Source organism: Marinobacter alkalisoli, from assembly GCF_045449855.1.
Lineage (GTDB): Bacteria > Pseudomonadota > Gammaproteobacteria > Pseudomonadales > Oleiphilaceae > Marinobacter.
The window spans coordinates 56,248-113,918 of the sequence record NZ_JBJJLC010000006.1; the positions used below are offsets into that span (position 1 = coordinate 56,248).

A 57,671-nucleotide genomic window follows, 5' to 3' on the forward strand; every position below is an offset into this window, starting at 1 on the left:
CGCACGGATGATCCCGAACGGTTTGTCCTGGTATTCCGTGATGACACCTCGGCGTTCGATGGCGAGAAGAAAGAGCAACTGAATCGCAAGGGTATGGTCAATAATCGCTTCAATGCCTTCGTCATGGAAAAGCTGGAAGCGGCGGGTGTGCCGACCCATTTTGAGGGTTTGCTTTCACCCACGGAATCCCTGGTCAAGAAGCTGGATATGATTCCGGTGGAGTGCGTGGTGCGTAATGTCTCCGCCGGCAGCCTGTGCCGTCGTCTGGGCGTGGAAGAGGGGCAGAACCTGAATCCGCCCACCTTCGAATTGTTCCTCAAGGACGACGAATTGCACGATCCGATGGTGAACGAGTCCCTGGCGGTCAGCTTCGGCTGGGCAACCGCGGACGAACTCGCCAAAATGAAAGAACTTACCTATAAAGTGAACGACGTACTCAAGAGCCTGTTTGATGATGCCGGCATGCTGCTGGTGGATTACAAGCTGGAGTTCGGTCGTTCTGGCGGGCAGATCGTGTTGGGTGATGAATTCAGCCCGGACGGCTGCCGCATCTGGGACAAGGAAACCCGCAAGAAGATGGACAAGGACCGTTTCCGCCAGGGATTGGGTGATGTGATTGAAACCTATGAAGAGGTGGGTCGTCGGCTGGGTATCCAGTTCGATTGATCGAAAAGAACCAAACAACAAGCAACGGGTGTTTTATGCGTAAACTGATTCTGGCCATGGGCGGCGCGGCGGTCCTGGCAGCTCCGCTGGCTCATTCAGACATAGTAGGCTTGGGTGCGAACGTAAGCTACTGGGACTCTGATCTGTCCGGGAAAGCGGCCTCCAACGGCGATGTGGTCGACGTGGAAAACGATCTGGACCTGAGCAGTGATTCCAACGTCAATCTGACCGCTTACGTTGAACACCCGGTGCCGTTGCTGCCAAACGTTCGCCTGAACTACACCTCGATTGAGCAGAGCGGTCGTGGCGAGCTGGGGACTGACTTTGACAATATTGTCGTCAACCTGGGCGGTGCCACCGAAGTAGATTCCGACCTCGACCTGGACCAACTGGACCTGACGCTCTACTACGAAGTTCTGGATAACTGGGTCAACCTGGACCTGGGCCTGACCGTTCGTAATCTGGACGGAGAGCTGAGGGTTCAGGAAGTGGGTGGCAATCAAGCGGTCAGCGAGTCTGAAATTGATGCGGTTGTGCCCATGGGTTACCTGGCGGCCCGGTTCGATCTGCCGTTTACCGGTGTGTCTGTCGGCGGTGAAGCCAACCTGATCAGCTTTGATGGCGATTCAGTTTACGATTACAACGCCTATGGCCAGTATGAGATTTCTATGCTGCAGCTGCGCGCCGGCTATCGCGAAATCTCCATCGACTACGAAGATGGTGACGACGAGCTGGACGTCGATCTGGGCGGTCCCTTCGTGAGTGCCGGTCTCCGGTTCTGATCGAACAAGGTGTTTATCGCTGTAAAAAAAGAGCGCCCACTGCGGCGCTCTTTTTTATGCCGCTTCTGTTCGCGTCGGTGTCCGCTTGCGATCGTATTCGGTAAACTGTGGGTTATCGGCCTCAAATGGACTATGGAGAAGCAACCTTGAAAATCCTTGTTACGGGAACCGCCGGTTTCATCGGCTCGCACCTGGCTCACCGCCTGCTTGATCGCGGTGACGAGGTGATCGGAGTGGATAACGTCAATGACTATTATGACGTTAACCTGAAAGAAGCCCGCCTGGCGAGGCTGACCGATAAGCAGGGCTTTACCGAGGTGCGTAAGGATATTGCCGACCGGGAGGCCATGGAAGCGCTGTTCCGCGAGCATAAACCGGAGCGGGTAGTGCATCTGGCGGCCCAGGCCGGTGTTCGCTACTCCCTGGAAAACCCGCACGCCTATGTGGACGCCAACCTGGTTGGCTTCATGAATATCCTGGAAGGCTGCCGGCACAACAACGTGAAGCACCTTGTATACGCCTCCAGCAGCTCTGTATACGGCGCCAACGAAGCCATGCCATTCTCCGTGCATGACAACGTGGACCACCCCCTGAGCCTCTATGCGGCTTCCAAGAAGGCCAATGAGCTGATGGCCCACACTTACAGCCATCTGTACAACATGCCGACCACGGGGCTTCGCTTCTTCACGGTGTACGGCCCGTGGGGCCGGCCGGACATGGCGTTGTTTATTTTTACCAAAAAAATACTGGCCGGCGAACCGATCGACGTGTTCAACCATGGCCATCACAAGCGGGACTTCACCTACATTGATGACATCGTGGAAGGCGTGATCCGCGCCCTGGATCACGTGGCCGAACCCAACGACGACTGGAGAGGCGAGAAGCCGGATCCGGGCACCAGCAAGGGGCCGTACCGCCTCTACAACATCGGCAGCAATAATCCGGTGGAGTTGTCCCGCTTTATTGAGATCATCGAGGAGCGGGTGGGCAAAAAGGCAGAAAAGAATCTGCTGCCGCTGCAGCCGGGGGATGTGCCGGCCACCTACGCCAATGTCGACGACCTGATTGATGATGTGGGGTACAAGCCATCCACCACGGTGGAAGAGGGCATTGCCAACTTCGTGGACTGGTATCGGGATTTCTACAAGGTGTAACGGTAAGCGTCGCTATAAAGGGCCAGCTTATGCTGGCCCTTTTCGTTAAGCCGCAGACACTACATCGTTCAGTTCAGGAGGTAAGCGCAGCAGGCGCTTCTTGCCGGCCAGCGGACAACTGAACTCGAGCTCCGCCGCCACCAGCTGAAGCGGCAGCGTGTCCGCCGTGCCATACAACCGGTCACCAACAATCGGGTGGCCCAACCCGGCGAGGTGTTGCCGGATCTGGTGTTTTCGTCCGGTTTCAATAATCACTTCGACAACGGTACTGGCTTCGGACGTCTCACCTGCCAGGGTGCTGACGTGGCTGATGGCTTCCTTGTCGTCCACCGGTGTGTCGATGGTCAGCGCCTGTGCTTCCAGATGCCCGCACACCCGGGCGTGATACACCTTTCGCAGGGCGCGTCCGGCAAAACATTCCGACAGGGCTGCCGCAGCTTTGCCGTCGTGGGCGATGAGCATCAGTCCTGCCGCATCCGCATCCAGCCGGTGCACCAGAAAACAGGGTTTGCCCAGCTGCACCTCCGCAACCCGCATCAGGCTGCAGTGATCCCCCCACTGGGAACCCTGGGCCAGCAGCCCGTGGGGCTTGAACCACACGCTGTAGTGGCCAAAGTCGGTCAGCAGTTCCGCCGGCGGCGGTTTGCGGGCCAGTACGATGTCATCGTAGAACAGTTGCAGCCGTGTTCCGGCTTTCACCTCCCGCTTCGCCTTGCGCAACCGCACTTGCTTCCCCTTGTGGGTCCAGCGACAGGCGCCTTTGGCCATGGCGTCCTTGATGCGCTGCTTGGACAGCCCGGTCGCTTCGCTGAGGGCATCGACAGCGATCTGGGGCTTTTTCAGGGTAAGGTCTACGATGGTGCGCATAAGGCTATGGGTTCCGGGTGAAGCGGAAGCCGGGATCGGCTGGGTAGGATTATATCACTCAGCGGCGGGGCAGGGGCCGAGGATCGGGCACAAAAAAAGCCAGTTCTCACGAAGCACGCAAGTAACTGACTTTCTTCACAGAGTTGGTAGGACCACCCAGATTCGAACTGGGGACCTCTACCATGTCAAAATTGCGCTTTTATTTGCTTAACCTGATGAAGTTGAAGGACTTAACGGGAAATTTGTCCGTCTTAGACGCACACTTTGCACCCTTTGTAAATCAATGCATTACGTACTGTATATCTAGAATGTTGAGTCGACTCAATGGAGGTGATTCCAAGTGTACTCAATGGAAGGGGGCTGATAAGAAAAATTTGGATTTTTGGGCACCAAGAGGGGCGTTGGCACCAGCGTTAGGTACCAACTTGAGGCTGGGTTTTTTCGTTACATCTTTCCAAGATGTTCTCTGCTTTCCTGATAGCGAGCCAGTGGTTTTGACTTGGCAGCGGAAAGTTTATTTGGTAATCAGCTGATTCCCGCATCACTTTGAGGTCTTTGAGCTTGTGGCTCAATGCGGCTAACTCTTTATCTCCGCTTTCTTTTAGCGCATCGATAATTTTCTGATGAGCACCGCCAATACCATCGGCAGGAATGCCGAGCTCTTGCAGGGTGGTTACACAATGGTGGAAGGCCGCATAGTAGGCTCGACTTATTGCGCTTCTGGTGTGAGCCTCGCAATCACTCTTGTTTTCCGACCATTCCTTCGAAATTTCCAGGAAATACTCAGGAAGCATATTTCATTCGTTCCTCGCTATACGCCCAAACAGAGTATGCGAGGTGCCGTTCAACTCCCTCACTAAATTCATTTTCCGCTAGCAAGTCGGCGATCGATTCTGATAGATCGACCAGATTTTCGATACCTTCGTCTAAGTGGAACACGAAGGCGAAAGTCTGAGGATATGATGCGGAAAAAAACTCGACGGTTACGTCATAAACTAGGTTTTGCTTGTCCGTTAAATGCTCTTTCACTGGAAGTGAAGTTTTTGTCACATACTCAGCTACTTCCTTATCGGAGATGCCGAATTCAGCATACTTCTCTGAGAAAAAATGAGCGGCAGAGTCAAAGTCTGAAGGTTCTGCGTTGAGCTTGTTGAGTTGATCGCAGATTTCGGCCGCAGTCTGGTACAGGCCAACTGAGCACATCATATGACATGCATCATATAAGAACTGCGTATCATCCAGATGATGGACCAACAGAGATTTTATGTACGCAAAGCAATCGCTGATCCGAAACGATTCAAGCATGCAAGTTGCGATATTGAGCTCATAACTCACATCTGGCCAACTGCGAGCAACAGCCTCGTCCAGGTGTTTATCGCAACTTTCGAAATTGCGTAAAAATCCGTCTCGCATACATTCGCCGACGATCCTAAATTCTGAAGGCATGCTATCAACGAGACCTTGGATTCTGCGCTGGTGGAGAGGACCTATATGGGGCCTGTTGCCTTGAAAACTTTTGATCACATCCACTAACGAATTCATTGATTCGGCAGCTTTTGATGCTGGGATCATTCCTTGTCACCCTTTAAAGACGCAAAAAGCCCGCCTGATTGTAGGCGGACTGTTGCGAATGTATTCGTATATGAGTCGTAGGATACACACACGTGCACTATTTCGCCAATTTTGCACGCTCAGTATTTGTATACATTCGTGGCATTTCTCACTTGGACTGAGCGAGATCCAGCCTAGCGTCGACCATCACCCACTGTTTCTCATGCCCTTGGCTGGTATTGCTCAGTCATTTTCTGATCAGCGTGCGCCATGAGCGGCTGAATGTAAGTCTCGTTGTCGAATTCCTGCTTATTGGTGCCCATGGAGTGGTAGTGGCCGGTGATAGGATGCTTGTACTGGTAGTAGGTAACACTGTTCTTCACGCTGCCGTACAGATTTGTAACCAGATCCTTGTTCTTCCTGAGTCGCTTTCTGGGTGCCATCAGTTCGCCTGTAGTACCTTTTATCAACCAGTGGGTTCCCGGTGTTGATTTTGATTTTGTCTGGATCGACAAACCAGAGGCCGCCGATTTTACGTGCTCTTGGAATGTGCCCCTCGTTGGCTCACTAGTAAACCACTCGCATGGAAGGGCCGGGCTCCTCGAAGGTTTCTTCTCTCCATTTTTCCAGTGATTTGAGTTTGGCCATAGTGGTTGTCTCACTACCTTGATCTTTCGCTGGTTTTGTTCATTACGCTCTCCTCTGGCAGCTATACTGTGGATCCGGGTTGCAGGAGGATTGCTGATGTGTGGCCATTTCAACGTGGGTGATGACCCCTCGGTGCAGGGGCTGATGAGGAATCTGAGGACTTTTTTCGGCGGTGTGACGCTGCGTGGGTGAGGATCCCTGCCATTAGATACGAACACCACACTATGTATGGAGAGCGAGTAATCGTGGATCTGGATGAGCCACTGGCTGGTGGCATGGTGCGGGTGTAGGGAGCCGGGGTTCGAGTGTACTTGGTGACTGCACCATACGCCGGCAGACATTCGGTGGTTCCGATGCGGTTTACAGAGTTAGGTAAAGGTACTGTATAAGGAAGGTGTTTCGGGAAAATATCGGGAATCAAAAAAAGCCAGTTCTCACGAAGCACGCAAGTAACTGACTTTCTTCACAGAGTTGGTAGGACCACCCAGATTCGAACTGGGGACCTCTACCATGTCAAGGTAGCGCTCTAACCAACTGAGCTATGGTCCTGTCTCTGCAACGGGGAGGAAATATACTGATTCCGGCGGTGCGGGTCAACCACTTTTATGCGGTCTTTCGGCTTCGCAGCCAACCTTTCAGTGCCTTGCTGATAACGCCCCAGCGATTGACCAACAAAGCAGCAAAAATAAGCCCGCAACCGGCCAGTTGGGACGGGCTCATGGTTTCGGAGAACCAGCCGGCAGCGAACAGCGCGACCCACACCGGTTCCAGTACCAGGATCACCACGCCGTGGCTGTTTGCTGACAGGCTCTGGGCGTAGGTTTGCAGCAGGAAGCGTCCGGCGGTGCCGATCACCGCACTGGCAAACACCCACCAGACAAGGATGGGCGGGAAATCGTTGAGCAACGGCTGCCAGGTCTCGAGCACCAGGGATTCGATCAGTGTCAGCATGCCGACGGTGAGCAGGGCGATGGAGGTCAAAGGGAGCGCCGGTACCCGGTGTTTTTCGATGGATTCGCCACGGCGGTTGATCACCGTTCGCTGATTGGCGGCGCGGGTATTGAGAGTAAAATACAGAGCAAAGATACAGGCCGCCAACACAAAGAACAGCTGCCCGATTTCTGGCCGGAATCCATTCTTCAGGGACAGCAGGGCCAGGCCAGCCACCGAGATCGGGATGGCAATCCAGGTGCTGGTGGGCTGGTCTTCCTTGAAAACGATGCGGGCAATAACCGGGACTATTACAACCCCAAGGCTGGTCAGGAAGGCGCCTTCACCCACATGGGTGCCGTGGAACAGGCCCATGATCCAGCAACTCATTGCGATACCGAAAACCAGCCCCACACCGACACTGCGGCGTATCTGGTCCGCGCTGAGCCGTCGCAGGGAACGACTGGCCAGGATGGCCAACAGCCCGCCCGCCATCAGAAACCGCACCGCCATAAAAAGCAGTGGCGGCATCAACAGTACGGCTTCTTTGGAGAATATCCAGCTGATGGCTGCCAACAGGGTGACAATAACCAGGAACAGATCGGACTTGTGGGCGTCAGACATCGGGGTACCGCTTCACCAGTGATTCATAAAATTGGAGAGCGGAACAATGTATAGTTTGCGAACTAAAAAATAAAGTAGGGGTTTTACTGAGCGAAAGACAGGCTCATCCATGAGTCCATCTCAGGTTCAAAAACTCAGATCAGAAAAACCCGGATTTTTTGTTTGCCTCGAAACCAAAGCGCATTTTCACCTCATCACCGACCAGCGCGGGATCCAGGCCGTAGGTCATGCCCCAGTCGCTGCGGTTAATGGTGGTCTGGGCGCTGATGCCGAGGGTATAGTCCTCATGGCCAATGGGGTATTCATCGGATTTGTTGAGGGTGACGTCCACTTCCACCGGTCGGGTGTTGCCCAGCATGGTAAGGTCGCCGGTGACGGTACCTGTGTTCTCGCCGGTCTTCTCGAAGTCTGTTAACTCGAAAACCACGTCCGGGTATTGGTCGCTGTCCAGGAAATCCGGTTTTCTCAGGTGCTCGTCGCGCTTTTTGTGGTTGGTGAACACACTCTCGCTTTTGAACACCAGCTTGCCGGAACTCAGTTCATTGTTTTCCTCATCGAACTCAAACTCTCCCTCAATGTCACGAAACATGCCGATGACAGGGGCGTAGCCTATGTGCATGACTTCAAAGGACATGGAGAAATGCTCACCGTCCACGACGAAGGTTTCCGGCTCTGCCAGAGCCGGGCTGGCTGCCAGGGTCAAAGCAGCGGCCAACAGGACAGGGTGCAGGACGTTGGTTTTCATGTTCAGTTTCTCCTTTGATAAAGCCAGTACAGATCCGCCAGGAAAGAGTAGCTGAGGAGGATCAGGGCGGTTGCCAGGGTCCAGCTGGCAAATGAGGTGGAGGCAACCGGCAGTACTGCAATCATCAGTGTGACAACCTGCCAGACACAAACGGTTTTACGGCGTAAGCTTTCCGGTAATGGGCGGTTCATAAAAGGCAGGGCAAGGCTTGCCAATACGAATCCATAGCGCATCAGTCCCAGGGCCAGCACCCATACGCCAGCTTTACCCAGCGCCAGCACAGCCACGCACAGCCCGAGGATGAAGACAGCATCCAGCTCCATGTCAAAACGGGCGCCAAAGGCCGTTTGTGAGTCGGTTCGGCGGGCAATAGCACCGTCGACGCCGTCCAGTATCAGCGCCACGAGGCACGCAATGCCATAGAGCCACAGCCCGTTGCCCAGGTGCGCGGCAAATGGCGCGAGGCTGATCAGAACCACCACCAGGCAACCCCGCAGTAGCGTTGCCCGGTTGGCCCAGCCGAAGTCAGTTCTGGCGGGCCAGTAGCCCAATACCAGGCCGGCCATTACGCTGAACAGCAGGATACTGGCGGTGTAGAATACGGGCCCCAGGCCAAGTTTGGCACCGGTGATCAACACGAGTACGGCCGTGATCGCGGCGGCCCACAGAATGTCGGCAACGGGACCCGGGCCGGTGCTTTCTGATGGCAGGGGGGAATCCATGCCGTAACCTCATCGTATTGATTAATGGCTGTCGATGGCAGACTGCCAGCGCGACTCTCTCTAAACTATAGTTGCGGTGAGTGTATTTGGTTCACTATGGAGGCACCATGCCCGATCAGGCTACCGAGGCCTTCTGGATAACTGCGGAAGGCAAAGGCGAAATCCTGGCAAGTAACCTGGGCCAGGCAGGCCAGCCGGGCGCTTTGGAAGGTTCAGAGCCGATACTGGAAATTCAGTCCCTCTACTCCGGCATCAGCCGGGGCACCGAATCCCTTATTTTTTCCGGCCAGGTGCCTGCCGAAGAGTACCAGCGGATGCGCGCCCCGTTTCAGGAGGGCGAATTTCCGTTTCCGGTCAAATACGGCTACTGCAATGTTGGCCGGGTGGTAGCGGGGGATGGCAAAATGATTGGTCAGACCGTGTTCTCACTGTTTCCCCATCAACGTCGGTTTCGTTTGCCTGCCAGTGCCGTGGTGCCGTTACCCGACGGCGTGCCACCGGCCCGGGCGGTGTTGGCGGCCAATATGGAAACCGCTGTTAATGGCCTGTGGGATGCGGCGCCCAGGGTGGGGGATCGGATTGCGGTGGTTGGCCTGGGCGTGGTTGGCATGCTGATCGCCTGGCTGGCGAGCCGCATACCCGGCACACGGGTAACCGCGATTGACATCAATCCCGACCGGGAGCCAGTGGCACGTGCCCTGGGCATACCGTTTGCGATCACTGACGACCGCGATGACCATGACCTCGTCTTCCACACCAGCGGTCATCCGGATGGATTGAACCGGGCGTTGTCACTGGCCGGCATGGAGGCGCGCGTTGTGGAGATGAGCTGGTACGGACGCCGTCAGGCTGCTGTCTCCCTCGGTGGCGCCTTCCATTCGAAACGGCTCACCCTGGTTTCAAGCCAGGTTGGCCAGGTCAGCCCGGGACAGCGTCCCCGCTGGTCTCATCGGGAGCGGCTCTTGCTGGCGTTATCGTTGCTTGATCAGGACGCGCTTGATGTCCTGATCAGCGGGGAAAGCCGCTTTGAGGATCTCCCGATCACCATGTCACGCCTGGCGCAGTCAACCGGCGAGTTGTGCCATCGAATTCGTTATTCCACAGAGGTTTAGTCCGATATGTATAGCCTGACCGTCAGAGATCACATGATGATCGCCCACAGTTTCCGGGGAGAAATCTTCGGGCCAGCACAGAAACTTCACGGCGCGACCTATGTGGTGGATGTGACCTTCGAGCGCCCGGAGCTGGACAGCGATGACCTGATCGTGGACATCGGCCTTGCGTCGGCGACGCTCAAACAGGTAATCGAGGCGTTCAACATGCAAAACCTGGACGATATTGAAGCCTTCCGCGGGCGTAACACCACCACCGAATTCATGGCCCGGCAGGTGTTCGACGCAATGGCAGAGGCCATCAGGAAAGGGCGGCTGGGCAAAACCGGAAATGGTCTGACAGCGATGAAAGTCACTCTCGGTGAGTCCCATATCGCCTGGGCCAGTTACCATGGCGCTCTCCACCATGGCACTCGCTGAGAACGATGAGCCGGTCACCTTCGTAGTCCCGGGGGATCCCGATCAGAATACCGGTGGCTACCGCTATGTCGGGCGACTGGTCGATGCACTGAACCGGTCCGGCCAGCGGGCTAGTGTGTTGGGTGTTGCCGGGCAGTTTCCGCTGCCGGATGACGTCGCACTGGAGGCAATGGACCGTCTGTTGGCGCAACTGCCGGAGCACTCGCTGGTGGTGCTGGATGGGCTGGCCATGGGCGGCATGCCCGAGGTGATTGCACGACACCGGAAGAGACTGGCGCTGATCGCCCTTGTTCACCACCCGCTGGCGGATGAAACCGGACTGGCAGAGCCGCAGCGCGCAGCTTTTCTGAGAAGCGAGACCAAGGCCCTGAGCCATGTCCGGGGCGTGGTGGCGACCAGTGACTACACCGCCAGGCGACTGGCAGACTTTAACGTTGCCGCTGCCCGAATCCGGGTGGCAACGCCGGGTGTGGATGTACCGCCCGATCCGACTCCCAAAGCAAACCCGCAGGACGGCGTAACCCCGGAGGAAGGCATAACTGAGCTACTGTGCGTTGCCCACCTTTCCCCCAGAAAGGCCCAGCTGCATTTGGTGGAAGCGCTGGGGGCGCTTGCCCACTTGCCCTGGCATTGCACGCTGGTCGGTCCCGTGGACCGGGATTCCGACTATGGCCGGAAGGTTGTGGAGTGCATCCGGGAACTGGGGCTCGGCGACAGGATATCCGTTGCCGGTGAGCTTGACGCGGAGGCTGTGGCCCGGGCCTATCAACAGGCGGATTTGTTTGTGTTTCCCTCGCTTTACGAGGGATACGGCATGGCCATTGACGAGGCCCTGGCCGCAGGTGTCCCGGTAGTGACAACCGATGGCGGTGCTCTGAACCGGTTATCCGGGTGTCCGGGCGTTCGCATTTACCCGGCGGGAGACACCCGGGCGCTGGAAGATACCCTGGCAACACTGCTGACCCGACCGGATCGTTTGGCCAAGTTACAACATGAGGCATTAGCCGGGCGGACCCGGTTAAGAACCTGGAGCACCACAGCCACCGATTTCCTTGAGGGGGTTCAGGCTTTGGTGGCGGAAACCCGGGGCCCGACCATGTTTGAGGCAGGCTGGCTCGCGCTCAGGGAGCCGGCGGACCATCAGGCACGGGACCGGAGCCTGACCCGGCAGGCCATCGCGTGGCTTGAGCGTCGTTATCAGGAGTCAGTCAGCAGCCGCGGCGAACACCGCCCGGTGGCCATTGCCGACCTCGGCAGTGGCGCCGGATCGAACGCCTGCTACCTGGTGCCCGCCTTAGGTGTCCCCCAGCACTGGACCCTGCTGGACCAGGATGCGGAATTGATGGCGACCGCCTCGACCCGGATACAGCAGCTGGATATCCCCTTCGCCACGGTCGTTGACCGCCTGACACCTCAAAGTCTGGAATTCCGTATCCCCGCCGATGTTCAGCTGCTCACCGCCTCCGCCCTGATCGATCTGGTGTCTGGCGAATGGCTGGAGACTCTGGCGGATTGCGCCCTGAGTCGGCGTGCGGCGGTTTTCATTGTGCTCAGTTATGCCGGTCACTTTGACCTTGATCCGGGCCATGAGGATGACAACCGGATTCTCACGCTCGTCAATGACCACCAGCACGGTGACAAGGGCGATGGTGCCGCGCTGGGGCCTGATGCCTGCAGAGTGCTGAGCCGCTTGCTGGATGCCCGGGGCTATTCCGTCTCCACCGGAGCCAGTCCCTGGGTTCTGGCGGCCGATCAGGCCGATCTCCAGGACGCCCTGCTGAGGGGCTGGGCGGCTGCCGCGATTGAACAGTCACCCGCAGATGAGCCGGCGATTACCCGCTGGCTGCAGGCCCGTTCAGGGCAAAGCAGCCGGGGCGAACTGGTCATCCGGGTAGACCATCTGGATTTACTGGCGCTGCCGCCTGTGGAGCGCCATGGCTGAACAGAAAAACCTGGTGAGACCTGTTCGGAGATGGATAGCGACCCTGTTGCTGTTGCTCATCCTGGTGACATGGCTGGATGTACCAGACCTGATGGCGGAACTGGGACGCTTGCCGGCGTGGATTCTACTCCCCGCACTGGTACTGACGGTGATGCAGGTGTGTATGTCTGCCTGGCGCTGGGTGTTCACCGCACGCTGTTTACGGTTGGCGTTGCCCTACGGGGTGGCGGTAAAGGAGTACTACCTGGCGACGTTTCTCAACCAGGTCCTGCCGGGCGGTGTGGTGGGCGATGTGAACCGGGCGTGGCGTCACTCACAGGATGCCCACTCCCGGCTGTCATCCATTCACGCGGTGGTTATCGAACGGTTGTCCGGTCAGCTGGTGCTGTTCCTTCTGGCCGGAATGTTTCTCTCGAGGCAATGGGCGGCAGGGGCGCTGACACACGCATCCGTACAACCGCCAGAAGGCTCCGGCTTGCTCGATTTCGGGATTGCAGCCGGACTGATGGCGATCACTACCGCTATTGTCGTTGGGTTGTTCCGGGCGAGGCTGGCTCATTACGGACATCACCTCATGAGGGACTTGCGGTCAGGGCTACTGGGTTGGCCAGCCCTCCCGGTTCAGGTGTTGTCATCGCTTGTTGTGGTGGGAAGTTACCTGGCGGTGTTCCTGGTGCTGGCCTTTGGCGCCGGATATCTGCAGGAGGGCGTATCGGTATGCCTGTTGCTCGCTCTGTGTAGCGGCCTGCTGGTGAGCATGGTGATACCGGTGACCGTGGCCGGCTGGGGTGTCCGGGAGGGCGCAGCTGCTGTGTTGTGGCCCCTGGCCGGGTTGCCGGCGGAGCAGGGGGTTGCCCTGAGCATCGGGTATGGGATTATCGTGTTGCTCTCCAGTCTGCCGGGAGCCTTGTTCATGCTCAGTTCGGCGGCAACTGCTCGCTGAAGTCCAGGTCGAACAGCATATCCGTGCCCAGGTTGATCAACTGCGCCCGCGGCCGCAGGGCGTCATCCAGCAGGTCAATCTCCGGCAGTGAAAACGCCGGCCGGCCGCTGCCAATGATCATCGGGGCGACCATGACGTGGAGGCGGTCCAGTACGCCGGCGTTCAGAAAGGTGGAAACCGTCAGCCCGCCCCCTTCCACAAATACCTTGCGTAACCCGAAATCTGCCAGCACTGCCAGAATATCGTGCGGACTGACCATGACCTTGCTATCGGGATCCCCCAGGCAGGGAACCTCCAGAACACCCTGGCGGGGCGCCAGCCGTTTGCCCGGTTGATAGTGCCCGGCAATCAGCCTCAGGGTCGGGGCGGCCTCATCGGTGAACAGGTGGTGGCTGTCCGGAACGCGGCGATGGCGGTCAATAACGACTCTTACCGGGTTGGCGCCGCTGGCTTTGCGTACAGTCAACCGGGGGTTGTCCGTGCTTGCGGTACCAGCGCCGACAATCACGGCATCGGATACGGCGCGGATGCGGTGAAGGTGGGTAATGCCATCCTCTCCGTTAATAAAACGGGAGGCGCCGGTCACCGTCGCTATCCGCCCATCAAGGCTCTGGCCAAGCTGCCCGACCACCCTGGACGAAGTTATGCCCGTCAACGGTCGGCACAGGGGTAAAAAGGCGATCAGCAGGTTCCTGGCGGCGTCGGTGGCCGGTTGCAGCAGACGCCAGCTGCTGCCGTTCAACTCCAGGGCGGGCTTGCTGTCATCCGGCGACGAAAGCGTCACATTGGTGCGATTCACTGCTTCAAGCACCAGATGCCAGGCGGATTGTGTGTCCAGGGGTTGGGCAGCCATATCGTTTTTATCCGTTGCCGATGAATTCAGTATAGGCAGATTGTGTGTAAAGCTATATGTACGTTACATTTCCAGATTGATTCACTGTTTGGGATTTTTCTTCAGGACTGGAGTTCCGGAAGATCCGGGGCGAATGTGGCCTATAGGGCAGAGGCATTGAGCTATGCGGTACCTGCAAACCTTTAATCGTCGCCTGCGGCAAATCCGTGAAGCCGGGCATTTATCCCGTGAGGATGTGGCGCGGATGTGCGGAGTGGACGAGGCCCGGATCTCCAGTTGGGAAGCGTCGGACGCCAAACAGCGCAGCTACCCCGGGGTCGCGGAACTGTTGGACGTATGCATTCATACGGAAACCCCGCTGGAAAGCCTGGTGGATCTCGACGCCGGTGCCGATAACGGGCAGCTGGAACTGCCTGGCCTGGCGTTCAGCAATAGCGACGATCTGGGGGTGGCGCTGGCCGAGCTCGAAAAGGAACTGAGCCGCGTGCAGCTCTCGGAGGAGGAGCTGGAACTGTTGCGCCGGTTCCGCAAAGCTTCCGGAGAAAACCGGCGCATGATTCTTCAGATCCTGGGCCGGTAGTCCGGCCCCGATACCTTACCCTTACTTGCCGTTCTTGTAGATGTTCTCGTAGACGTAATTGGTGGCGTCCACGAAACCGTCGATGCTGCCGCAGTCGAACCGCCTGCCCTTGAACTTGTACGCCAGAACACAGCCATTTTTTGCCTGCTCAAGCAGTGCGTCGGTAATCTGAACTTCGCCATTCTTGCCCGGGGGCGTGCGCTCGATGATATCGAAAATATCCGGCGTCAGGATGTAGCGACCAATAATCGCCAGGTTGCTGGGAGCATCTTCCGGAGCGGGCTTTTCTACCATGTCGGTGATGCGGTACAGGCCGTCTTTCATGGACTCGCCGGCAATCACGCCGTACTTGTGGGTCTCGTCAGCAGGCACTTCCTCAATAGCGACAATGGAGCAGCGGAACTGGTTGTACAGCTTCACCATCTGGGTCAGCACACCCTCGCCAGCGCCGTCTTCCACGCAGAAATCGTCCGCAAGAACCACCGCAAAGGGGTTGTCACCCACCAGGTTACGACCCGTCAAAATGGCGTGGCCCAGACCTTTCATCTCGTTCTGACGGGTAAACGCAAACGTGTTGTTATCAATCAGATCACGGATGGAGGTCAGCAGGCCTTCCTTGCCCGAGCCGGCTATCTGGTGTTCCAGCTCGTAACTGATATCGAAGTGATCTTCGATGGCACGCTTGCCCCGGCCTGTGACAAAGCCGAATTCATGGATACCGGCCTCGGCGGCTTCTTCCACGCCGTACTGGACCAGGGGCTTGTTAACAATCGGCAGAATCTCCTTGGGCATGGCCTTGGTCGCCGGGAGAAAGCGGGTGCCGTACCCGGCAACGGGGAAGAGGCACTTTCTGATCATAACGTTCGTCCTTATATCGCTTGGGGTCACTGCCTGTCATAAAGGCTGAGTCACGAAGTGTGCCAAGTGTAACCAAGTTATCGGTTTAAATGGAGGTTGCGGTTGCGAAATGTATATTTTGGTAATAGCCGGAACTTGTTCACCCTTGGTGTGGCTTGTTGATTCCTATAGAAAAAACTTTCAATTGACTCTATAACATGCTGTTTTGTTTAAATATTAACTTTGTAAATTTTGGCAACGGCGAATGGATTTGTGGGTTCTGATGCAATACAGTCTGCGGTGACAAATTTTTAAGAATAGCCGGCTCTCCCTTTCACCCGGGGCCAGGCAACCCAGCAGGATCAGAAACCTTGAAATATCCTCTGTTGATCGCACTGATCTGGTGCGTTTTCAGCCAATCCCTCTACGCGCAATCCTCGGGTTCCTGGTTGCGTAATGGATGGAAGCCCTACGCCAATAATTTTGCGGGCGGTGACGGGTCGTTCCGTGAGGAACGCGAGCACTGGTTACGTTCCCAACTGAAATTTTCTGGCAAAACCTCGCTGACCAGTGACGGCCTGGATGGAGCTATCGGTGTGTCGGCTGACAACCTGGTTGGCCGGAGTGATGATGTCAGTTTTAATTATAGGGACTTACAGTCCAGAAAAGACGGCAGTGACTTCAACTCAACGTCATTTCATTACCGCTTTCCAGCCGGGCCCAATGAGCTCAGCCTGAAGACCTCAAGCTCCCGTTACCAGCGTGCGGTAAGCAACGCAGGAAGACGCTATAACGCCAGTGGTGATTCCCGGGCGCTGGGTATCGGAGCAAGTCGCCCCCTGTTCTCCCGGTTTGGTGTGGCGATTGACGGTATTGCACGCCACGCGGGCCGGGACAGCCGGACCTTTGAGGAGGGCAGTCTGGTGTCGGAGTCCAGCTACCAGTTGTCTTCCCTGGGGGTCAAAGCCGACGGACGTCATGAATTGGTGGACGGCATCCACGCAAACACCGGTATTCTTGCTGTCAGCGGTCGTGAGTACACTGCGACGGACTACCGGTTAAGAGACAATGTCGGTGAAGAAGACGAGTTCTATAAAGTCGCCATGTCCGCATCGATTGAGCAGGAGCTCTGGCGCTGGCGCTGGCAGATTCATGGCCGTTACCAGTTTGCTGATGAGGATCTTCCTGTTTCAGAGTATCTCACGGTGGCCGGCCCATCCATGATTGCGGGTTTCAACGGGCAATCTGTCTCGGCTATCCGGGGTGGCTGGCTCCGCATGGACACCGCCAGTCCCTCATGGCCAATGCCCTTTGTGGATGGCGTGCTGTCCAGTGTGAACTTTTCCGTGCTCCATGGCTGGGTTCCCTATACGGAAATGCAGTCAGATCGCCACGGTCGGGCCAGCGCGGGTCAGGTCTCACTCAAACTCAAGGGACGGGCCTTCTCAGCCAATGTCAGCGTTGGCCGCATGATTCGCACCTCCACCGTGGCAGTGACAATGCCGAACAATCCTGACGTCCGCTTCTCGTTAACCATGGGTATCTGACCCTTATTTTCCTGCCTTCTTCCTGTCTTAAAAAGATGTCACTTGAGACAGCACCGGTAGCCGGTGCTACATTAAAAATTCAAGGAATGATGTCGGTCGGGGTAGGGGCTTCATGCGTTCAGGGACAAGATGGCTCATTGGGGTGATATTGCCGGGGGTGTTCTACTCCACCTGGGGGTGGGCTCTTGGCTTCGATGATATTGCCAGCAAGGCCAGAGAAAAGGCTGAAGCCGAGTACCAGCCGCCGCCAGGGGTGCCCGGGTTTCTCACGGATCTGAGCTATCGGGCGTACCAGTCCATTCGCTTCAACCCGGAAGCCAGTCTGTGGCGGGAAGGGCGTTCCCGGTTCCAGGTGATGATGGTGGCACCCGGAAGCTACTACACCCATACCGTAAAGCTTAATGAAGTTGATGCCAGTGGCGTCGAACCCATTCCATTCAATAAATCCGCATTCAGTTTCCCGGACCCGGAGTTGGCAAAGCGGATTCCCGCTGACCTGGGCTATTCGGGCTTTAAGCTGACCTATCCAATGGGCGACGGCAAGGATCAAAATCAGTTTCTGGTTTTTGCGGGTGCCAGTTATTTTCGGGGGGTTGGCGCGGAGAACTATTTCGGTCTGTCTGCCCGGGGCATTGCCATTGATACCGGCCTTCCCTCCGGCGAGGAGGTGCCTTCCTTTGTTGAGTTCTGGATTGAACGGCCAGGCGCAGAGAGCGACCGCATTCGGGTTTACGGGTTGCTGGATGGCCCCAGCGTTGCCGGTGCCTACCGGTTTGATATCCAGCCCGGTCCCACCACCCGGATAGACGTTACTGCTGAGCTGTTTTTCCGAAACCAGGTGGAGCAGCCAGGCCTGGCGCCACTGACCTCCATGTTTTACTACGGTGAGAACACCGTCAGACCAACGGGGGAATGGCGGCCCCAGGTACACGATTCCGATGGCCTGCTAATCCATGATCAGGGCGCCGGAGAATGGTTGTGGCGTCCCCTGATCAACCCTTCGCGTCTCAGGCTCAGTTATCTGCAAGTGAATCGTCTGGGCGGGTTCGGGCTAATGCAGCGGGATACAGCCTTTCACGAGTTTGAGGATGCCGAAGCCCGTTATGACCGGCGACCCAGTGCATGGGTGATGCCGCGTGAGGGCTGGTCTGATGGCGAAGTCGTGCTGGTTGAGATCCCGACAAATTCGGAAAGCAACGACAACATCGTCGCGTTCTGGAAACCGAAGGAGCCGGCACAAAAAGGTGAGCACAGGAAGCTGACCTACAGCTTGCGTTTTGGCGGCAACGAGATCGCCGATCAGGACACCGGGCGCGCGGTGAAAACCTTTGTGGGAGATGGTAATCGCCTCGGCGGCGGCAATGTGGAGAATGCTTACCGGATTATTGTCGATTTTGCCGGCGGGCCTTTGGACAACCTTAAGCCCGATGCCGCCGTGGTCAGCAAGGTCAGTGAGGGAAGTGGCAATGATGACGCAGTGGAAATCATTGAACACTTTGTGGAGTACATTGAGGCAGACGGCAACTGGCGGCTTTCGATGCTGATTCGTCCAGTTGGTAAAGGGGACCGGGTGCTTCGTGGCCAGCTCATGCTTGATAGTGAAGCGCTCACCGAAACCTGGACCTATTCACTGGCTCCGGACTCAGAGCTGGGGCAGGACCGATAATACAGGAGCGTGCTGATGCCCGAAACACAATGTCAGCAGGCGCTGGAGAGGGTGCTGACTTACCTGCGCGACAGCGGGATAGATCTGAACGCAGACACCTGCAGGCAGGTGTTGCGCCTTGTTGATAAGGCCCTGACGGTGGGCGACGGTCCGGATCTGCCCGGACGTTGCATTGACCGGGTTCCGGAGTATTTCAATCTGCCTGCCATGGATATTCCACCTCCCGCCCCCCCGCTGGAGCGTGGTCACATTGGGTATTACCCCCCATGACTGAGGCTATGAACATCACCGCTCAGGAGCGGTCCGCTAGCTGGAGGCGCGTAGCCATCGTGCGGCGCTTTTTCCTGACGCTTTTTGTGGTCGGGCAAACCGTTATTGCCAGTTACTTTCTGCTCTGGATTTTGCCGTATCACGGGGGAACGCTGGTGGAAATTGGCCTGCTGGCTCTGTTTATCCTCCTTTATATGTGGATTGCCGTCGGCTTCTGGACGGCTGTATTCGGTTTTATGCTCAGGCTGGTCGGAGGCGACCGTCACAGCCTTCTCAAGCGTCACCCGGGAAAGGAGCTTGAAAACACGGCGCTGGCAAAAACAGCCATTGTCATGCCCATCTACCATGAACCCGTGCATTGGACCCTCAGTGGTCTGAAAGCGGTGTACCGGGATATTGAGCGGGCAGGGCATCTGGAGCAATTCGAGTTCCATATTCTCTCAGACAGCCGGGACCCCAATGTCTGGCTTGAAGAGCAGGCCCAGTGGCACAGCCTGTGTGAGGAGTTGGGAGCAGAGGGACGTCTGTTTTATCGTCGCCGGCGGGTCAACCTCAACTTCAAGAGCGGTAATGTCGCTGACTTTCTCCGGCGATGGGGCCGCTGTTACCGCTACATGGTGGTGCTGGATGCTGACAGCCTGCTAAGTGCGGGAACCATCGTGAGAATGGTGCAACTGATGGAGCGGGAGCCCAATGTCGGTATATTGCAAACCGCCCCCACCATCATTAACGGAGAATCCCTGTTTGCCCGGGTGCAGCAGTTCTCCAATCGCCTCTATTCCGCTCTGTTTGCAACCGGTCTGGCCGCCATACAGATGGGGGACGCCGTGTTTTGGGGGCACAACGCCATCCTTCGCATTAAGCCATTCATGGCGCATTGCGGCCTACGTAAACTTCGTGGGATCGGTCTGTTCCGCGGGCCGATCATGAGTCATGATTTCGTGGAAGCCGCCTACATGGGCAGGGCGGGCTATGAGGTATGGCTTGAACCCGGGTTTGGTAACAGCTTCGAAGAATCACCACCATCGATTTCCGATGAGCTTTCCAGAGACAAGCGCTGGTCCAAGGGTAATCTCCAGCACCTTTGGATTCTGCTGTTCGGGCGCAAACTCCGCCTGGCTCACCGGATGGCGCTGCTCAATGGCATTATGGCCTACCTGGCTTCTCCCCTCTGGTTAGCCTTTCTGATTCTGACCACCGTGGAAGCCGTGCAGATGACCGTCGCCAGTATCAATTACTTTCCGGAAGGGCGCGAAGGGCTGTTTCCGCTGTGGCCGGAATGGCGACCGGAATGGGCTCTGGGACTTGCGCTGAGCACCCTGTCACTGCTGTTCTTTCCGAAATTCCTGGCCATTCTGGACGCGGTAATCCATGGGGTTGCAAAGAGTTTCGGCGGGTTCTGGCGGCTACTTCTGAGTGTGCTGTTGGAGATTGTGGTTTCGGTGTTGCTGGCTCCGGTAAGAATGATGGCCCACAGCCGTTATGTGCTGGGCGCCCTTTTAAACCTGTCGCTGTCCTGGGCGGGGCAGAATCGTACCGAAGAGACCACCTGGCGGGACGCATTTCTGACCCAGTTTCCGGGAATGCTGGTAGGGGCCGGCTGGTCCGCCTTTGCATGGAGCCTGGACCCGATGTTCTTTCTCTGGTCGTTGCCCGTGGCGGTACCTCTGGTTCTCGCGGCCCCCACGTCCGTGGTGCTTAGCCGTGTGGGTGTGGGGCGCGCCTTTAGAGCAAATGGTTTGCTGGTGATTCCCGAGGAGCTCACTCCGGTAGAGGTATTGAACGATGCGAGGACTGCCCGGGCCATCAACGATGAGGACTCAGTGCTGACCGCGGTGGAAGCGGCCGTGGTCCGGCCCCGCCTTAACCGTCTTCATCTTGCCCTGGCAAGGGCTCATCGCCAGCCCAGAAGGGCCGAGTTGCTGGCGCCTTTGGTAAGGCGGCTCGGTAATGAAGGCCCGGATTCCCTGTCACGGAGTGAACTCAGCCAATTGTTTCGCGATCGCGCCTCCGTGGAGGAGTTGCACCGGATGGCGTGGCGTTCGCCGCCGGACAGCTTCTGGGGGCAGCGAATCACCAGCTTGAGCAGGGCGGAGCTGAAACCGTAACAAGGAGCAGGATATGGACAGACGCACACTGATCAATGCCTTTGTCAGCCTGGCGGGTGTCCAGGCTCTACCTCTATCGGCATTGCTATACACTCGCCCTGGCCTGGCTGGCACTGTTGATGGCGCCAGCCCCTTCAGTTATGGATGGCTCAAGGAGCATGCCCGGGCGTTGGCCGGCGAATCCTGGGTGTCGAGGGAGGGAGCCCTTCCCGATTCCCTGAAGGGCTTGTCCTGGGACGATTACCAGGCGATTCGCTTTCGCCCGGAAGAAGCCCTCTGGCGCAACGACGACAATGCCTTTCAGGTCCAGCTTTTCCATCTTGGTCTGTACTTCAAATCACCGGTCCGCATCCACGAGGTAGAAGACGGACAGGCCCGGGAACTGGCCTATAAACGGGAATACTTCCAGTACGAAGGCGAACAGCCCCTGGGTTCGCTACCGGAGGATTTGGGCTATGCCGGATTCCGGGTTCATTTCCATACCGACTACGAGCGTGACCTGGCGGCGTTCCTTGGAGCCAGTTACTTCAGGGCCGTCGGTTCGGAGATGCAGTACGGACTCTCTGCCAGGGGGCTGGCCATTGACACCGGGCTGGATGGCGAAGAGGAATTTCCCCGGTTCACTGCGTTCTGGCTGGAAAAGCCGCCGCCTGGCAGTAACCATCTGGTGGTTTACGCGCTGCTGGACTCACCCAGCACCACTGGCGCCTACGCTTTCACGTTAACACCGGGGCGTAACATGGGTATGAGGGTGGATGCGGCCTTGTACCCCCGTAAACCGATTGAACGTGTAGGTATTGCGCCTCTCACCAGTATGTACCAGACCGGAGAGAACGATCGCCGCATGGCTTACGACTGGCGCCCGGAAATTCATGACTCGGACGGGCTTGCGATTCTGAGCGGGCAGGGAGAATGGATGTGGCGCCCGCTGGTTAATCCGCGTTCGGTACGGGTAAACAGTTTTGTTGACAATAACCCCCGTGGGTTTGGCCTGCTACAGCGTGACCGGCGATTTGCCAACTATCAGGATGACGGGGTGTTCTACGACAAGCGCCCGAGTGCCTGGGTACAACCCCATGATGACTGGGGTAAGGGCAGCGTCATGCTGGTGGAAATTCCCACCAGGGATGAGACCTTCGACAACATCGTGGCCTTCTGGAACCCCGAACAACCGCTGGAACCGGGGCAGGAACACCTATTCGCCTACACGCTTTCCTGGGGTGCGGAGCCCCCGATGGAGCCCGTGGAACTGGCGACAGTGCAGGCAACCCGGACGGGCCTGGGAGGGGTGGTTGGCCAGGAGCGTACGTACTTCTCCTGGCGGTTTGCGGTGGATTTTACGGGTGGTCCGCTGCCACTGCTGGCGGATGATGCAGAGGTAGAACCGGTCATAACGGCAAGCCGGGGAGAGGTCGAAATTACATCGGCGAGACCGCTGGCCTCCATTGATGGCTACCGGGCCATGTTCGACCTGGTGCCTGACGACTCCCTGGAGCCCATCGACCTGCGGTTACAGCTCAAACTCAAAGATCAGGTGCTGACCGAAACCTGGTTGTACCAGTACACACCGCCTCCCGAGGAAGACCGTACGCTCTATTAGTGAGGCAGGGGGATTTTATGTCAACAATGGGGGCGCCCAGAATTCATGGATTGTTGACAATAAGTTTGCGAGGGCGTAGATTTCCGATAATTCCAGTCACTTTTGTTGACAATATATGCCGGAAGTCATCTCTCAGTCCTACACGCGCGCCGACGAAGCCTTCGATTGTCTGCAAACGGCTATCGTAAAAGGCGATCTCTCTCCGGGCGAAAAGATCGGCGAAGTCGAGCTGTGCGCCCGCTTTAACCTCACCCGTGGCCCGTTGCGTGAAGCGCTGGGGCGTCTTGAATCCCGTGGTCTTCTGATACGCCGCCCCCACGCCGGGGTGAAAGTGGTATCGGTCAGCACCGAGGAGCTGATGGAGCTCTATCGCATCCGCGAGATAATGGAAGGTCTGGCTGCCCGCCAGGCCGCGGAGCGCATGACGGATGCAGAAATCGCGGATCTCTACGCCACCCTCGACAGCCATGAAACCATGATTGAGCAGGCCCAGGGCCAGGCTTACTATCAGGCAGAGGGGGATTACGACTTCCACCACCGGATCGCCACCGGAAGCCGCAACGCCAAACTCGCACAAATGCTGCTGGGTGATCTTTACTACATGGTCCGGATGTACCGTTATCGACTGAGCACCGCCTCCGGCCGGCCGCATATGGCTCTGGGCGAACACCGCCGGATAGTCGAAGCCATCGCCCAGCGGGACGGAGAACTGGCGGAATTCCTGATGAAACGCCACATCAACGCCGCCCGCAGAAACATAGAGCAAAAGATCCAGAACGGCGCCCTGACCATCTGACGAATGCCCCGGGGCGCAACGAACCATATCGGATTACGGCTGCGCCTAATCCGACAAAAAGAATCCACCAGAAACGAGGCCAATACCATGTCCAAAAAACTCAGCCCCGGCGCCCGCTTCCGCAAGGCCCTGAAAGAAAACACCCCCCTGCAGATTGTCGGCACCATCAACGCCTACTCCGCCATGATGGCCGAGCGGGTAGGGCATCAGGCGATCTACCTGTCCGGCGGCGGCGTGGCAAACGCCTCCTACGGCCTGCCGGACCTTGGCATGACCTCCATGAACGACGTGGTGGAAGATGTCCGTCGCATCACCGCCGCGACCGACGTGCCACTGCTGGTAGACATCGACACCGGCTGGGGCGGCGCCTTCAACATCGGCCGCACCATTCGTGAAATGGAACGTGCCGGCGCTGCGGCGGTCCACATTGAAGATCAGGTTGCCCAGAAGCGTTGTGGCCACCGCCCGAACAAAGAAATCGTTTCCCAGGAAGAGATGGTGGATCGGATCAAGGCCGCTGTGGACGCCCGAGAGGACGACGACTTTTTCATCATGGCCCGTACCGATGCCTTCCAGAAAGAAGGCCTGGAAGCCGCCATTGAACGTGCCAAGGCCTGCATCGAAGCCGGCGCCGATGGCATCTTTGCCGAAGCGGTGACCGAGCTTGAACACTATAAGGCGTTCTCCGAGGCCCTGGATGTACCGATTCTGGCCAACATCACCGAATTCGGCGCCACGCCGCTCTACAACCGCAAGGAACTCGCCGAAGCCGGCGCCGATATGGTGCTGTACCCGTTGAGTGCCTTCCGCGCCATGAACAAGGCGGCGCTGATGGTGTACGAGAACATTCTGGAAAAAGGCGACCAGAAAGACGTGGTCGACCTGATGCAGACCCGCATGGAGCTGTATGATTTTCTGAATTACCACGATTTTGAGCAGAAGCTGGATCAGCTGTTCCAGCAGAAAAAGGGTTAATGGTGATTGTTGGATTACGGCTACGCCTAATCCAACAACCCAAACCAGAACCCGGACATTAAAAATGTAGGTCGGATTAGGCAAAGCCGTAATCCGACATCCCAGACTAGACGATGAGGGAGAACAACAATGGCTGAAGCAAAAAAACTGAGTGGCGCAGGCCTTCGCGGCCAGGTAGCTGGTGAAACCGCACTGTGTACCGTCGGCCAGAGCGGCGCCGGTCTGACCTACCGTGGATACGACATAGCCGATCTGGCAGAAAAGGCCCAGTTCGAGGAAATCGCTTACCTGTTGCTTCGTGGCAAGCTGCCCAACCAGCAGGAACTGGATGCCTACAAGAAAAAGCTCCAGAGCCTGCGCGGCCTGCCGGCTGCCCTGAAAGCCGTGCTTGAGCAGATTCCCAAAGATGCGCACCCGATGGACGTGATGCGTACCGGCTGCTCCATGCTGGGTAACCTGGAAACCGAACAGGATTTCAGCGAGCAGGACGACAAGATCGACCGCATGCTGGCGGTGTTCCCGTCCATCATCACCTATTGGTACCGCTTCGCCCACGAAGGCGTGCGTATCGAAACCGACAGCGATGTGGACTCCATCGGCGGGCACTTCCTGGAGCTGCTGCACGGCAAGAAGCCCAGTGAACTCCATGAGAAGGTAATGAACGTCTCCCTGATTCTCTACGCGGAGCACGAATTCAACGCCTCGACCTTTACCGCCCGTGTATGCGCCTCCACGCTGTCGGATATTCACAGCTGCGTCACCGGTGCCATCGGTTCACTGCGCGGCCCGCTGCACGGTGGCGCCAACGAGGCTGCCATGGCACTGATCCAGAAATTCCAGACTCCGGACGAAGCCGAAGAAGGCCTGCTGGGCATGCTGGAGCGCAAGGAAAAGATCATGGGCTTCGGCCACGCGGTTTACAAGGATTCCGACCCGCGCAACGCCATCATCAAACAGTGGTCCAAAAAGCTGTCGGAAGAAGTGGGTGACACCGTGCTGTACCCGGTATCCGAACGCTGTGAGGCTGTCATGTGGCGCGAGAAGAAGTTGTTCTGTAACGCCGACTTCTTCCATGCCTCCGCGTATCACTTCATGGGCATCCCGACCGAGCTGTTCACCCCGATCTTCGTAATGTCTCGCGTCTCCGGCTGGACTGCTCACGTGAAAGAGCAGCGCGAGAACAACCGCATTATTCGTCCGAGCGCCGATTACACAGGCCCGGCGGACGCGAAGTGGGTGCCGATCGAGGAGCGCCCATGAACACTGAATACCGCAAACCACTCCCGGGCACCGACCTGGACTATTTCGATACCCGCCAGGCCGTGGAAGACATCCAGACCGGCGCGTACGACAAACTCCCGTACACCTCCAAGATCCTGGCGGAACAGCTGGTTCGCCGCTGCGCCCCGGACATGCTGACCGACTCCCTGAAGCAGCTGATCGAGCGTAAGCGCGACCTGGACTTCCCCTGGTATCCGGCCCGTGTGGTCTGCCACGACATCCTCGGTCAGACCGCGCTGGTGGATCTGGCTGGTCTGCGTGACGCCATCAAGGAGAAGGGCGGTGATCCGGCCAAGGTCAACCCTGTGGTACCGACCCAGCTGATTGTGGATCACTCCCTGGCGGTGGAAGCACCGGGGTCCGATCCGGACGCGTTCGAGAAGAACCGCGCCATTGAAGATCGCCGTAACGACGACCGTTTCCACTTCATCAACTGGACCAAGACCGCGTTCAAGAACGTGGACGTGATTCCTCCAGGCAACGGCATCATGCACCAGATCAACCTGGAGAAGATGTCACCGGTGGTTCAGAACCGCGAGGGTGTTGCCTACCCGGACACCTGCGTAGGTACCGACAGCCATACCCCGATGGTAGACGCCCTGGGGGTTATCTCCGTGGGCGTAGGCGGCCTGGAAGCGGAAAGCGTCATGCTGGGCCGCGCCTCCATGATGCGTCTGCCGGACATCGTCGGCGTGGAGCTGACGGGCAAACTGCAGCCGGGCATTACCGGTACCGATATGGTGCTGGCGATCACCGAGTTCCTGCGTAAGGAGCGAGTGGTCGGTGCGTATCTGGAATTCTACGGCGAAGGTGCCGACAGCCTGACCGTGGGCGACCGTGCCACTATCTCCAACATGACACCGGAATACGGCGCTACCGCCGCCATGTTCTACATCGATGGCCAGACCATTGATTACCTCAAGCTGACCGGTCGTGAAGACGATCAGGTAGCCCTGGTCGAAAAGTTCGCGAAAGAGACCGGCCTGTGGGCCGACAGCATGAAAAACGCCGAATACGAGCGCGTGCTGAAGTTCGACCTGTCCAAGGTCACCCGCACGCTGGCTGGCCCTTCCAACCCACACGCGCATCTGCCGACCTCCGAGCTGGCTGAGCGTGGTATTGCTGGCAAGTGGGAAAAGGAAGAGGGCAAGATGCCGGATGGCGCATGCATTATCGCCGCCATCACCAGCTGCACCAACACCAGCAACCCCCGCAACATGGTGGCGGCCGGCCTGATCGCCCGCAACGCCAACAAGCTGGGCCTGACCCGCAAGCCCTGGGTAAAAACCTCCCTGGCACCGGGTTCCAAAACGGTAAAAATGTACCTGGAAGAAGCCGAACTGATGCCGGAGCTGGAGCAGCTCGGTTTCGGTGTCGTGGCCTTTGCCTGCACCACCTGTAACGGCATGAGCGGTGCCCTGGACCCGAAAATCCAACAGGAAATCATCGACCGTGACCTGTACTCCACGGCGGTCTTGTCCGGTAACCGCAACTTCGACGGCCGGATTCACCCGTACGCCAAACAGGCGTTCCTGGCGTCGCCGCCGCTGGTTGTGGCCTATGCGATCGCCGGTACCATCCGTTTCGACATCGAGAAGGATGCCCTGGGCTACGACAAGGATGGCAACCCCGTCACCTTGAAGGACATCTGGCCGGACGATGCGGAAATCGATGCCATCGTGAAATCCAGCGTAAAGCCCGAGCAGTTCCGCGATACCTACATTCCGATGTTTGATATCACCCGGGACGCCCAGGCCAACATCGACCCGAACTACGACTGGCGTCCGCAAAGTACGTACATCCGTCGCCCGCCATACTGGGAAGGCGGCATGGTTGGCGAGAAAACCCTGAAGGGCATGCGCCCGCTGGCGGTGCTGCCGGACAACATCACCACCGACCACCTGTCGCCATCCAACGCCATCCTGATGGACAGCGCAGCCGGGGAATACCTCCACAAGATGGGTGTGCCGGAGGAAGACTTTAACTCCTACGCCACTCACCGCGGCGATCACCTCACGGCGCAGCGGGCCACCTTTGCCAACCCGAAACTGTTCAACGAAATGGTGCGGGACGAAAACGGCGACGTGAAGCAGGGCTCTCTCGCGCGGATCGAGCCGGAAGGCAAGGTAACCCGCATGTGGGAAGCCATCGAAACCTATATGGAGCGTAAGCAGCCGCTGATCATCATCGCCGGCGCTGACTACGGTCAGGGTTCTTCCCGTGACTGGGCCGCCAAGGGTGTGGCACTGGCAGGCGTGGAGGCCATCGTGGCCGAAGGCTTCGAGCGTATTCACCGGACCAACCTGGTGGGTATGGGCGTGATGCCTTTGCAGTTCGAGGAAGGCACAACCCGCAAGACCCTGGGTATTGATGGCACCGAAACCTTCGACGTGGAAGGCACGCCTGAGCCCCGCGCGGTGCTGACGCTGATTATCCACCGGGAGAATGGCGACACCGAGCGGGTGCCGGTCATCTGCCGCCTGGATACCGCCGAGGAAGTGTCGATCTACAGCGCCGGTGGCGTTTTGCAGCGCTTTGCACAGGACTTCCTGGAGTCCGAAGGCGCAGCTTAAGGAATGCGTTGTCGGATTACGCTTCGCTAATCCGACCTACGTCGGCCAATCGCTGATATCTCCGTAGGTCGGATTAGGCGCAGCCGTAATCCGACAAAAAAGGTAAAAGGTACCCTATGCCTACCAACCCCCAAATCAGAATCCCCGCCACCTACATGCGTGGCGGCACCAGCAAAGGCGTGTTCTTCAGCCTGAAAGACCTCCCGGAAGCGTGCCAAACCCCCGGCGAAGCCCGGGACCAACTCCTGCTGCGCGTCATCGGCAGCCCCGATCCCTACCAGAAGCAGATCGACGGCATGGGCGGCGCTACCTCCAGCACCAGCAAGACCGTGATCCTGGCGGAACCCACCCAGCCGGATCACGATGTGGACTACCTGTTTGGCCAGGTCTCCATCGACAAGCCGTTCGTGGACTGGAGCGGCAACTGCGGCAACCTGACCGCTGCGGTTGGCGCGTTCGCCATCAACAGCGGCTTTGTCGCCAAAGACCGCATTCCGGAGAACGGCACCTGTACCGTCCGCATCTGGCAGGCCAACATCCGCAAAACCATCGTGGCTCATGTGCCGATCACCAACGGTGAAGTCCAGGAAACCGGCGATTTCGAGCTGGACGGGGTGACATTCCCGGCCGCCGAAGTGCAGGTGGAATTCATGGACCCGGCCGATGGCGAAGGCTCCATGTTCCCCACCGGTAACCTGGTGGACGATCTGGAGGTACCCGGCGTGGGCACCCTGAAAGCCACCATGATCAATGCCGGTATCCCGACCATCTTCGTCAACGCGGAGGACATCGGGTACAAGGGCGCCGAGCTGCAGGACGACATCAACAGCGATCCCGAAGCCCTGGCCATGTTTGAGACCATTCGTGCCCACGGTGCGGTGAAAATGGGACTCATCCAGAACATCGAGGAAGCCGCCAATCGTCAACACACCCCGAAAGTGGCGTTTGTCGCCAAGCCGGTGGATTACGTGTCCTCCAGCGGCAAGTCGATCGGGGCAGGGGATGTGGACGTACTGGTACGCGCCTTGTCCATGGGCAAACTTCACCACGCCATGATGGGAACCGCTGCGGTAGCAATTGCGACGGCATCCGCCGTTCCGGGAACCCTGGTGAACCTGGCCGCTGGTGGCGGTGACCGTACCCATGTGACCTTCGGGCATCCGTCCGGCACCCTGCGGGTTGGCGCCGAGGCAAAGCAAGTAGACGGTCAGTGGACCGCCACCAAAGCCATTATGAGCCGCAGCGCGCGGATCCTGATGGAGGGCTGGGTTCGGGTACCGCAAACCGCTCAGTAATGACCTAGACTTACCCTTACCGGGTAAGTCAGCCGTTATTCATGGCCGTCCCTCATCCGTCCGGAAAAGGAGAGCGCCAATGAGCAGCAATGTAGACCAGAACGTTCGACCGGATTACGACGATGTCCTGCAAAAAATTGCGGACTACGTCCTGACCTACGAGGTCGACAGCGCAGAAGCCTGGGACACCGCCCGCAACTGCCTGATGGACACCCTCGGGTGTGGGCTGTTGGCGTTGCGCTTCCCGGAGTGCACCAAGCACCTGGGGCCCATCGTTGAGGGTACGATGGTACCCCACGGGGCGCGGGTGCCTGGCACCTCCTTTCGCCTCGATCCGGTGAAGGCCGCATGGGATATTGGCTGCATTGTGCGCTGGCTGGATTATAACGATACCTGGCTGGCGGCGGAGTGGGGGCACCCATCGGACAACCTGGGCGGCATCCTGGCGGTCGCGGATCATCTCTCCCAGAAACGCGTAGCCGAAGGCAAGGACGCCATTACCATGCGCGCGGTTCTGGAAGCCATGATCATGGCCCATGAAATCCAGGGCGTGCTGGCGCTGGAGAACTCGTTTAACCGGGTAGGGCTGGACCATGTGGTGCTGGTCAAAGTGGCATCAACCGCAGTTACCGCCAAACTCATGGGCGCCAGCCGCGAGCAGTTATTGTCTGCGCTGTCCCATGCCTGGGTGGACGGCCAGTCCCTCCGTACATACCGCCATGCACCCAATGCCGGCTCCCGCAAATCCTGGGCGGCAGGCGATGCCACCTCCCGGGCGGTACGCCTGGCGGATATCGCCCTGCGCGGCGAGATGGGTGTTCCCGGCGTTCTGACGGCACCCCAGTGGGGCTTCTACGATGTGCTGTTCAGCAAGACCAACAAAGACCAGAAACTGAAACCGAAGGACCAGCAGCGGTTCTCCCTGCCGCAGGATTTCGGATCCTATGTGATGGAAAATATCCTGTTCAAGATTTCCTTCCCGGCAGAGTTCCACGCCCAGACAGCAGCCGAGGCAGCCGTTACCCTACACCCGCAAGTGAAAGACCGGCTTGATGACATCGACCGTATTGTCATCACCACTCACGAATCTGCTATTCGCATCATCTCCAAGGAAGGCACGCTCGCCAATGCCGCGGATCGGGATCATTGCCTGCAATATATGGCGGCGGTTCCCCTGATTTTCGGAAGCCTGACGGCAGAGCACTACGAAGACGACTTTCACAATGCAAACGCGATCATTGACGACATCCGCGCCAGAATGGATATCGTGGAAGACGAGCGTTATACCCGCGAGTACCTGGAGCCGGACAAACGCTCCATCGCTAACGCCATCCAGGTGTTCTTCAAAGACGGATCCAGCACCGACAAGGTGGCGGTAGAGTACCCCATAGGCCACAGGCGCCGCAGGGAAGAGGGCATTCCGCTTCTGGAGGACAAATTCCGTAACAACCTGGCCACCCGGTTCCCGGCCCAACGTTGCCATCGCATTGTCGACCTATGTACCGACCAGAAAACGCTGGAAGCGATGCCGGTTCAGGTGTTTGTCGGCCTGTTTGTTATCTGATTCGCTCTGTTGGTCCAAAGAGGGGGCGGGGTTGTAAGCGCGGTTTCCGAATATGTCGCATATGAAACAGTACGTAGTCAGGAAACTTTACATCGATAAAGAGGGAAATAAATAACATATTGATAAATAACAGAAAGTGAAGTTGGCCCTTCAATTGCTTTGTATTGAGTGTCGCAGTAAATGGATGATCACACAAAGGAGTGAGCAAATGAAAAGGGCTCTTGCAACAACAACGGCAGGGATTGCTCTTGCGTCATTGTTCTCGGTGTCGGCTGCCAGCGCCGCCGTGATGAATGTGACCTTGAGTGGGCCAGGAACGGCAACCGCAGAAGCCGCAGAGGCGCACTTTCTGTCGTACCTCAAAGACACTACCACGGAAGACTTTGAAGGCTTTACCGCCGCCACAGATTCATCCGGCCAATTCGTCAATATCAATACCGGCGTTGGCACGTTTACCCAGCTCCAGACCGGGGGAAACGGCGCCACGGAGGCATGTAATGACGGCGGCTTCAGCTGTACGGGTGGATTAGCAGTTCTGGATTCCACGACCAGTCCGTTCATTGGCCGGTATCCGCTGCCGGACGAACCAGGCAATAACAACTGGCTCGATAGCATGGACTCCCAGGAAATGCAGTTCTCCATCAGCGGGATGTTCAAGGCTGTAGGGTTCTACATGACCGATCCCAATGACGTTGGTGGCCTGCTGGATATCGTCTTCGAAGACGACACCACAGCAACCTACAGCATGAATGACATCTTCACGGGTGCACAGGGCGAGGGCGCAGCGTATTACCTGGGCTTTATCAGCGATGTTGCCATTACCTCCCTGGTGTTTAAATCCAATCACACCAATGACGGATTTGGTATCGATAATGTGACAGTCGGCCAGGTTCCCGAGCCCGGCACTCTGGCGCTTATGGGCCTGGGGCTTATGGGAATTGGCATGATGCGTCGCCGCAGGGGCTGACGAGTAGTTGCTGTAAATAAAAAGAAGAACAGCGCAACCCGGTTTCCGGGTTGCGCTGTTAACTTGTTTGACAGGCGGTGTCGGGAAATTTATCAACTTCGTTGAAGTTACAAAAATTTACATTACACTTGTTGTTGACAGCAGATTCCGTTGCATGGGATGCACGGTGCCAGTTCGAGTGAACAACAAAAGGAGTTGACGTGGCCCACGTCAGATTGTTCAGGCATTACATTCATGTCCCCTTTGTTATTCTGGGCCTGATAGATTTTTTTGTGCTGGTCGGAAGTTTTCTTCTGGCCACCTTTTTCCGTTATTTCGGCGATCTGACGTATTTCCTGGAAAATCTTCGCGTCCTGATTCCCTCTGCCGTGGTCTTCGCGCTGGTCAGCCTGCTGGTAATGATTGCAATCGGCGTTCATCAATCCCATGTCGAAGAAGGCATGTCGGGGATGATGCTCAGAACGATCATGGCCCTGATTGTGGCGGTTCCGGCATCCGGATTTACCTACCTGCTGGCCAGTGACTGGCTTTGGTACCTCGGATCCAGTGGTGTGCTGACGTCGGCCTCGGTATTTGGCTTCTTCCTGCTGGGCATTGTGCGTTCCATCTTTTTCGCGGTGGCCGGCCGGGATGCCTTCAAGCGGAAAGTGCTGGTTCTGGGTTCCGGCTATAGGGCGCGGCAGTTGCTGGAGGACCTGAGAACGCCATTTAACCGCCAGGGCTTCAAGTTGACCGGATTCGTCCCCCTCCCCGGAGAGCACACCGAAGTTGCGGAGGAGCACCTGCTTCAATTGCCTTGCACGCTGCACCAGTACATCTTGCGCCACCCAGTGACTGAGATCGTGGTGGCCGTGGATGACCGCAGGAAAGGGTTGCCCATGGATGACCTGCTGGAATGCAAGATGGAAGGCGTCAAAATTATCGACGGTGCTACCTTTTACGAACAGGAATCCAGAAAAGTGGCCCTGGAAATGATTACCCGCGGGTGGCTGGTGTTTTCGGACGGCTTCACCGTTTCGTCGGTGTTCGGGATCGGAAAACGGTCACTGGACATCATGGCGGCTACCACGCTGCTTCTGGCCAGTTTGCCGTTCATGATTCTGACTGTCATCGCGATCAAGATTGAGGATGGCCTGAAATCTCCGGTTTTCTACAGTCAGGAGCGTGTTGGACTCAATGGCAGGATATTTCAGGTTCACAAGTTTCGCTCAATGATTACCGACGCCGAGAAAAATGGCGCGGTGTGGGCGAGCAGGGATGATGCCCGGGTGACAAAGGTAGGCGATTTTATCCGTAAGGTACGGATCGACGAACTGCCCCAGATATTCAATGTGCTGAACGGAACCATGGCGTTCGTGGGGCCGAGGCCGGAGCGCCCGGTCTTCGTTCAGCAGTTGTCGGAGAAAATTCCCTTCTACAGCGAGCGACACCGGGTAAAGCCGGGTCTGACCGGGTGGGCGCAGCTATGCTTTGCCTATGCGGACAACGAAGAGGACACCCGGGAGAAACTTCGTTACGACCTTTATTACATCAAGAATCAGAGCTTGTTGCTGGATTTGTTGATTATAATTCAGACAGTGGAAGTGGTATTGTTCAAAAAAGGATCAAGGTAGTTTCGGGGTTGTGCTGTTCCCGGAACATGGAATGAAGCAAGGACTTGTAGAGAGGATTCACAATGTCACGGATGTACTCCTTCGCAGGGATTTCCCTGTTACTGGCTGCGGTAGCTTTGGCTACCGGTTGTGCCACTCCGTCGCCCTCCTCACCGGAGAAAATTCGGCGTGCCCTGAACGTCGACACATCAACCAGTGTTGATGAATATGTGCTGGGCGCCACTGACGTGGTCAAGGTTTCGGTCTGGCGAAACGAAGATCTGAGCATCACCGTTCCGGTTCGCCCGGATGGCAAGATTTCCGTGCCTCTGATTGGTGATGTCCAGGCCAGTGGCCGCACGCCGGTCGGACTGGCGGAGGAGATCGAAATCAACCTTGCCCAATATATCCGCGAGCCACAGGTCAGCATCGTGGTGACGTCCATGGGCAGTCACGAATACAGCGATCGCGTGCGGGTAACCGGAGCGGTGCAGCAACCCGTGTCCGTCCCCCACCGTGCGGGCATGACAGTGCTTGATGTTGTACTCGGCGCTGGTGGCGCCACGCCGTTCGCGGCACTGAATAACTCGATGCTTTATCGCAAGGTGGGTGGCGAAGTCATCGCCATTCCGGTCCGGCTTGAGGACATCCTCAACAACGGCGATGTCGAGACCAACTATGCGATACGCCCTGGCGATATTCTCAGCGTTCCCGAGCGGAATTTCTGAGCGTCGGTCGCACCGTGAAACTCTACAGAATCTAGTGTGGGTTGTTCGCTATGGCCTTACCTCTATCACAATTACCGGTTGAAATCGTCAGGGAAGTGCGGGCAAGGAAGTGGCTGACGCTCCTGCTATTCGTGGTTGTCAGTTTCAGTGTCCTGGCAACCGGCTTCCTGTGGCCCTACAAGTACGAATCGGAAACCATCATCTTCATCGACGACCAGAACATTATCCGCCCGTTGATGGAAGGCAGCGCCGTAACCACGGAGATCAATGACCGGGCGTCCGCCGCGAAAGAGTTGCTATGGAGCAGAAGCGTGGTGGAGAAAGTCGCGGTTGATGAAAACATTTTCGGCGAAGGAGCGGCCGACGTAGAGCCCGAGCGACTGGAAGGGCGAATTGGTTACCTGCGGAATAACCTGATCGTTCGACCAAGAGGGGATACCTATTTCGCCATTGGTTTCCGGTCAGAATCGCCGATGCAGGCATTTCAGGTTGCCCAGCGGATGGGGCAGCTGTTTATCGAGGAAAGCAATGAGCGTAAGCGTGCCGAAAGCCGCAATGCCTATGAGTTCATCAACAAGCAGGTCAAAAGCTACGAAAGCCAGTTAGCAGAAGTGGAGGCCCGCCTGAAACAGTTCCTGTCCGAAAACGTGGATGGTACGGAAGGGACAGCCAACAACCGGATGGCCAGCCTGAGAAATCAGCTGGAACTGGCGGAACTTGAGCGCGCCGAACTGCAAACCCGGGCGCGATCCCTGGAGAACGAACTGAATCGGGTGAACCCCACCATTCGTGAGGGCCGGACGGCGGATGCCTACCAGAACCGGATCAGTTCTCTCGAGGAGCAACTGGATAACCTGCGGCTGCGTTACCACGATACCTACCCGGACATTGTCATCCTGAGGGAGCAACTGCAGGAACTGCGGCGACAGCGTGCAAGGGCAATGGCTAACCAGGACGAGAGCGCCATTACGCGGGGCGGTGAGGACGTGTCCAACCCGGTTTACCAGGAGATCCAGTCCGAGTTGTCCCGCACAAGGGCCAACATCCAGACCATTAACACCCGCATCAACTCCTTTGAGCAATTGCTGGCTGAACAAACCAGGCGGATGGAGCGGATACAGGGAAACAAGGCACAGTATTCCGATCTCACCCGTGACATGGAAGTGAACAAGCAGATTTACGACGACCTGCTGAAACGCCGTGAAAGGGCGCGGGTGTCCATGCACCTGGATGTGGAAGGGCAGGGTCTGAACTATCGGATCAACGAAACCGCGCAGTTCCCGCTGGGCGCCTCTGGCCCCAAATTCTCAACCTTTGCCGTGGCAGGGCTGTTCCTGGGATTGCTTGCGCCGTTCGGACTGGCGGCGGGGCTGTTGCAGATCGATCCCCGGGTAAAGGCAAGGCAGCAACTGGAAGACGACATCGGTTTGCCGGTTCTGGTTGAGCTTCCGCAAGTAAGAACCCCGTTCGAAATACGCCGTGACCGCCGGGTAACGATACTGGTGGGGGCCTGCGCGATCATTGCGGTGGCTGTTTACATCGCCCTGGTAGTGGCCTCAATGATGGGAGTAATTGGATGACTGAACATAACGATAAAGTCGAGGCCCCACTGGACAACGATGACGACCAGATAAGCCCCCGGGAGGACAACAACCAAAGGGAAGAGAATTACTGGTTACGCAGAAAGAACGAACTGAACGGGGAGGGCGTTCCCTATTCCGAATGGGATGATTCCAGGATGCTGGTGCCCAGTTCCCTGGAGCTTGGCCCCGGAGCCGTTGATCGGTATGTCATCAGCAAACAGATCGTGCGAATGCAGGAGCCCCGCAAGCTCACGCCGGACGATATGGACGAGCGGCGGATTATCTATCCCGACTCCAACAACCGACATCTGGTTAACCGGTTCCGGGATCTGCGAACCAAATTGCTGGAAGCATCCGGTGGCAACAACTTCACGCTTGTGGTCAGCGGTGCTTCGTCCGGCGCGGGTGCATCCTTTGTGGCACTGAACCTGGCGGCTGCCTTCGCATTCGATCAGTCCAAGACCGCCCTGGTGATCGACTGCAACCTCAGGGAGCCGACTCTGCACACCACGCTGGACATCATGCCGGAAGCCGGCCTGACCGATTTTCTGGATGACCCTGATTACGACATCGCCCGCATCCTTTACCCGACGGGTATCCCTCGGCTTCGATTGATTCCCGCCGGTAGCCGGCGGGAAATACCCGCGGAGTTTTTCACATCCTTCCGGATGAAGCAGTTTCTCCAGGCGGTGAGGAGGCGCTACCCGGATCGCTTTATCGTGCTCGATACCGCATCCATTACCGAATCACCGGACGCCCGTATTCTCGCAGAGCTGTGCGATTACGCCATGCTGGTGGTGCCCCATGGGCGCATCACGCCGAAAGTGGCGGAGCTGGCGGCCACAGCCTTCCATTCGGAGAAATTTGTGGGGGCTGTAGTCAATGGCTAGGCACGCAGTACCAGAGAGAATTCGATCGTGGCAACAGTGTGCCCTCGGGATACTCACGGTCATGCCCGGGCTTGTAGTGTCTGCTCCGGCGACGCTATCCGGCGGTTTTGAATCGCGCTACTCGGACAACGCACGACAGTCTGCCTTTGATGAGAAATCCGACCTGGAATCCCGGGTCAGTGTGGGGGTTCAGCACACCTCAGATCCGGGGCGGTGTAATTCCGATCTCGGAGCACGGCTTGGTTATGCTTACTGGCTGGATGACACCTTTGACCCGGAAACCTTCGCCAACCTGGACTTCATCGGCGATTGCCAGTTGGGAAACAACGTAGTCTGGCAGATGACAGACCAACTGAGGGACGTAGTGCAGGACAGCCGGACCGGCAACACACCGACCAACCGGACCCGTAAGAATGTGTTCCGCACCGGCCCATTGGTGACATTTAACCTCGGATCCGTGGATCAACTGTTCCTGTCTGCGCAGTATGAAAATACGGAATACAGTGAACCGGAAGAGACCGATGGCGAGCGCTACATTGGAACCATCGGCTGGGATCATTTTTTCAGCTCCACCTTCACCGGCGGGCTCAGTGCCAGCGTGAACCAGGTAGAATTGGATACGGACGAAGAAATCGACCGCGAAACCCTGAGCGCCACCTTCAGCAAGACCTGGGCGGCAACCAGCGTGCGTGGGTCCGTAGGTTACAGCCAGATCGAATCCTCGCTCAATAACAGTGACCGGGAAAGTGACGCCATAGTGGGTGACCTAATCCTGACCCGGGATATAAACCCGACAACCGAACTGTCACTGGAGGCGAGCCGGGAATTAACGGACCAGACCTCGGACTTCGATATTCGGTTCGGAGAGTTTGTGTTCAACCTGGAGCAGACCAGCGCGGTGGAAGTGTCGGCCATACGGTTAGGGGTGGGAAAGGAGTTCAGCCGTGGTTCCAGCCTGTCCGCCGCAGCGTACGCCAACCGTTCCGAGTACCTTGATTTTGAAACAGAAGAAGAGCGCACGGGGTTCAGCGCCGACTACCGGCACCCCATCACCGGTCAGCTGACGGCAACGCTCGGGGTCGGTTACGACTTCCTGACCTACCAGGATGATGACACGGAGGATGTACTGTTCAGGGCCAATGCCGGTATCGACTTCCAGCTCAACCGGAGGCTGAGCGTGATCACCCGCGTAGGCCATGAGCGACGTGACAGTGACATCACAACCCGTGAGTTCGACGAAAACTGGATTTTAGTCGGGCTGAACTATCAGTTTCTTTAGGGCGGAGACCCACGCATTCGTAAGGCAGGGAATAAAGCCATGAATGGAAACATACAGAACGCACTCACCGTGGACGTGGAAGATTACTTCCAGGTCGCAGCGCTGGCTGAGGCCGTCAGCCGTGATGACTGGTCGTCCATGGAGTACCGCGTTGAAGCCAATACCGACCGTTTGCTGGCCCTGTTCGAGAAGAATAGTACCCGGGCAACGTTCTTTGTGCTGGGCTGGGTCGCGGAGCGCTCGCCCAGCCTGATTCGGCGTATTCGGGATGCGGGCCACGAAGTGGCGAGCCACGGCTACAGCCATCAGCTCATTTACACGCAAACCCCGGAGCTATTCCGGGAAGAAACCCGGAAATCCAAACAGATTCTTGAAGACATTACTGGCGAGCGGATCAGCGGATACCGCGCCGCCAGTTACTCGATTACGGCGCAGTCGCGCTGGGCCCTGGATATCCTCTGGGAAGAAGGCTTCACCTGGGATTCTTCCATCTTCCCTGTTCATCATGATCGCTATGGCATGCCCGGAACGCCGCGCTGGCCCCACCGCGTCACAACCGACCTGGGGTACGAGCTGGCGGAATTTCCGCTCAGTACGCTGAAACTCCCCGGATACACGCTCCCGATTGCCGGGGGCGGATACTTCCGCCTGTTTCCATACTGGTTCAGCCAATGGGGGTTGGGGTCTATTAACCGCCAGGGCCAGCCTTTTGTTTTTTACCTGCACCCCTGGGAGGTGGACCCCGGCCAGCCCCGGCTGAAGGTGAAATGGCTGTCCCGGTTCCGACACTACAATAACCTGGACGTGTGTGAGGAGCGGCTGGAACGGTTACTGAAGCGTTTCAGTTTTACCACCATGTCCAACGTGCTGAAGGCAAGCGGGGTTCTGGAACCCGCATTTGTGGCTGGTGGCCGGGATGCCACCAACAGCCAGGTACTGAGAACCCTGTAATACCTCATGGATGAATGACAATGCTGAAACTGCTGTTCTGGCTGTCACTGTTACTGTTGCTGTACATCTACGCCGGCTATCCGTTACTGGCGCGGATGCTGGCTGCCTTTCGCCCGATGCCAGTGAATCGGGAGGATGGTTATCGTCCATCGGTCTCGATTGTGATCGCGGCCTTTAATGAAGCGGCTGACATCCGCGCAACGCTCGAGAACAAGCTGGCCCAACACTACCCATCTGAATTGCTGGAAATCCTGGTGGTGTCCGACGGGTCCGATGACGGTACCGACGACATCGTTACCACAATGGCCGGTGAAGCCCGGTGCCCGGTCCATCTGGTGCGCCAGGAGCCGCGCCAGGGCAAGACCTCCGGCCTGAACCTGCTGATTCCCCGGGCAACGGGAGACATCATCCTCTTTGCGGATGCCAACTCCCACTGGGATGTCAACGCCATCAACTACCTGGTCAGCAACTTTGCCGACCCGGACGTGGGTTATGTCACCGGGAAAATGGTCTATGCCAATCAGGATGGCTCCCTCGTTGGTGATGGTTGCAGCGCGTACATGAAGTACGAGAACCGGCTTCGCGAGTACGAGACCCAGCTGGGGTCCATAGTCGGTGTGGATGGCGGCATCGACGCCATGCGCAAATCCTTGCACCAACCATTGCACGCGGACCAGCTGCCGGACTTCGTGCAGCCCCTGAAAGTCGTGGAACAGGGGTATCGTGTGGTGTATGAGCCCCGCGCGCTGCTTAAGGAAAACACCAACGACGACAGCGACAGTGAATTCAGCATGCGGGTTCGTGTCGGGCTGCGTGCCCTGTGGGCCCTGAAGGACATGTCGCACCTGATGAATCCGGTCCGATTTGGCCTGTTTGCGCTGCAGATGGTGTCCCACAAACTGCTGCGCTACCTGGCTTTTATTCCCCTTGCGATGTTCACGATCACAACCCTGGCGCTCGCCCCCAGCGGCGGATTCTATTCCGTCTGCCTGTTCGGGCTGATCGCCTTGTACGGACTGGGTTGGGTCGGCCGTAGAAACGAGACTCCGGGGCAAAACCTGTCATTTCTGTATACCGCTCCATACTACTTCCTGCTTCTGAACGTCGCGTCCTTCAAGGCTACGCTCGCTTTCTTAAAAGGGGAGAAGAAGGTGGTCTGGAATCCGAGGAAGGGGTGAGGAGTGACTCGGCCTATCGAAATATCCACCAAATCTCCAGACCAGGTTAAGGCTGCCCGTATGATCAGCAGGTTTTCACGCACAGTTCCTTATTTGATGTTACTGATTGTATTGTTGTTCTCGGTAGGCACAAAGCTAAGTGTCATTGAGGTTGGCGCACCCTACGTCACCATTGACGACCACACTAAGTACGAAGGTGGTTTTCATGTATGGTTTGGGCAGGCACCGCCACAGCGCATGTACCTAGAAAGCTGGATTAGCGGGCTCTCCTCGATTTCAACCTACGTTGCTCGCCATATTGGTGAGGACGGCGCAATTGGGTTGAATCTAGTTGCCGACGCGTATCGTGACTTTCACGGCAACCCCGATCCCTATGTGCTGAGTTACCGTTCGCTCATGCTCGTCGTCGACGTGTTGACGGCGTTGTTGATTTTCCTATTGGCCCGAGAAGTGGTAAGTCGGCATGCTCAGCGCGAATGGATAGCGGCGATTGCTACTAGCCTTTATCTGCTGAGTTTCAATACTTTGTGGGCCTATGTTGTGGCGCGACCGGACACTCTGACGGTGTTCTTTTCCGTTGCCGGACTGTACCTGTATTACCGCTCCAATTTTGGCGAACAGCAGCAAACACTGATACTCAGCGGCGTCATGCTTGGTCTTGCAACCGGCATGAAGCTGCATGGTGCGTTCTTTGTCATATTTGTCTGCCTGGATCTTTGGCGATGTGTCGGTTTGCGTGAGGCGATCCGGCGAGCGTTTTGGTTCGGCTTGGTTGCGGTCATGGTATTTGCGGTGGCCGCCGGCTCCGTGGTTTTCGATCCAGCCCTTTACGTAAAGCTTCGACTGCTAAACGCCCGCGACGATGCTTCTCCGTGGTTGGAGTGGGGGGATCAGTTCGTGACTATGTTACGGGGTACTGGGTGGCTGGTGATTCCCCTCTTGATTGCTACGGCCTGGTCGGTACGCAAGGCAGGGGATTGGGCTGCTGATCGCAAGCTGGCCAGCGTTCTGTTTCTTTCCATCTGCTGGCTGGTTCTGTTTGCCAGTATTCGGGTACTTCGTGGCTACTGGATGTTACCGGCATTACCGCTGTTTTACGTCGCGGCGGCCGCAGGGGTAGTCCGGTTTGCATCCGGTTATTGGAAAGTACCGGTACTGATAGCACTGCTTGCGGTTTTTTCGGGTCAGCTATGGTTTGAAGGCAAGTCTTTCAGGGATGTCCCTTACGGGGATCTTCGTCGGTGGGTAGTCAATAAGGTCGATGCCGATGAAACGATGTATATCTTGGGGTACACCGCACTGAATCTTCCCCTGAACACCAGTGCGATAAAACTACACAAAACCGTGCTGGATAATGGATTTTCCGAGGCCATGACCGAAGGAGAATCCTTTACCCACAGGCATATTCGTTTATGGGAAGAGCGGGCCCGGTACCGCCTTTTGGATATGCTTAACTTTCGGTCGGGTGTGGGTTACCGATATTTTGGTTACCACAGTTTTCCCCCGAGAATCATGGACACTGTGATGCCATTTGACAGCGTGCAATATATCTTCGTGCAGGAGCACTTCGACCTGAGTAAGGAAGAACGGCTCTTGCAGATACTGGAAAAAAACTATGAGCCGGTCACCACGTTGACCGGACCTGGTGGTGGTGGAAATGGACTGTCCTACGAAATTTATAGACGGAAATAGTGCGTTGGCGACGACACCTGAGCGAGTTCTGCACTTTATCGAAAGTGGTGGGCTTTATGGAGCAGAGAAGGTGATCCTCAATCTATCCCGGGAAATGCTTCGCAATGGAGAATTCGTTCCGGTTGTGGGTTGTATTGTTGGCTGTGAAGAAGAGCAAAGCGATCTTTTTGATGCTGCGGTGGAGCTTGGCGTCGAAGCGGTGAAGCTGGTTATTCCCAACAGCCGTTTTCCCTTGGCGTTGGTGCGAGTTTCCCGGCAGTTGAAGGACATGAATGTAGAGATCATTCATTCCCACGGTTACAAACCCTCAGTCTATGGATTTGTACTCAGGGGGCTCACTGGTATCCCCGTAATCGCAACCTGTCACCTTTGGTTTGAAATGGAAAAAGGACCACTTAAAACGCGGCTCATGATTGCTTTGGAGAAACTGTTTTACCGGTGGTTTCCTCAAGTCGTGGCGGTCTCCGATGAAATCCGGAGAATTCTGTTGAGTAACGGCGTACCTGGCAAAAAAGTATCCGTGGTTGAGAATGGTGTAGCCATAGAGCCTCTCCCTGACCCGGAAAAACCCGCGCAACTGAAGGCGTCTCTAGGGTTTCAGCCTGAAGAATTCTGCGTGTTCAATGCTGGACGTCTCACTCGTCAGAAAGCCCAGTGGACCCTGATTGATGCAGCAGCATTATTGAAGCATCGAGGCGTTAAGGTACAGGTATTGATTGCCGGGGAAGGTGGGTTGAAGCAAACACTGACGAACCGTATCAGTGAACTTGGGGTAAGCGACCGAGTGACTCTGCTTGGGTTTCGCCAGGATGTGGCTGAGTTGTTGGCCATGAGTGATGTTGTCGCCTTGCCATCGCTGGACGAGGGTATGCCGATGATCCTTCTGGAAAGCACTGCGCGAGGTGTTCCCGCTGTTACGACTAGTGTTGGCGATATTCCAAAGCTTATCAGGGATGGTGAGAGCGGTTTGATCATACCAAGGGAAGATCCCACGGCACTGGCGGACGCCATTGAAAAGCTTCAAATGGATGCTGGTCTTCGGCAGAGGTTGGCTTCTAGTGCGCAGGCCATTATGCAATCCCGCTACTCCAGTCAGACGATGCATCTGCAATACCATGATATCTATAAGAAACTGATATCCGGAGCGTGCTCATGATGACGCCAGGTTCCAACAACAAGCCCCCAGTAAAGATACTTTATTGCATCGATCAGTTGGTTCGTGGGGGTACGGAGTTGCAGTTGATTGGGCTTATTAACCGGCTGGATCGGTCCAGGTATACCCCGTATTTGTTGACCCTCCGACCCACCAGTCCCGAGCTTATCCCGGAGAATTGCTCCCATATTTCGCTGGATGTGCCAAAGTTGTTCTCCTTTTCTGGCCTACGGTCTCATTGGTGGCTTGTGCGATTCCTTCGCAGGGAGCGTATTCAGGTTGTTCAAACCTATTTCCAGGATTCTACTGTCTTCGCAGGATTGGCCGCGCGTATGGCGATGACCCCAGTTCGCATCGCCTGTCTCCGTGATCTGGCGTTCTGGAACAACCGAAAGCAGACACTTCTGCTTAAGAGTATCTATCCTTTGATGACCGCATACATCTGTAACGCGCGAGTAGTGGTGGATCATTTTTCCCGGCACTTCGGGATTGATCGGACCAAGGCGATTGTCGTCAGGAACGGGGTCGATACGGCTCAGCTACCCTTTGTGGATCATGCCGGGTCTACCTGTCATATCGGTATTGTGGGCAATATGACCCGCGCAGTAAAAAGAACGGACTTATTCATCAAGGCAGCGGCCTTAGTACACCAGGGGCATCCTCACATTCAGTGGCATGTTGTGGGGGATGGACATATGAGAGCCGAGTTGGAACAACTTGCAACTGATCTTGGGGTGCGCAAGCACATGATCTTTGTCGGACGGATCGACGATGTGACCGGGTATCTTGCCAAGCTGGACGTTGGCGTTATCTGCTCCGATTCTGAAGGTTTAAGCAATGCTCTGCTTGAGTATATGTTCCGGGGGGTTGCTGCCGTTGCAACTGCCGTGGGCGGTAACACCGAACTGATTGAAGACGGGGTTACCGGATTAACCGTGCCAACAGATAGCTCCGAAGCCCTCGCCAAGGCTCTGACCCGGTTGGTTGAGGAACCTGACCTGAGACAGCAACTGGCATTGAAGGCCAGGGCCAGGGTGGAGAATAGCTATAGCTGGCCTCGCTGTCTCGCTGAACACGATGGGTTATATCAGAGACAACTGGCAAACCAGACCATGGAGCGGCTTGCATGAAGTTTATCAAGTTTCTAGGTGTCGGGGGTGCGGCGACCTTGATCCAATATGGAATACTTATTGCGCTTGTCGAGGGAGTTCAGGCGAGTGCTGTAGTGGGATCAACCATCGGTTACATCGTCAGCGGAATCTTCAACTACACCCTGAATTACTATTTCACATTCTCCAGTACTGCGAAGCACCGAATGGCAGCCATTAGGTTCGTCATTGTCGCGATCATCGGTTTGGCTCTCAACAGCAGCCTGGTGTATTTGCTGACTGACGTGTTCTCTATGTTCTATATCGCCGCTCAAGTGTTTGCCACTGGTGTGGTGGTGATCTGGAATTTTGTTGCCCATAAGAACTGGACATACCACTCGATAAAGGATCATTGATGTGAAGTCGCAAGCTGAGAAACCTGTTGTCCTCTCTGTGGTGATACCTTGCTACAACGAGGAAGAAGTCTTACCGGAGACGGTAAAACAGCTACGGACCTTGCTTGATAGCCTGGTTTTCGATCGATTGATTGCCACGGAGAGCCACTTGTGCTTGGTCGATGATGGCAGCAGGGATCGGACGTGGACCATTATCCAGGCGTATGCAAACGAATCGCTTCAGGTGCGCGGCCTTAAACTAGCTAGTAACCGGGGACATCAGAATGCCTTGCTGGCGGGGCTCGAGAACGCCGATGGTGACATTCTGGTTAGTATTGACTCTGATCTGCAGGATGACATTACCGTTATCAGGACCATGATCATGGAGTACTACGAAGGTCATGAGATTGTGTATGGCGTTCGCAAGAAACGAACCACTGACAGTTTTTTCAAGCGATTCACAGCGGAAGGCTACTACTACCTGTTGGGCAAGATGGGCGTGAATATCGTTTTCAATCATGCCGACTATCGTTTGATGAGCCGTCGTACCATTGAAGCGCTCCGTCAGTACGAGGAAGTGAACCTATTCTTGAGGGGAATTATTCCGACAATCGGCTTTTCCACCACTGAAGTCTATTACGACCGGTCTGAACGGTTTGCTGGGGAATCGAAATATCCCCTCAAAAAGATGCTTGCTCTAGCAGTGGACGGAATCACGTCGTTTTCTGCAGTGCCACTGAGATTCATTGCGGGGCTAGGGTTGGTTATTTTCATCTTCAGTATGCTGATTTCTGCTTGGGCATTGGGGGTGCGCCTCTTTACAGATAATGCGATACCGGGCTGGGCGTCTTCTGTTCTACCAATGTATGTCCTGGGTGGAATCCAGATACTAAGCCTTGGCGTCATAGGGGAGTATGTGTCCAAGGTTTACATGGAAACCAAGCGACGCCCGCGATATTTCATAGAACAATCAGTGGGTAAGTCGGGGCTGGACGTACGAATGGACGAGAAAATGAAGGAGCAGGCGCCGTTATGATAGACCGGCTCTCGAAATACGTCTTTTATCCACTGTGGGACTGGAAAGACAGAAGCTCCCGATTGAAGGAACTCGCAGAGCTGGAAGAACAACAGTGGTGGAACGCCAATCAACTTCGTGAACTACAGTGGAATCGGCTCATAGAGCTTCTGAGACATGCTGGCCAGCATAGTCAGTTTTACCGGCGCATTTTCAAGAAACATGACATCAATCCCGACTCAGTAACAACGTGGGAGGAATTCCGCCAATTCCCAGTGATTACTAAACAGGACGTCCGAAATCACACGGACGAATTTATCAGTGATCAGTATCAGCAGAATGAACTGGTGGCCGCCAAAACCGGTGGATCAACCGGTGTATCCCTTCACCTGTATTTTGATGAGTGCTGCCAGGAGCGAAGAAACGCCGCGCAATTGTGGGCAGATCGGTGGGCTGGATGGGACCTGGGTGAGAAGAAAGCGGCAATCTGGGGGAATCCTCCTGTTGTAAGAGGTGTGAAGCAAGGCCTCAGACATCATCTGATGGATCGAACCATCTACCTCGATACTATGAATCTGAATGACGAAAGTATGGGAGACTTCGTTGATAAGTGGCGACGGGAAAACCCGAAAGCAATTTTCGGGCATGCACATTCCATCTACCTATTCGCGAAGTATGTACTGGAACATGGATGTAATGACCTCAGACCAAAAGGCATCGTTGCCACCTCCATGATGTTGCTGGAGCCTGAGCGGGCAGTCATCGAAAGAGCCTTTAGTTGTAAAGTAACCAACCGGTATGGCTGTGAAGAAGTTGGGCTGATCGCCTGTGAATGTGAACAGCATAGTGGGATGCATCTGAATCTGCCCCATGTGGTCGTTGAGTTTTTGGACGCCGACAACCAACCTGTAAAGCCGGGTGAACCCGGTAAGATTGTTGTAACCGATCTGAATAACTTTGCCATGCCGCTCATCCGTTACCGAGTGGAGGATGTGGGCGCTTTTTCCGAGGAAGTATGTGCATGTGGAAGAGGGCTACCGATCCTCAAGCGGTTGGAGGGGCGTGTGGCGGACTTCCTGAAACTCCCCAGTGGTGGCCATGTGGCTGGAATTTCATTGATTGAGCGAACCTTGACGAAGGTGCCAGGGGTTGAACAAATGCAACTGGTGCAGGACAGAGTCGATCATATTGTTATTAATCGGGTGAAGGGCAAAGACTTCAACGAACAAACGGATCAGGGCCTGATACTGGCCATGAGAGAAGTTTTTGATGAGCGGGTTGGGCTGGACATCGTTGATGTGCCAGTAATCTCCCAAGATCCTTCGGGAAAGTATCGGTTTTCAATATGCAAAATATGAAGGACAAACACGAGCCTTTGGTAAGCGTAGTTATCGCAACTTTCAACATGAGCCAATACCTCCCCGGCGCCGTTAATTCTGTACTGGCCCAGAGTTGGCAGAATCTGGAAGTGATTGTGGTGGACGATGGATCCAGTGACAATACTGCTGGAAGCATGAAACGATTTGGTAATGACTCCAGGGTTCGCTACATCCAGACGGAGAACAGGGGCCAACCAAAGGCAAAAAACCGTGGACTAGCGGAAGCAGGTGGAGAGTATATAGCCTTTTGTGACGCTGATGACCTCTGGCATCCGTCCAAGTTAATTGTCCAGATGCCTTTGTTTGAAAACCCGAAGGTCGGGGTGGTTTACAGCGAAGTATCCTACATTGACCAGTACGGGGCCGACGTTAGTAAGCCCCAACCATATCCTCGTTACAGTGGAATTGTGACGAAGAAGCTGGTTATCAAAAACTTCGTTCCTTTTGGAACGGCAATCATCCGTCGCGCCTGTATTGATAAGAATGGGGTGTTCGACGAGAACTTGCCCATGGGGATCGACTGGGACCTGTGGCTGCGTTACTCCATAGACTGGCAGTTTCAGTACACGCCAGAGCAGACCTATATATACAGGATATGGTCTGGCCAGATGTCAAAAAATTATCGCAGTCGCTATGACAACGCGTTCCTGATCTTGAACAAGTTTCTGAATTTATACCCAGATACTCTCCCGAACACACTAATTGCGCGTGCTTGGGCCGATATGTATGTGAGTCGAGGCATGGCCATTGCGTGCGCAGAGAGGACATTTTCCGAACCGCTGAAGGATATCCTGACGGGGCTGCGCTGGGATTCTACATACTGGCCCGCTTGGCGCTCTCTGGCAAAGCTTATGTTGAGGAGGGTTTAGAGGCGATGACTTTCAATCAGCTTATTTATAAGGGCTCGCGCCCGTTTGGTGGCTTTCGGCTTGCGAAGTTAATGTCGCGACGTCACCCTAAGATCCTAATGTACCACCGGATTAGTTCAGATCCAAATGCTGAGGGCCTAACGGCGGATCAGTTTCGGCTGCAGGTTGATATTATCAAGAGAGAGTTTCTGCCAATGACTCTGAGAGACCTGCTGTCTGCGCATGAAAGTAGAGAGGTGCCGGACAATGCAGTAGTGGTGACATTTGATGACGGATACGCAGATTTTGCAGAGGTTGCGTTTCCGATCCTGCAGGCTGCAGGTGTACCGGCAACATTATTTGTGACCACGGGGTTCGTAAACGGTGACATTTGGTTATGGCCCGATCAGATCCGTTATGCGATTAGTCACGCTGGAACTGAGCAGCTCACGCTACCTCCTTTTAACCAGTCTTTTAATGTGAAGGTAGATCCGTTCGAGAGTTGGAACACCATTGCTGACCATTGCCTCACGACATCCAATGAAGAGAAGCTCGCGCTCATAGACGAGCTTTACAAGCAGCTGAAAGTGACTAAACCTGTTACAGCTCCCGATAACTTCCGTGCGGTTTCATGGAAACAAATCAAACAAATGATTGGAGATGGGCTCGATATTGGAAGCCATTCTATTAGCCACCCCATCCTGACGAAGCTAAATGATGAACAACTCTCTAATGAGTTGCAGAGATCGAGGCAGAAAATTGAAGCAGAAACAGGAATGAGTGTAGATGTATTTTGTTACCCAAATGGACGTGAGGTCGACTTTGATCAACGTGTAAAGGAGTGTATTCACCAATGCGGTTATCGTTATGCGGTTTCTGCTTTCCCAGCAAAAAGGCCTATTGATGACAACTGGTGTATTAACCGGTATCCGATAGGGCGAAGACTGGACTTGTTCGAAAAGAACTTATTTGGGTTCTCATATCTGGCGATGACTTAACATGTCGTATGACTCGAATTTCCTTAAGCGTGTAAGGTTTTGCGTTACTATTATTTCTTACGCTCTTATTGGCGTTCGAATCCGTTTTTGGCGATCGGAAGTGGAGCGCGTTTGGAAGCTAAGTGATGGGCCACACAGACAATATTTAAACTCCATACTCGAAAATATACACCCCGAAGATGGTGTCGGAAATGCCATCGAATCGTACGACGCGCTGACGGACGCTACGCCTATATCAAAATTGATCCTTAATCAAAGGACTTCCAGAAAGCAGTATCCGAAATGGCTATTTAATCGTTTTACTTCAGGCACTAGTGGAACTAGAACAAAAGTTTTTCTGTCTAGGCCAGAGGTCAGTCGAATGCTGGCGGTCCGAGACTATTGCTTCAGGCAGTATGGAGTGAAGCTTGGTGCCCGAGAAGCTAGGATATGGGGTACAAGTAGGCCGAACTACTTAAACTGTTTAAAGGAGTGGATCCTGCACCGAAAATCTTTTTTCGTCGTTAGCGATAACTTGCAGGAAGTTGTTGAGGAACTGCGCAGATGGAAACCCGACTATGTTTATGGTTATTCGTCCTGCATCCTTTCCCTTTCCAAGTATTTGGTTGAGAAAAATTTGTCAGTTCCTGGAGTTAAACTTGTAGTTTGCACTGCGGAGCAGGTATTGCCAACACACAAAAAGGTTATTGCCTGCGCATTTGAATCAAGAGTTGTTGAAGAGTATGGCTCTACTGAATTTGATATACTGGGGTTTGAAGACCGGAATGGAAATCTAAGGCTCGTTAATCCATGGCTAGTAGTTGAATCTCCGGATAATTATATTTTGGTCACAGATGTATATAGATCGAGTCAGTCGTTTGTTAGGTATAAGATTGGTGATATTGGGAAAGTGGAGGAGAAATCTGGGGGTGAGTTCGGCTCCACATTAGTAGTAGAAGAACTTCAAGGTCGAATTGGAAATCGTTATGTCTATGGAGAAGGTAAAACAAAGTTTCATTCATCTGAGTTTTCAAGGGTTTTGAATGATTATTTTGATAACTCCAAGGATATTTTCGATTTTATAGTTGTTCAAGACGATTTTGGACAATGCGAGGTTCATGTGAGCTCTGAGCCTGTAATTGGGTTTACGCAATTTTGTGAGCGGCTGACTAAAAACATCTATCGCCGCACGACTGTACGATTGAGAGTTTTTCCAGGCACTATCGGTCGCCTTGACCGTTTTAAAGGTAAACGAAGTTATTTTATTCAGAACATTCAATGCCACGAAAGGAATGCGGAAGGTGAAACTTGACATTAACGCGGTGGGGGATATTTCTCTTGGGGATCATCCGGTTTGTGTCGGACATGGGATGCGTAGTGCCCTTGAGAAGCATGGGCGAAAGGTATATCGAGAGATAGAGGATGAGCTAATAAGCGGCGACATTAACCTCTGTAATATTGAAACTGTAGTCTCTAACGTTGGCTTCAACCGGTATTGGCTGCCCTCTTTCGAGATGAGGGGAGATCCATGTCAGCTTTCAGTTGTGAAGGATGTTGGTTTCAATGTAATGGGTGTGGCTAATAACCACGCGATGCAGCATGGAGTGAAAGCCTTTGAGGATATGGTAGAACAGATTGCAAAACTTGGAGTATCTGTTATCGGCATCGAGTGCGATAAGAGGCGTACATCTGTACACGAGTTTGTACATGATTGTGAGGGAGTCAGTGCAGTATTCGCTGTATCCATCCGGCCTGAGGAGTGGACGAAAGATCGACCGGTTCTATACTCCCTGAGGGAGTCAACGGGCATTCTTTTGGAGGAAGTGCGTCAGTTACGCTCGAGGTACAGTGGCTTTTTGGTGTGTTCCATTCACTGGGGCTTGGAATTCCTGGAATATCCAGCACCGAGCCAGATCGAACTTGGAAGGAAGTTGATCGACGCAGGGGTTGATGTGTTATTTGGTCATCACCCACATGTGCTTCAACCGGTTGAGCGTTATAAAAATGGGTTGATCTTCTATTCACTCGGAAATTTTGTATTTGATTTATGGCCGGACTCCACAAAGTTAACTGCAATTGCTAAAGTAAGGCTTGAGAGTGGGCGAGTGCCAGATTACAAGGTTGTCCCTGTAAAAATTGGTGATGACCTGAAACTACGTAAAGCTGATAGTTTTGAGACACAGAAAATTAAAAGCCTTCTCTCGTGGACTAATTATATGAATCGTGAAGGCACACCTAGCACGGACTTGGAGTATGAAAACCAGTATAAGTTAGAAAGAAAAGCTTTCCGTTATTCCAGTTATCAATACTTTCTTGCAAATCTGAGAAAATATCCACTAAGGTTTGTGGTTCAGTCACTTGCAAGAACAGGTTTAAGGCGGATTCTAGGTATATAGAAAGTTTATAGGTTTAGATCATTCGCTTTCAGGCTCCCATGAAATCATTTTTCGTCTTCGGCTCAGTTGAGAGTTCGTTGAAAGATTAACTACCGATATTTTGATAAGCTTTTATTAATGCTTAGTGTTGGAGCGTCTTTTAGGGATCTGGTTATTATAAAGGTTAAAATGGAAGATTGGGTCATAACTATCCATAAAAATAAGAATGGTAAGTCAATTAGGTAGTTTTAATAAATTAAAATTTAGGTCTGTAATTTTAATGTTCAAGCCGAAGGCAAATTGGGAAAGAGTAAATTTCGGAAGGTTGCGGCCTTTTATGCGCCATATTAAGTTGAGTATTTATTTAAAAATAAGGGTTTTTATGAAGATATTTGCTTCGGTATTGATACCTGCGTATAACGAGGAAAGGGATATTAAGAAATGTTTAGATAGTATTAAACACCAAGATTACAGATCCGATCAATTTGAGGTGATTGTTATCGACAATGGATCAAGCGACGCAACAAAACAGATTGCTGTTGATGCAGGGGTGCAAGTAGTTGATGCTAAAAGCATGCTTATTGGAGGAGTCAGAAACGAAGGTGCAAGACTGAGTAAAGGCGATGTCCTCGCATATCTAGATGCTGACTGCGTTGCGCCCCCTGATTGGTTGAGTAATGGTGTCTCTCTCTTGATAGGATCAGATTCTGTCGGAGCTGTTGGTGGTCGTTGCTCTGTCGCGGATAATGCCACCTGGATTCAAAGGGCGTGGGGGTGGAAGAATCCTGAATCAACTGAAAAGCAAGTTGATATTTTAAGTACAGCAAGTTTTTTTTTAAAGAAAAGCATTTTTAATGAAGTTGGGGGGTTTAATGAGACGTTGACTGCCGGAGAAGATACTGAAATCTCTATGAAAATAATAAAGAGTGGCCGGATTTTGATTCTATCGCCCAGTGTTGATGTTATTCACTTGGGTTATCCATCCTCGATGAGCTCTTTTTTTAGAAGACAGATTTGGCAATCTACTGATTATCTGAGAACAATAAAGAATAAAAAAGATCTAGTGTTTTTGCTTGTTCACTTTTTTTTAGCTAGTTTTTTTATTGGGTTAGTTTCTTTGTTTTTTAGCGCGGGTATATATATATTTTCTTTTTTTATAGGATTTACAGTTTTTTCCGCAATCTCGCTCGCATCGTATCGCCATATAAAAATGAAAAGAGGGAAGAATTTTTCTCTTCTCTTTCAGTCCTTTTTTCTAAACTACCTCTACCTTTTAGGAAGAAGTGTTGGTTTGATCAAAAGCTACCTTCGGACAATATTCCGATAAATACTGTCAATTTAGCTCAAGTGATGGGCTCTTTGGACATTGAGGACAAATTGAGTATCCTTCACTATTAACATTCCCGTTGGGATCAACTATATAAACGTAGAGGTTGTCCTGAGTCGAGAATTGTCCGAGATTAATATCAACCTCGATTCTACTTGAACTCCAGGAGGAAAACGGTTGAATTTCACGTTTACTACCCGCATCGTTCCAAGTTGGGCTGGTTGAGAGCTCCACACGGGCCGGGGAGCTTGAAACAAAAATGTCATCCATGCGTATTTCAAGATCTGTGTAGTCATCGTAGTTCGGATCAAACCCAATCAGCCAAATTGTCATACCATCAGGCGAGCTTTCCTTCTGATAATTCGTGACGGAATGCACAGGTTTTCCGTTGGTCCAGACATCGATTGTTCCTTCGTCTGCGTTGGCAAACACCTCCAATCGGTTCCAGGCGCCGTCCACACCGCCCCAGCCACCCCAATTGGTGTCGCCATAAGCGCCAAGCAGTACCTGAGTCCATGAGATCCTGGTTTTTGTGCCATCCAGGTCATCCCAAATGCGAATTAACTTGTTGTGACCACTGTATCGGTCAATGTCGTAGCTGGCATAGAACCACCAGCTTACATAGATGTTTCTGTTTGTATTGTTGTCAAAGGCGCGAGGAACGCCCAGAAATGCTTTTTCTTTTCCCATGTAGTGGGCTGAAGATCCTGGGTGGCGATGACCAGACTGTTTGGCGATGGTGATCGGGTTTGCCCAAGGGCTGCCGTTTCTTGTCCACGGACCTTCGCTTTCAGGAATTGTTGTTCCATGCGACATGTCTGCGAAGGCGCTTTGGTTGTCGACCGTATCCCATAGGTTTCGGTAATTAGGATCAAGATCCCCAAAGCCAGAACCTTGTATGGTTAACTGTCCTCCAAGCTTGATTTCACCCTGAATTTCTGTGACTTGGGGGGCGGACAAACTGGCGGTTGAAAACAGAAGTCCGGAAGCTAGCAGCAGCGGTGTCACAAATGAGGGTCTAGTGTTGCCTATCATAAATTCACCGTGAGGTCGGGGCGGTAGACGGAGCACCGCTTCAGATATTCATTTGATCCGCTTATCTATATTTTACAACATAAAAAATTACGTATAATATTGTTTTGTAACTTTGCTTGTTTTTTTATAACCAAATATTTTCACGTTTGTTCGGCTTAAATTTATTATTGACTATCAAGGCTATTAGGTAGCACATGGAATATGTTCAGTATCTATAATCTGCTATTATAGAGTGTAGATCATTTATAAGCAATGGTGATATGTTGATGGTTTAATCAGTGGTCGGAAGAGAAGGGTGCTTTGAGGTCTAGTACCGGACACAACAACTGAGTTCCTGAGGTTTAATATGGATGTTTCAGTTTTTTACGATAGGGATAAGTTTCTTCGAGAAACCGAATTGCCATTTCGGTTGTATCTGATTTATCTTGTAAGCTTTTTTATTCATATACCTGCTCGGTTTTCAGTGCTTGGGTTGATAAGATTCGACCTGGTTTTGGTTGGGGTTATTTGTTTTCTTATATTTTCTAATAAGTCCACTAAAGGTGGGCGTCTGGATGATGCTTCTAAATACTTGTTGGCGATATTTATATATTCGGTTGCTGTTCTTCCTTTGGTCGAGTGGCCAGGTTCGGTCGTTAATAATGGATTGTACGAGTTCGTAAAAGGCGCCATTTTCTATTTTTTCACAGTGAATCTGGTTTTTTCAGAACGACGCTTAAAACTTTTGCTCTTTGTCTTTATATCTTGCAATATTTTTAGAGTTTTTGAACCTCTCTATTTGAATATTACAACAGGTTATCTGGGGTCGAGCACCTATCTCGGCGGATCGGACTATGCAGGGAGGCTGGCAGGAGCCCCAAGTGATACTATAAATGCCAATGGTCTGGCGTTTGTTATTGCCTCTATTTTTCCCTTTTTACACTATGTGTTCGCGCCATTGAATAAGAAAACTTGGATGCTATACGCAATTATAGTTCCTGTTCTACTATACACAATGGGCCTAACGCTCTCACGTTCCGGTGTCTTGGCGTTGGGAATTATAGCATTTGGTATATTTATAAAAAGTAAAAGAAAGGTGGCTCTTCTTTGTTTGGGAGTTGTAGGTATCTTTGCTATATGGTCATCGCTTAACGATATACAGAAAGACAGGTACTTATCGTTGGTCAGTGAAGATTCGCGCCAGGCATCGACCGCGCAGGGTAGAGTTGAAGGGTGGTTCACTGATTTTGAAGTGGCTATGAATAGACCAATTATTGGACACGGCTTGGGAACTTCTCGTGAGGCTAATTGGAACGTTGCAGGAAACGATCGAGTCTCACATATATTGTGGGCAGAGATAGTTCAGGAGATTGGGGTGATTGGTCTTGTTCTTTTTATTCTATATTTAAAAACCATGATAATGAACTTTATAGAAGCCGGACGACTTATCAAGAGCAGACTTCCGGAATCTCACTTTCTTAGTCGATGCACTCAGGCGATGCAGGTTTGGTTGTTAATGAATCTTTTATTCAGTTTTGCTAGCTATGGTTTGAAAAGTTATGAATGGTATCTATTTGGTGGCCTGTCTGTTGTATTGATGAATATAATTAAAGGAAAAGTGTCAGAGGTCAGCATAGAAAACAATGGAGCAACTAAAAATGACAACTCATTAGCAGGAAAACGTTTTTCTCTTGCTCGGCGGATAAATCGTCAGGGTTGACGAGAGTGTTGTTCGTCTTTATGTTTTCTAAATGGCAATGAGTAAAGACTGATCTTTATAGCCTGTCGAATATCATGGTTTAGGTCAGATAGTGATTTTGGCGGAAAAGTCTCTTTGTACATTTTTATTGCTGAAGCGAGCTGACTTTTCGTTACCAGGCAGCTCTGTAGGTTCCTCCAATAGCGTCGTACCCGATGTTGTAAGCGCCGCTTTAGGATGGCGTTTGGTTCAGAAAGGCTCAGATCACGACGGCTGGCAATCAGGTTCCGTAACATCCGCTCGTTATCGTTACTCATGTTCGTGTCGTGCAGGCGTCGTTCAAAGCCAACATTCGGGCTTACAATGATGTCGCCGTGCATGGCTGCCCGGTAGATCAAATGGAAGTCTTCGCAGGATTTGAGTGATTGATCAAACCCGCCGAGCCTCTTGATAATCTTTGTTTTGAATAGGGGGGCGGAGGCAATCGTGAAATTCTCACTGATCAGGATACTGCGGCATTCCTCGGAGCCCAGCGTAAAGTCTGAGTTCTTGTACCTGTCGAGGTAAGGGACCATGGTCGGGCACGTGGACATGTGGTCGGTCGATCGTTCCGTTCCGGTGAAATTGCAGTAGTTGGTAATGCACATGACCGCATTCGGGTGCTGTGTCAGAGCATCCACCTGCCGGGTCAGCTTGTCTGGCAGCATGATGTCGTCCGCATCAAAGAAGGTGACAAATTCCCCCTGTGCATGCTTCAGGCCCCGGTTTCGGGGGGCCGCGCATCCGCCACTGTTTGCCTGGTGTATATAGTTTACCCGGGGAGAGTAAGACTGAACGATGCGTGCGGTATCATCGGTTGATCCGTCATCCACCACAATGACCTGGAGGTTGTCATAGGTCTGGTTGAGGATGCTCTCCAGCGTTTCCGCGATAAAGTCGGATGCGTTATAGGCGGGTACAATCACTGTTACCAACGGTTTATCCATAATCCTCACCTTGGGTTGATACTGTCATATCCATGACTTTAGTCGTTGATTGGGCACCAGTTTCCGGAGTTCCACTTTTTCGGATTCTGAAAATGCCAGTTTCAGGCCCGCAATCCCGCAGATCAATGACATCACCATCGCTAACCCTATGATATCCGGGTAGCCATCCAGCTTCACGCTGACATGGATCCAGTAAAACAGTATTGAGAGCGGGATGAGCAGGGCGACGAGCGGTCGCGCCATACAGAGATAATAGTCTCTGGTTGGCAATTCGATGGCACGGCAGGCAAATGTTGGCAGAACAAAAAGGCGTAGTAGCAGTAGGGGAATCATGGTGCCAAGGGCGACGCCAATCAGCCCATAAAACTGAACCAGGATCAGGCTGAGGCCAAGGTTCAGAATGACTTCCACCACGTCAATCTTGGCGACAATGCTGTGTTTGTTGGCTGCGTACATTGCGGAATTGAGCGGGTGGTTGGCGAAGCCAATCAAGCGTCCTGTCAGCAGAATGACCATAACCCAGTAGGCGTCGCTGTAGTCGGGGCCCATCCAGCGAACGATAAAGGCATCACCAAAGATCACCAGCCCGCCGCCGGCAATCAATGCTACAACAAGGTTCAGCCGGGTGATGAACAGCAGTTTGCTGTGCAGTTCCCGTTTGTCTTCACGTGCGTGGTAGCTGGTGAATATGGGAACAAACATGTTGGTGGCCTGGCTGAGGAACTGCGCCACGTAATCCACCAACCTCAGTCCGATGGCGTAATGGGTCACACTGGCCGCGGACAGGAAGCCTGCCACGACAAAGTTGTCTACGTTGTTCCTTAGCTGGTAGGCAATGGCAATGACGAAGGACCAGGCGCTGTACTGGAACAGTTCTTTACTGTTTGCACGGGATGCGAGGGTTTTTGAGAATCTCAGGCCTGGAAACGCGGATTTGCAGATCAACAGGTAAAGCAGGTTGGAGATCCTGGCGGTACAAAAGGTAATAACTGCCAGTGCGACGATGCCGTAGCCATTGGAAATGAACCACCAGGTCAGTACCGCGCCCAGCAAGGTCATGGCTATCCGCGTGAGGGCCACCTGATGGAAGCGCAGTTTTGCGCTGGCCACGCCAGCCAGGGCGTTGAAGGGGAATTCCAGCGCAACGGACACACCAATAATGAGTACGAGTAACTGCACCAGGTCCTTGTCGGTTTCCGATTCGAGAAAAAACCTGCTTGCGAAACTGGCCCCGATACTGGCCAGAACAATCACAAAGGCGATAGCGATATAGATGACCAGCGCTGTATTGATGGTGACGTTGGCCTGGTGGTCGTCTTTCAGGCCAAAGGATTGGCTGACGTAACGGGTGACTGCACTGGCCATGCCCATATCGAAGAGGTGATAGGCTGCAGCCAGGCTGCCGACCACGGTCCAGATGCCGTACCAGTGATCCCCCAGTTCGTGGATCAGGAAGGGCATCATCACAAACGCCACGATGATGCTGACGAACGTTTGCGATACC

At 54.4% G+C, this 57,671-nt stretch carries 51 protein-coding genes and 1 tRNA gene (2 of these 52 only partly in view); 39 read left to right on the forward strand and 13 right to left on the reverse strand.

The annotated features are described in order from the left end of the window. The 3 genes from purC to ACJO5Y_RS03785 all read left to right on the forward strand — a co-directional run. Nucleotides 1–666 carry the 3' portion of a phosphoribosylaminoimidazolesuccinocarboxamide synthase gene (gene purC / locus ACJO5Y_RS03775; protein ID WP_406985092.1) on the forward strand. Its footprint begins 48 nt before the window's first position, so the window shows 666 of its 714 coding nt (coding positions 49–714); its start codon lies beyond the left edge, outside the window; it ends in the stop codon at nt 664–666. Nucleotides 667–701: 35 nt separating this feature from the next. Next, complete coding sequence (locus ACJO5Y_RS03780; RefSeq protein WP_406985093.1) at nt 702–1,448, forward strand: TIGR04219 family outer membrane beta-barrel protein; 747 nt, start codon at nt 702–704, stop codon at nt 1,446–1,448. A gap of 146 nt (nt 1,449–1,594) precedes the next feature. Further along, entirely contained in the window at nt 1,595–2,602 is a 1,008-nt protein-coding gene (locus ACJO5Y_RS03785) for an NAD-dependent epimerase (RefSeq protein WP_406985094.1), read from the forward strand. A gap of 45 nt (nt 2,603–2,647) precedes the next feature. Here ACJO5Y_RS03785 and ACJO5Y_RS03790 read toward each other — a convergent pair whose 3' ends face one another. The 8 genes from ACJO5Y_RS03790 to ACJO5Y_RS03825 all read right to left on the reverse strand — a co-directional run bounded on the left by ACJO5Y_RS03790 (nt 2,648) and on the right by ACJO5Y_RS03825 (nt 8,689). Further along, nucleotides 2,648–3,469 (reverse strand): RluA family pseudouridine synthase, encoded by an 822-nt coding sequence (locus ACJO5Y_RS03790; protein WP_406985095.1) that lies wholly within the window; start codon nt 3,467–3,469, stop codon nt 2,648–2,650. A gap of 413 nt (nt 3,470–3,882) precedes the next feature. Beyond that, the gene (locus ACJO5Y_RS03795) at nt 3,883–4,263 is read right to left on the reverse strand and encodes a hypothetical protein (protein WP_406985096.1); all 381 of its coding nucleotides are present in this window, start codon (nt 4,261–4,263) and stop codon (nt 3,883–3,885) included. Further along, entirely contained in the window at nt 4,253–5,041 is a 789-nt protein-coding gene (locus ACJO5Y_RS03800) for a hypothetical protein (RefSeq protein ID WP_406985097.1), read from the reverse strand. Before ACJO5Y_RS03800 ends, ACJO5Y_RS03795 begins: the two co-directional genes overlap by 11 nt. A gap of 200 nt (nt 5,042–5,241) precedes the next feature. Further along, nucleotides 5,242–5,463, reverse strand: coding sequence for a phage integrase Arm DNA-binding domain-containing protein (locus ACJO5Y_RS03805; RefSeq protein ID WP_406985098.1), 222 nt, complete (start codon nt 5,461–5,463; stop codon nt 5,242–5,244). Nucleotides 5,464–6,140: 677 nt separating this feature from the next. After that, nucleotides 6,141–6,217, reverse strand: a tRNA-Val gene (locus tag ACJO5Y_RS03810). A 54-nt stretch (nt 6,218–6,271) separates the two neighbouring features. Further along, nucleotides 6,272–7,222: a DMT family transporter gene (locus tag ACJO5Y_RS03815; protein ID WP_406985099.1), complete on the reverse strand. Its 951-nt coding sequence runs from the start codon at nt 7,220–7,222 to the stop codon at nt 6,272–6,274. Nucleotides 7,223–7,361: 139 nt separating this feature from the next. Next, nucleotides 7,362–7,967 carry a YceI family protein gene (locus tag ACJO5Y_RS03820; RefSeq protein WP_406985100.1) on the reverse strand — a complete coding sequence of 202 codons (606 nt, stop codon included), beginning with the start codon at nt 7,965–7,967 and terminating at the stop codon, nt 7,362–7,364. A gap of 2 nt (nt 7,968–7,969) precedes the next feature. Next, nucleotides 7,970–8,689: a CDP-alcohol phosphatidyltransferase family protein gene (locus ACJO5Y_RS03825; protein WP_406985101.1), complete on the reverse strand. Its 720-nt coding sequence runs from the start codon at nt 8,687–8,689 to the stop codon at nt 7,970–7,972. A gap of 107 nt (nt 8,690–8,796) precedes the next feature. On the opposite strand from ACJO5Y_RS03825, the gene ACJO5Y_RS03830 reads away from it, so the two are divergent. From ACJO5Y_RS03830 to ACJO5Y_RS03845, 4 genes are read left to right on the forward strand one after another with little or no spacing between them, the layout of a single operon-like run. Further along, the gene (locus ACJO5Y_RS03830) at nt 8,797–9,801 is read left to right on the forward strand and encodes a zinc-dependent alcohol dehydrogenase (RefSeq protein ID WP_406985102.1); all 1,005 of its coding nucleotides are present in this window, start codon (nt 8,797–8,799) and stop codon (nt 9,799–9,801) included. Between the two features lie 6 nt (nt 9,802–9,807). Further along, a complete protein-coding gene (locus tag ACJO5Y_RS03835; protein ID WP_406985103.1) occupies nt 9,808–10,221 on the forward strand; it encodes a 6-pyruvoyl trahydropterin synthase family protein in 414 nt (137 codons plus the stop codon). Then, nucleotides 10,193–12,163: a glycosyltransferase family 4 protein gene (locus tag ACJO5Y_RS03840; RefSeq protein WP_406985104.1), complete on the forward strand. Its 1,971-nt coding sequence runs from the start codon at nt 10,193–10,195 to the stop codon at nt 12,161–12,163. Before ACJO5Y_RS03835 ends, ACJO5Y_RS03840 begins: the two co-directional genes overlap by 29 nt. Continuing rightward, nucleotides 12,156–13,106: a lysylphosphatidylglycerol synthase transmembrane domain-containing protein gene (locus ACJO5Y_RS03845; protein WP_406985105.1), complete on the forward strand. Its 951-nt coding sequence runs from the start codon at nt 12,156–12,158 to the stop codon at nt 13,104–13,106. Before ACJO5Y_RS03840 ends, ACJO5Y_RS03845 begins: the two co-directional genes overlap by 8 nt. Here ACJO5Y_RS03845 and ACJO5Y_RS03850 read toward each other — a convergent pair. Then, a complete protein-coding gene (locus tag ACJO5Y_RS03850; protein WP_406985106.1) occupies nt 13,081–13,959 on the reverse strand; it encodes a RibD family protein in 879 nt (292 codons plus the stop codon). The genes ACJO5Y_RS03845 and ACJO5Y_RS03850 overlap by 26 nt on opposite strands. A 163-nt stretch (nt 13,960–14,122) precedes the next feature. On the opposite strand from ACJO5Y_RS03850, the gene ACJO5Y_RS03855 reads away from it, so the two are divergent. After that, the gene (locus ACJO5Y_RS03855) at nt 14,123–14,539 is read left to right on the forward strand and encodes a helix-turn-helix transcriptional regulator (protein ID WP_406985107.1); all 417 of its coding nucleotides are present in this window, start codon (nt 14,123–14,125) and stop codon (nt 14,537–14,539) included. A 21-nt stretch (nt 14,540–14,560) separates the two neighbouring features. On the opposite strand, the gene galU is transcribed toward ACJO5Y_RS03855, so the two are convergent. Beyond that, nucleotides 14,561–15,397 carry a UTP--glucose-1-phosphate uridylyltransferase GalU gene (gene galU / locus ACJO5Y_RS03860; RefSeq protein ID WP_406985108.1) on the reverse strand — a complete coding sequence of 279 codons (837 nt, stop codon included), beginning with the start codon at nt 15,395–15,397 and terminating at the stop codon, nt 14,561–14,563. Nucleotides 15,398–15,747: 350 nt separating this feature from the next. Between galU and ACJO5Y_RS03865 the strand changes: the two genes are divergently transcribed. The 30 genes from ACJO5Y_RS03865 to ACJO5Y_RS04010 all read left to right on the forward strand — a co-directional run bounded on the left by ACJO5Y_RS03865 (nt 15,748) and on the right by ACJO5Y_RS04010 (nt 52,468). Then, entirely contained in the window at nt 15,748–16,923 is a 1,176-nt protein-coding gene (locus tag ACJO5Y_RS03865; protein WP_406985109.1) for a ShlB/FhaC/HecB family hemolysin secretion/activation protein, read from the forward strand. A gap of 112 nt (nt 16,924–17,035) precedes the next feature. After that, complete coding sequence (locus ACJO5Y_RS03870) at nt 17,036–18,589, forward strand: glucan biosynthesis protein G (RefSeq protein WP_406985110.1); 1,554 nt, start codon at nt 17,036–17,038, stop codon at nt 18,587–18,589. Between the two features lie 15 nt (nt 18,590–18,604). Then, nucleotides 18,605–18,859, forward strand: a complete 255-nt coding sequence (locus ACJO5Y_RS03875) for a hypothetical protein (RefSeq protein ID WP_406985111.1) — start codon at nt 18,605–18,607, stop codon at nt 18,857–18,859. Then, a complete protein-coding gene (mdoH, locus tag ACJO5Y_RS03880; protein WP_406985112.1) occupies nt 18,856–20,967 on the forward strand; it encodes a glucans biosynthesis glucosyltransferase MdoH in 2,112 nt (703 codons plus the stop codon). The genes ACJO5Y_RS03875 and mdoH overlap by 4 nt, the downstream gene beginning before the upstream one ends. 13 nt (nt 20,968–20,980) lie before the next feature. Further along, nucleotides 20,981–22,567, forward strand: a complete 1,587-nt coding sequence (locus tag ACJO5Y_RS03885; protein ID WP_406985113.1) for an OpgD/OpgG family glucan biosynthesis protein — start codon at nt 20,981–20,983, stop codon at nt 22,565–22,567. Nucleotides 22,568–22,682: 115 nt separating this feature from the next. After that, the gene (locus ACJO5Y_RS03890; protein ID WP_406985114.1) at nt 22,683–23,363 is read left to right on the forward strand and encodes a GntR family transcriptional regulator; all 681 of its coding nucleotides are present in this window, start codon (nt 22,683–22,685) and stop codon (nt 23,361–23,363) included. Nucleotides 23,364–23,450: 87 nt separating this feature from the next. After that, nucleotides 23,451–24,338, forward strand: coding sequence for a methylisocitrate lyase (gene prpB, locus ACJO5Y_RS03895; RefSeq protein WP_406985115.1), 888 nt, complete (start codon nt 23,451–23,453; stop codon nt 24,336–24,338). A gap of 129 nt (nt 24,339–24,467) precedes the next feature. Next, nucleotides 24,468–25,598, forward strand: a complete 1,131-nt coding sequence (gene prpC, locus ACJO5Y_RS03900) for a bifunctional 2-methylcitrate synthase/citrate synthase (protein ID WP_406985116.1) — start codon at nt 24,468–24,470, stop codon at nt 25,596–25,598. Continuing rightward, nucleotides 25,595–28,192 (forward strand): Fe/S-dependent 2-methylisocitrate dehydratase AcnD, encoded by a 2,598-nt coding sequence (gene acnD, locus ACJO5Y_RS03905; RefSeq protein ID WP_406985117.1) that lies wholly within the window; start codon nt 25,595–25,597, stop codon nt 28,190–28,192. The genes prpC and acnD overlap by 4 nt, the downstream gene beginning before the upstream one ends. Nucleotides 28,193–28,308: 116 nt before the next feature. Next, on the forward strand, nt 28,309–29,487 hold the full coding sequence (gene prpF / locus ACJO5Y_RS03910) for a 2-methylaconitate cis-trans isomerase PrpF (protein ID WP_406985118.1): 1,179 nt from the start codon (nt 28,309–28,311) through the stop codon (nt 29,485–29,487). A gap of 79 nt (nt 29,488–29,566) precedes the next feature. Continuing rightward, on the forward strand, nt 29,567–31,051 hold the full coding sequence (gene prpD, locus ACJO5Y_RS03915) for a 2-methylcitrate dehydratase (protein WP_406985119.1): 1,485 nt from the start codon (nt 29,567–29,569) through the stop codon (nt 31,049–31,051). Nucleotides 31,052–31,259: 208 nt separating this feature from the next. Continuing rightward, on the forward strand, nt 31,260–32,018 hold the full coding sequence (locus ACJO5Y_RS03920; RefSeq protein ID WP_406985120.1) for a PEP-CTERM sorting domain-containing protein: 759 nt from the start codon (nt 31,260–31,262) through the stop codon (nt 32,016–32,018). A gap of 200 nt (nt 32,019–32,218) precedes the next feature. After that, a complete protein-coding gene (locus tag ACJO5Y_RS03925; RefSeq protein WP_406985121.1) occupies nt 32,219–33,631 on the forward strand; it encodes a TIGR03013 family XrtA/PEP-CTERM system glycosyltransferase in 1,413 nt (470 codons plus the stop codon). Between the two features lie 62 nt (nt 33,632–33,693). Further along, a complete protein-coding gene (locus ACJO5Y_RS03930; protein ID WP_406985122.1) occupies nt 33,694–34,338 on the forward strand; it encodes an XrtA/PEP-CTERM system exopolysaccharide export protein in 645 nt (214 codons plus the stop codon). Nucleotides 34,339–34,388: 50 nt separating this feature from the next. Next, entirely contained in the window at nt 34,389–35,918 is a 1,530-nt protein-coding gene (locus ACJO5Y_RS03935) for an XrtA system polysaccharide chain length determinant (protein WP_406985123.1), read from the forward strand. After that, nucleotides 35,915–36,811, forward strand: a complete 897-nt coding sequence (locus tag ACJO5Y_RS03940) for a P-loop NTPase family protein (protein ID WP_406985124.1) — start codon at nt 35,915–35,917, stop codon at nt 36,809–36,811. The genes ACJO5Y_RS03935 and ACJO5Y_RS03940 overlap by 4 nt, the downstream gene beginning before the upstream one ends. Before the next feature lie 61 nt (nt 36,812–36,872). After that, entirely contained in the window at nt 36,873–38,090 is a 1,218-nt protein-coding gene (locus ACJO5Y_RS03945) for an outer membrane beta-barrel protein (RefSeq protein WP_406985125.1), read from the forward strand. Nucleotides 38,091–38,129: 39 nt separating this feature from the next. Beyond that, nucleotides 38,130–39,041, forward strand: a complete 912-nt coding sequence (locus tag ACJO5Y_RS03950; RefSeq protein WP_406985126.1) for an XrtA system polysaccharide deacetylase — start codon at nt 38,130–38,132, stop codon at nt 39,039–39,041. Nucleotides 39,042–39,061: 20 nt separating this feature from the next. Continuing rightward, nucleotides 39,062–40,219, forward strand: coding sequence for a glycosyltransferase family 2 protein (locus ACJO5Y_RS03955; RefSeq protein ID WP_406985127.1), 1,158 nt, complete (start codon nt 39,062–39,064; stop codon nt 40,217–40,219). 60 nt (nt 40,220–40,279) lie between these two features. Then, complete coding sequence (locus ACJO5Y_RS03960) at nt 40,280–41,911, forward strand: ArnT family glycosyltransferase (protein WP_406985128.1); 1,632 nt, start codon at nt 40,280–40,282, stop codon at nt 41,909–41,911. A gap of 4 nt (nt 41,912–41,915) precedes the next feature. Beyond that, on the forward strand, nt 41,916–43,067 hold the full coding sequence (locus ACJO5Y_RS03965) for a glycosyltransferase (protein WP_406985129.1): 1,152 nt from the start codon (nt 41,916–41,918) through the stop codon (nt 43,065–43,067). Then, on the forward strand, nt 43,067–44,194 hold the full coding sequence (locus ACJO5Y_RS03970; RefSeq protein ID WP_406985277.1) for a glycosyltransferase: 1,128 nt from the start codon (nt 43,067–43,069) through the stop codon (nt 44,192–44,194). Before ACJO5Y_RS03965 ends, ACJO5Y_RS03970 begins: the two co-directional genes overlap by 1 nt. Next, on the forward strand, nt 44,191–44,568 hold the full coding sequence (locus tag ACJO5Y_RS03975) for a GtrA family protein (RefSeq protein ID WP_406985130.1): 378 nt from the start codon (nt 44,191–44,193) through the stop codon (nt 44,566–44,568). Before ACJO5Y_RS03970 ends, ACJO5Y_RS03975 begins: the two co-directional genes overlap by 4 nt. A gap of 1 nt (nt 44,569) precedes the next feature. Further along, nucleotides 44,570–45,583: a glycosyltransferase family 2 protein gene (locus ACJO5Y_RS03980; RefSeq protein ID WP_406985131.1), complete on the forward strand. Its 1,014-nt coding sequence runs from the start codon at nt 44,570–44,572 to the stop codon at nt 45,581–45,583. Next, a complete protein-coding gene (locus ACJO5Y_RS03985; protein ID WP_406985132.1) occupies nt 45,580–46,920 on the forward strand; it encodes a phenylacetate--CoA ligase family protein in 1,341 nt (446 codons plus the stop codon). Before ACJO5Y_RS03980 ends, ACJO5Y_RS03985 begins: the two co-directional genes overlap by 4 nt. After that, complete coding sequence (locus ACJO5Y_RS03990) at nt 46,908–47,810, forward strand: glycosyltransferase family 2 protein (protein ID WP_406985133.1); 903 nt, start codon at nt 46,908–46,910, stop codon at nt 47,808–47,810. The genes ACJO5Y_RS03985 and ACJO5Y_RS03990 overlap by 13 nt, the downstream gene beginning before the upstream one ends. 5 nt (nt 47,811–47,815) lie before the next feature. Next, nucleotides 47,816–48,787 carry a polysaccharide deacetylase family protein gene (locus ACJO5Y_RS03995; RefSeq protein WP_406985134.1) on the forward strand — a complete coding sequence of 324 codons (972 nt, stop codon included), beginning with the start codon at nt 47,816–47,818 and terminating at the stop codon, nt 48,785–48,787. Nucleotides 48,788–49,148: 361 nt separating this feature from the next. Then, on the forward strand, nt 49,149–50,078 hold the full coding sequence (locus tag ACJO5Y_RS04000; protein WP_406985135.1) for a CoF synthetase: 930 nt from the start codon (nt 49,149–49,151) through the stop codon (nt 50,076–50,078). Continuing rightward, nucleotides 50,068–51,162, forward strand: coding sequence for a CapA family protein (locus tag ACJO5Y_RS04005; RefSeq protein ID WP_406985136.1), 1,095 nt, complete (start codon nt 50,068–50,070; stop codon nt 51,160–51,162). The genes ACJO5Y_RS04000 and ACJO5Y_RS04005 overlap by 11 nt, the downstream gene beginning before the upstream one ends. Before the next feature lie 316 nt (nt 51,163–51,478). Then, nucleotides 51,479–52,468 carry a glycosyltransferase family 2 protein gene (locus tag ACJO5Y_RS04010; RefSeq protein ID WP_406985137.1) on the forward strand — a complete coding sequence of 330 codons (990 nt, stop codon included), beginning with the start codon at nt 51,479–51,481 and terminating at the stop codon, nt 52,466–52,468. A gap of 6 nt (nt 52,469–52,474) precedes the next feature. Here ACJO5Y_RS04010 and ACJO5Y_RS04015 read toward each other — a convergent pair whose 3' ends face one another. Continuing rightward, a complete protein-coding gene (locus tag ACJO5Y_RS04015; protein ID WP_406985138.1) occupies nt 52,475–53,503 on the reverse strand; it encodes a hypothetical protein in 1,029 nt (342 codons plus the stop codon). Nucleotides 53,504–53,849: 346 nt separating this feature from the next. On the opposite strand from ACJO5Y_RS04015, the gene ACJO5Y_RS04020 reads away from it, so the two are divergent. Beyond that, entirely contained in the window at nt 53,850–55,202 is a 1,353-nt protein-coding gene (locus tag ACJO5Y_RS04020; RefSeq protein ID WP_406985139.1) for an O-antigen ligase family protein, read from the forward strand. Here the strand turns inward: ACJO5Y_RS04020 and ACJO5Y_RS04025 are convergent. After that, nucleotides 55,193–56,167: a glycosyltransferase family 2 protein gene (locus tag ACJO5Y_RS04025; RefSeq protein ID WP_406985140.1), complete on the reverse strand. Its 975-nt coding sequence runs from the start codon at nt 56,165–56,167 to the stop codon at nt 55,193–55,195. The two genes, ACJO5Y_RS04020 and ACJO5Y_RS04025, sit on opposite strands and share 10 nt — an antisense overlap. Nucleotides 56,168–56,191: 24 nt before the next feature. Then, nucleotides 56,192–57,671, reverse strand: partial view of a lipopolysaccharide biosynthesis protein gene (locus ACJO5Y_RS04030; protein ID WP_406985141.1) — the 3' portion only. Its footprint extends 41 nt past the window's final position; 1,480 of the gene's 1,521 nt are visible here — the last part of the coding sequence; its start codon lies off the right edge, out of view — the gene reads right to left on this strand; the stop codon is at nt 56,192–56,194.

Coding starts and splice junctions, on each gene's coding strand:
- ACJO5Y_RS03780 (WP_406985093.1), top strand. CDS start 702: ATGCGTAAACTGATTCTGGCCATGGGCGGCGCGGCGGTCCTGGCAGCT.
- ACJO5Y_RS03790 (WP_406985095.1), bottom strand. CDS start 3,469: ATGCGCACCATCGTAGACCTTACCCTGAAAAAGCCCCAGATCGCTGTC.
- ACJO5Y_RS03795 (WP_406985096.1), bottom strand. CDS start 4,263: ATGCTTCCTGAGTATTTCCTGGAAATTTCGAAGGAATGGTCGGAAAAC.
- ACJO5Y_RS03800 (WP_406985097.1), bottom strand. CDS start 5,041: ATGATCCCAGCATCAAAAGCTGCCGAATCAATGAATTCGTTAGTGGAT.
- ACJO5Y_RS03805 (WP_406985098.1), bottom strand. CDS start 5,463: ATGGCACCCAGAAAGCGACTCAGGAAGAACAAGGATCTGGTTACAAAT.
- ACJO5Y_RS03815 (WP_406985099.1), bottom strand. CDS start 7,222: ATGTCTGACGCCCACAAGTCCGATCTGTTCCTGGTTATTGTCACCCTG.
- ACJO5Y_RS03820 (WP_406985100.1), bottom strand. CDS start 7,967: ATGAAAACCAACGTCCTGCACCCTGTCCTGTTGGCCGCTGCTTTGACC.
- ACJO5Y_RS03825 (WP_406985101.1), bottom strand. CDS start 8,689: ATGGATTCCCCCCTGCCATCAGAAAGCACCGGCCCGGGTCCCGTTGCC.
- ACJO5Y_RS03830 (WP_406985102.1), top strand. CDS start 8,797: ATGCCCGATCAGGCTACCGAGGCCTTCTGGATAACTGCGGAAGGCAAA.
- ACJO5Y_RS03835 (WP_406985103.1), top strand. CDS start 9,808: ATGTATAGCCTGACCGTCAGAGATCACATGATGATCGCCCACAGTTTC.
- ACJO5Y_RS03840 (WP_406985104.1), top strand. CDS start 10,193: ATGGCGCTCTCCACCATGGCACTCGCTGAGAACGATGAGCCGGTCACC.
- ACJO5Y_RS03845 (WP_406985105.1), top strand. CDS start 12,156: ATGGCTGAACAGAAAAACCTGGTGAGACCTGTTCGGAGATGGATAGCG.
- ACJO5Y_RS03850 (WP_406985106.1), bottom strand. CDS start 13,959: ATGGCTGCCCAACCCCTGGACACACAATCCGCCTGGCATCTGGTGCTT.
- ACJO5Y_RS03855 (WP_406985107.1), top strand. CDS start 14,123: ATGCGGTACCTGCAAACCTTTAATCGTCGCCTGCGGCAAATCCGTGAA.
- galU (WP_406985108.1), bottom strand. CDS start 15,397: ATGATCAGAAAGTGCCTCTTCCCCGTTGCCGGGTACGGCACCCGCTTT.
- ACJO5Y_RS03870 (WP_406985110.1), top strand. CDS start 17,036: ATGCGTTCAGGGACAAGATGGCTCATTGGGGTGATATTGCCGGGGGTG.
- ACJO5Y_RS03875 (WP_406985111.1), top strand. CDS start 18,605: ATGCCCGAAACACAATGTCAGCAGGCGCTGGAGAGGGTGCTGACTTAC.
- mdoH (WP_406985112.1), top strand. CDS start 18,856: ATGACTGAGGCTATGAACATCACCGCTCAGGAGCGGTCCGCTAGCTGG.
- ACJO5Y_RS03885 (WP_406985113.1), top strand. CDS start 20,981: ATGGACAGACGCACACTGATCAATGCCTTTGTCAGCCTGGCGGGTGTC.
- ACJO5Y_RS03890 (WP_406985114.1), top strand. CDS start 22,683: ATGCCGGAAGTCATCTCTCAGTCCTACACGCGCGCCGACGAAGCCTTC.
- prpB (WP_406985115.1), top strand. CDS start 23,451: ATGTCCAAAAAACTCAGCCCCGGCGCCCGCTTCCGCAAGGCCCTGAAA.
- prpC (WP_406985116.1), top strand. CDS start 24,468: ATGGCTGAAGCAAAAAAACTGAGTGGCGCAGGCCTTCGCGGCCAGGTA.
- acnD (WP_406985117.1), top strand. CDS start 25,595: ATGAACACTGAATACCGCAAACCACTCCCGGGCACCGACCTGGACTAT.
- prpF (WP_406985118.1), top strand. CDS start 28,309: ATGCCTACCAACCCCCAAATCAGAATCCCCGCCACCTACATGCGTGGC.
- prpD (WP_406985119.1), top strand. CDS start 29,567: ATGAGCAGCAATGTAGACCAGAACGTTCGACCGGATTACGACGATGTC.
- ACJO5Y_RS03920 (WP_406985120.1), top strand. CDS start 31,260: ATGAAAAGGGCTCTTGCAACAACAACGGCAGGGATTGCTCTTGCGTCA.
- ACJO5Y_RS03930 (WP_406985122.1), top strand. CDS start 33,694: ATGTCACGGATGTACTCCTTCGCAGGGATTTCCCTGTTACTGGCTGCG.
- ACJO5Y_RS03935 (WP_406985123.1), top strand. CDS start 34,389: ATGGCCTTACCTCTATCACAATTACCGGTTGAAATCGTCAGGGAAGTG.
- ACJO5Y_RS03940 (WP_406985124.1), top strand. CDS start 35,915: ATGACTGAACATAACGATAAAGTCGAGGCCCCACTGGACAACGATGAC.
- ACJO5Y_RS03945 (WP_406985125.1), top strand. CDS start 36,873: ATGCCCGGGCTTGTAGTGTCTGCTCCGGCGACGCTATCCGGCGGTTTT.
- ACJO5Y_RS03950 (WP_406985126.1), top strand. CDS start 38,130: ATGAATGGAAACATACAGAACGCACTCACCGTGGACGTGGAAGATTAC.
- ACJO5Y_RS03955 (WP_406985127.1), top strand. CDS start 39,062: ATGCTGAAACTGCTGTTCTGGCTGTCACTGTTACTGTTGCTGTACATC.
- ACJO5Y_RS03960 (WP_406985128.1), top strand. CDS start 40,280: ATGATCAGCAGGTTTTCACGCACAGTTCCTTATTTGATGTTACTGATT.
- ACJO5Y_RS03970 (WP_406985277.1), top strand. CDS start 43,067: ATGACGCCAGGTTCCAACAACAAGCCCCCAGTAAAGATACTTTATTGC.
- ACJO5Y_RS03975 (WP_406985130.1), top strand. CDS start 44,191: ATGAAGTTTATCAAGTTTCTAGGTGTCGGGGGTGCGGCGACCTTGATC.
- ACJO5Y_RS03985 (WP_406985132.1), top strand. CDS start 45,580: ATGATAGACCGGCTCTCGAAATACGTCTTTTATCCACTGTGGGACTGG.
- ACJO5Y_RS03990 (WP_406985133.1), top strand. CDS start 46,908: ATGCAAAATATGAAGGACAAACACGAGCCTTTGGTAAGCGTAGTTATC.
- ACJO5Y_RS03995 (WP_406985134.1), top strand. CDS start 47,816: ATGACTTTCAATCAGCTTATTTATAAGGGCTCGCGCCCGTTTGGTGGC.
- ACJO5Y_RS04000 (WP_406985135.1), top strand. CDS start 49,149: ATGCTGGCGGTCCGAGACTATTGCTTCAGGCAGTATGGAGTGAAGCTT.
- ACJO5Y_RS04010 (WP_406985137.1), top strand. CDS start 51,479: ATGCGCCATATTAAGTTGAGTATTTATTTAAAAATAAGGGTTTTTATG.
- ACJO5Y_RS04015 (WP_406985138.1), bottom strand. CDS start 53,503: ATGATAGGCAACACTAGACCCTCATTTGTGACACCGCTGCTGCTAGCT.
- ACJO5Y_RS04020 (WP_406985139.1), top strand. CDS start 53,850: ATGGATGTTTCAGTTTTTTACGATAGGGATAAGTTTCTTCGAGAAACC.
- ACJO5Y_RS04025 (WP_406985140.1), bottom strand. CDS start 56,167: ATGGATAAACCGTTGGTAACAGTGATTGTACCCGCCTATAACGCATCC.